Genomic DNA, 57671 nt, shown 5'->3' with positions numbered 1-57671 from the left:
CCACCCGACCAGCCACAGCGCAGCACCATCCCGCGAATCCGCTGCAATTTCGCCTATTATCCGACCATGCCAGACGGTATACTCCCTCGGTTCACATTCAGCAAATCTTGCTCTGATTTTCACTTCGCGCGAAAAAAATTATGCAAAAATTCGATGTCAAAACCTTTCAGGGCCTGATCCTGCAGCTGCAGGACTATTGGTCCCGCCAGGGCTGTACCATCATTCAGCCGCTGGATATGGAAGTGGGTGCCGGTACTTCCCACCCCATGACCTGTCTGCGTGCCCTGGGCCCGGAGCCCATCGCCTGCGCTTACGTGCAACCGTCCCGCCGTCCGACCGACGGCCGCTACGGTGAAAACCCGAACCGCCTGCAGCACTACTACCAGTTCCAGGTGATCATCAAGCCTTCTCCCGACAACATTCAGGAACTCTATCTGGGCTCCCTGAAAGAGCTGGGCATGGATCCTGAAATCCACGACATCCGCTTCGTGGAAGACAACTGGGAAAACCCGACGCTGGGTGCCTGGGGTCTGGGTTGGGAAGTGTGGCTGAACGGCATGGAAGTGACCCAGTTCACCTACTTCCAGCAAGTGGGCGGCCTCGAGTGCAAGCCGGTCACTGGCGAGATCACCTACGGTCTCGAGCGTCTGGCCATGTACATTCAGGGCGTAGACAGCGTCTACGATCTGGTCTGGTCTGATGGCCCGCTGGGCAAGACCACCTACGGCGACGTGTTCCACCAGAACGAAGTGGAGCAATCCACCTACAACTTCGAACACGCCGATGTGGAGTTCCTGTTCCACTGCTTCGAGCAGTACGAGAAGGAAGCCCAGAACCTGCTGGCACTGGAAAAACCGCTGCCGCTACCTGCCTACGAGCGCATCCTCAAAGCCGCTCACTCCTTCAACCTGCTGGATGCCCGCAAGGCCATCTCGGTCACCGAGCGTCAGCGCTACATCCTGCGCATTCGCACCCTGACCAAGGCCGTGGCAGAGGCATACTACGCCTCCCGCGAAGCGCTGGGCTTCCCGATGTGTCAGCGCAGTGAGAACAAGCAAGGTTAAGGAACGGACATGGCACAACATACATTTCTGGTAGAGATCGGTACTGCTGAGCTGCCGCCCAAAGCCCTGCGCTCCCTGGCCGAAGCCTTTGCCGACAACTTCAAAGCCGAACTGACCAAGGCCGATCTGGCCTTCGGCGACGTCGAGTGGTTTGCCTCACCGCGCCGTCTGGCGCTGAAGGTAAGCGAGCTGGCCGGCGAACAGCCGAGCAAGAGCGTCGAGAAGCGCGGCCCGGCCGTAGCGCAGGCGTTCGATGCCGAAGGCAAGCCGACCAAGGCTGCTGAAGGCTGGGCCCGTGGCAACGGCATCACCGTTGAGCAGGCCGAGCGTCTGGTCACCGACAAGGGCGAGTGGCTGGTTCACACCGCCAAGGTCGAAGGCCGTCCGGCCGTCGATCTGCTGGGTGAACTGGTTGCCTCTGCACTGGCCAAGCTGCCGATCCCCAAGATGATGCGCTGGGGCGACAAGACCATCCAGTTCGTACGTCCGGTCTTCACCGTGACCCTGCTGCTGGATGGCGAGCTGGTTCCCGCCCACATTCTGGGTATCGACTCTGCCCGCACCATTCGCGGCCACCGCTTTATGGGCGAGAGCGAATTCACCATCGACAACGCCAGCCAGTACCCGCAAATCCTGCAGGAGCGCGGCATGGTGATTGCCGACTTCATGGCGCGCAAGGCCAAGATCAAGGCTGACGTCGAAGCGGCTGCTGCCGCCTTCGGTGGCGTGGCCGATCTGGACGACGCCCTGCTGGAAGAAGTGACCGCCCTGGTCGAGTGGCCTGTGGTGCTGACCGCCAACTTCGAAGAGAAGTTCCTGGCCGTGCCGGCCGAGGCGCTGGTGCACACCATGAAGGGTGACCAGAAGTACTTCCCGGTCTACGACAAGAGCGGCAAGCTGCTGCCGAAGTTCATCTTCGTCACCAACATCGAGTCCAAAGACCCGAGCCAGATCATCAGCGGCAACGAGAAGGTGGTTCGTCCCCGTCTCTCTGACGCCGAGTTCTTCTTCAAGACCGACCTCAAACAAACCCTGGCCTCCCGCCTGCCGCGCCTTGAAACCGTGCTGTTCCAGCAACAGCTGGGCACCGTCAAGGCCAAGGTCGAGCGCATCGAGACCGTCGCCGGCTTTATCGCCGAGCGCATCGGTGCCGACGTAGCTCAGGCCAAGCGTGCCGGTCTGCTCTCCAAGTGTGACCTGATGACCAACATGGTTGGCGAGTTCACCGACACCCAGGGTGTCATGGGGATGCACTACGCCCGTCACGATGGCGAAGACGAAGCAGTGGCCGTGGCCCTCAACGAGCAGTACATGCCGCGCTTTGCCGGTGATGCCCTACCGTCCGGTCTGGTTGCCTGCGCCGTCGCGCTGGCCGACAAGTTCGACACCCTGGCCGGTATCTTCGGCATCGGCATGCTGCCGAAGGGTGATAAAGACCCGTTCGCTCTGCGTCGCGCCGCCATCGGTGCCCTGCGCATCATGACCGAGAAGCAGCTGGATCTGGATCTGGTTGAACTGGTTGAAGAAGCGGTACGCGTCTACGGCGACAAGCTGACCAACAAAACCGTCGTTACCGACGTGGTCGACTTTATGCTGGGTCGCTTCCGCGCCGCCTATCAGGACGAAGGCATCGGTGCCGACGTGGTGCTGGCCGTACTGGCCCGCCGCCCGACCCGTCCGCTCGACTTCGATCGTCGCGTCAAGGCCGTCAGCCACTTCCGCACGCTGGATGCCGCACTGGCACTGGCTGCCGCCAACAAGCGCGTAAGCAACATCCTGGCCAAGGTCGAAGGCGAACTGCCGACTGCCGTCAAACCGGAACTGCTGGTCGATGCCGCCGAGAAGGCGCTGGCCACCCAGGTTGCCGAACTGCAAGCCGAACTGGCCCCGCTGTTCGCTGCCGGTGACTATCAGGCTGCCCTCACCCGTCTGGCCGCCCTGCGCGAGCCGGTCGACACCTTCTTCAACGAAGTCATGGTGATGGCCGATGACGAGGCCCTCAAGGCCAATCGTCTGGCACTGCTGAACAACCTGCGCAACCTGTTCCTGCAAGTCGCGGATATCTCCCTGCTGCAGTGATCTTGGTTGGGTTGAGTGATATTAAAAACGGCGCCACGAGGCGCCGTTTTTTATTTATATAGCACCATCACATCTATATAGTTAATTAAAAATTCATGGGGGCACATATGGTCAAGTTATCTTCAGAATTAATGAGCCTTTTCAAAATCACAAATTATGATGTTTCTATATATTTAGAAAACAACGCTGGATTTTATGGTTTACATGAATCGAGAATAAGCAGCTTACTTTTATCACAATTAACAGATGCGATAAAAAACAGAAAATTCAGCTCTTTTGTGGTTACTGATTTAATGCAGGCGATTGACGGTGTAAACCATCGACATGCCGCAGAAAACAGATTCAAACATCCTCCATTGCAAGGGTTTTATAAATCCCATTTTATAACCCCCGCATTTATCATGAAAAATCTAATAAATGAATGGGGGCTGAATTTTGAAAACAGCAAAAAATTTGATACCCTGTGCAAAAAGATAATTGCGGAAGAGGAAACAAATCCATCAAAGCATGGATGGCAAGCTCGATTCGCACATGAGTTTTTCATTGAAGGCTATAAAAACAGAGCCAATAAGAACAACCTTACGGGTGAATGGTTGATTTATGCAAAGTATAAAGGGATGAATATTTTTCTATGCTTGGCATCTCACTCTTCTAACACTCAAGACGACTTTTTAATATATAAAACCATGAAGCACTTCTGTGCCAAAGAATTTCCGTTTCTATTTAATCTCAAACACCTAACCTAGCTTAATCAACCCTTCTGTAAAGTTGCATTTCAAGCTATAATTATGCATATCAATACAATTAAGTGAAGGCTGTGAAATGGGTAAGCTGGATTTTATTTCCTGGCAACTGGAGAGAACTAGAGGGAAACGATTTGAGAATTATGTTATAACTCGAATTTGGCATCTGCTAGATGATTTAGAAATAAAAATCATCACTCAACAATATGTAGCAAGACCATATGGTAGAGCGTTGACAGACCTATACTTTCCTCAATTATCACTACATATTGAAGTCGATGAGCCTCACCATTTGACGCAGGTTGAGCATGATCGGCTAAGAGAAAATGATATTATTAATGCCACTGGACATCAGATTATCAGAATTGACACTTCAAAAGGAATTGACAAGCTACACGAGGACATTGAGCAGGCTGTGCTTCTAATCAGAAAAATGAAACAGCAGAAATCCAACTTTATTAAATGGGACCTAGACATGGAACAATCATCCAAGACATATATAGAACGCGGTTATATTGACTTAAGTGATGATGTGGCCTTCGATAAAATAGTGAGCGCAGTAAACTGCTTCGGTCATAACTATGCAGGATGGCAACGAGGAGGAGCCTCTCACGGGATAGAAGAAAATACTATCATTTGGTTTCCCAAGTTATTTCCAAACGGAGATTGGGAAAATAATATATCTGATGATGAAACCACTATTTACGAGAAGAATGTTGATAATGAAAAAGCTAAAGCTCACATATTAAAAACAATTGACGATGGGATCCACACCAGAATTGTATTTGCGAAAGTAAAAGATAGTTTTGGCAAGACAAAATATAGATTTAAAGGAAAATACGTTCTTAATATAGAACAAACCAACTTCACAACGGGCTTAGTTTGGGAACGTATCGCAAGCAGGGTCAAGACATATAAACCCAAAGACTGAAAGGTTGAACGAAGTCATCCTTTCCCTCCGGTCTCCCCACGTTGGGTCAGATACTGTCCGTATCCAACGAAAAATGCAGCCCGCCGAATTTTCCCCTCCAGCTGGCCGACGCTGTTGCACGGTAACAACCGCAATCAAAGCTTCTCGACCGTCCGATTACACTTCGCTAATCGAACCTACAGGGGGGTAATGAGCTGTTATCATTTGAGACAGTGTCCAGCGCCGCCACGCCCCGAGAGGAGAGTCATGGATATACCTGCCGCCCCGTCCCCCGCCATCTGCCAGCTGTGTCAGGAGAAAGCAGATCTCGACTTCACCATGGCCTTCCAGCCCATCGTCGATTGCAGCCAGCGCACCGTCTTCGGCTACGAGGCGCTGGTGCGGGGGATCCACAACGAACCGGCGCAGAGCGTGATTGCCCGGGTCAACGACGACAACCGCTACCGCTTCGATCAGCTGTGCCGCATCAAGGCCATCGCACTGGCCGCCCGGCTCGATATGCGGGGCATGCTGAGCATCAACTTTCTGCCCAATGCGGTCTACCGCCCGGAGCGCTGCATCCGCACCACCCTGCAGGCGGCCCGCGAGCATCACTTCCCCATCGAGCAGATCATGTTCGAGCTGACCGAGGTGGAGCAGGTGCAGGATAGCCAGCATCTTCGCGGTATCGTCGATCACTATCAGGCCCTCGGCTTCAAGACGGCGATCGATGACTTTGGCGCCGGTTACTCGGGCCTCAACCTGCTGGCCGATTTTCACCCCAATATCGTCAAGCTCGATATGCACCTGCTGCGCGGCATCGACCATGACCCGACCCGGCAAGCCATAGTGCGCCACTGTCTGGCCCTGTTTGCCGAGCTGCAGATCACCCCGCTGGCGGAGGGGATCGAGACCCGCAAAGAGATGGCCTGCCTGCGGGAGATGGGTGTCAGCCTGATGCAGGGCTATCTGTTTGCCCGCCCCGGCTTTGAAAACCTGCCCGAAGTAGATTTCGCCAGCCTGTAAGCAAATCGGCATGCCCTGCTCCCCTCAGCCTACTCCCGCCAAAATAAGAAAACGGACACCCGAGGGTGTCCGTTTTTATGTCATATCACCTTGCCCCGAGGGGCTGTGTGCTGACGATTTACAGATAGCTCTCATCGACGCCGATATGGGCCAGCGCAGCCAGTTCGAGCGGTGTCAGCTGGCTGGCGGAGTCGATCATGGTCGGCTCGCCACGGGCGGACCCGGGCAGTTGCAGCCGCTCCTTGAGCGCATCGGTCAGGCTGCCCACCAGATTGCCTATGCGGGTCAGGCGGGAGACCAGCACGGCCTCAGGACTGCTTTCGCTATCGGCAAAGCCGGAGACCTGAGCCACCGCGAAGTCGCAGATAGCCCTGGCCCGATCACCAAAAGCCCCTTCCAGCTGTTGCAGCACCTGCCGTGCCTCGCTGTCGCCGAGACGCCCCAGCTCCGCCTGCATATGGCCGGTGTCAAAGCGCAGTCGCGCCCCGGCATCGAGCCGATCCTCCGGCTTGCCAGCCGTATGGTTCACCCACGCCTGATCGGTCTGACCGGCAAACTGCATCAGGCCGCCCAGCACCAACCGCTGGTTGGGACGCGCCGAGGCGAGACTGTCGAGGGCATGACCAAGGGAAGAGCCCTTGGCGTCGCTGCCGCTGGCCAGAGAGAGCGCCAGAGTACGCAGGGTTTGCAGATCGCCGCGGGTCTGCAACTTGGCCATGTGGGAACTGTTGATGGAGCCATCGGCAATGTGTTGATGCAGGGCGTTGAGATCGCTGCTGCTCAGGGTCACCTCGGTCGAGGTTTGATCCCGCAGCAGGTAGCTGGCCTGATAGCTGATAAGATCCAGCGCCAGCTTGTAGCCGGTGGCCGGGGTCTGCCGCGCCATGGCGACCTGTTCGCGGGCAGCCCCTTTGCTCTCACCGCTTTGGACGGGTACCGCATCCGCAGTGGTGGTCGCACTTTGCGCCGGTTCCCCAGCGATTTCAGCCTTGACGGCCCGCTGCAGGTCGGTCACTTCACCCATCGCGGTGTGCAGCTGGCTCATCGCCTCCTGCAACAGTTCGGGGGTGGCACTGGCGAGCAGCTCGGTCACCTTGCCCCCCACAGTGCCCCACTGCTGGAGCGGGATACCGGCGATGGGGCGAGCCAGCAGCCCGGCAGCCAACTCACGAAGCTGCGGCTGCTCGGAGCCGATGACAACGGCCTGCAACGCGGTGCAGAGCGAGCGCAGTGGGCCGTTGCCGGTCGCCAGAGTGGCGTGCTCCTTGCCCAGTTGTTCGGCGGCGATGTTGTTCAACACGTCCGCCTTGGCAAAGCCACCCAGCGAGCTACCAAATGCAGCTTGTTTCATCAGACGCTGAAGATCCTCGGGGGAAGCTGCGGTTTGCGCCTTCGGCGCAGCGGCACTCTTGCCGCTCCCCAGCAGGTTGCCGACCCACTCCTTGATAGCCACGAACGGACGGGCCAGTTGGGCCCCCAATCGCGAGAGCAGCCCCTGCCCTTTCTGCGGCTCGCTGCGGTTGCCCAGCAAGATCGCATCTTGTCCGGTAGCGACCTGACGCGCCTCCAGCTGGCCCATCCGGCCAACCCCTGTGGTTGCATCACTGTGGTGAGCGACGGCCTGTGTGCCGACGGTGTTTGCTTGAATCTGCATGATGATTGTCTTCTTGTGATGTTTCGCCGCCAGTCTAGGAGAGGCCATCAACAGGGACTATCGGGATTGGTCGCGATTTTTGTACTGAGCGCGGTGCGCTATTTCGCTGACCGAAAAGCTAAAAAAAGAGAGCCACCAACTTGCACTGAGCCCCTATAGTCCACTCCCGCCAGAATAAAAAACGGACACCTGAGGGTGTCCATTGGTATCAGTTCTCGTGCTATCTGGTCACGCCAGATCGAGGCCGCGCATCTTCAGACGGATATCAACCTCTTGCGGCTTGTCGGCACCGCCCGACTCTCTTGCCAGATCCAGCGCATCCAGCAGCCCCTTGCTATGGCCGCTTTGTTCCCCCAGCTTGGCCTCTTCCAGTACCCGCCTGGTGACTCCCCGCTCATCTTTGGCACTCAGCAACACCCGCATATCCGTCGCCTTGTTATAGAGGATCTCCTGCTCATCCCCTTCAACGGATATGTCGCTGACATCGATCCCCGAGCGGCCAAATACCGTGGAAATAGTGCCTGAACCACCAAAGCTGGTGGCCACCTTGGGATCCCGGGAGGTAGAGAAATAAGCGGCATCATGACCAACTTGCCCCTCTGTCACCCCGCTGAACGCATCGCCACCGTGGGTACCGCGGAAGGTCTTGACCAACTGCTCGGCGGGAGTGCTTTTTTCAAAAGCAGCAGACATGCCCTGATCGATCAACGCTTGCCCTGCATCCAGCTGCTTTTCCTGACGCAGCGAGCGATTCAGGTGCTGGTACTCGCCATTGGTGTAGAGCCCAAGCGCCATGACTTCAGCATCGCTGTAAAGACCGTGGGGCTGTTCACCCAGATATTGTTCAGCCTCCAGGCCAAATTGATTCTGCAAGCCCTCAGCCAGCGCCTTGTCGGCGGGCTCACCTTTAACTTCACTCTCGACGGCATAGCGTAATTGGGCAACCTCATGCATCAGGTCGTTCAATCCGGCTGCAACCTCACCAAGTTGCTCCTGCGTGGCGGAGCTCACCCATTCGCTGGCCTGCCTGCCCGTGGTTCCCCATTGCTGTAGAGCAATCCCACCCAAATTCAGTTCAAGCAGGCGGGCGGCCTGATGAGTGGTTGCCTCGATTTTTGATCCATCACGAATACCGCTCAGGGCAGTGACCAAGGAACGCAGAGCACCGTTGCCAGTCGCCAGCGTGGTGTGGTCCTTGCGCAGTTGTTCAGCATTGATACTTTTCAGCTCGCTTGTCTTGTCGAGCGCGCTCAGGGTATAGGGCAGTGCCTTTTGCAAAAAAAGACGTTTCTGATCCGCCATGGAGAGGTTTTCTGCTACCTGAGTCTTCGGCGCAGCGGCACTCTTTCCGCTCCCCAGCAGGTTGCCGATCCACTCTTTGATGGCCACAAACGGGCGGGCCAGTTGGGCCCCCAATCGCGAGAGCAGCCCCTGCCCTTTCTGCGGCTCGCTGCGGTTGCCCAGCAAGATCGCATCTTGTCCGGTGGCAACCTGACGCACCTCCAGCTGGCCCATCCGGCCAACCCCTGTGGTTGCATCACTGTGGTGAGCGACGGCCTGTGTGCCGACGGTGTTTGCTTGAATCTGCATGATGATTATCTTCTTGTGATGTTTCGCCGCCAGTCTAGGAGGGGCCATCAACAGGGACTATCGGGATTGGTCGCGATTTTTGTACTGAGCGCAGTGCGCTATCTCGCTGACCAAAAAGCTAAAAAAAGAGAGCCACCATTAACAGTGCCGCTGGCGGTGACCTGCTCTAATGGCGCCATCATCAATCTGGAGCCATCAATGAACTCTCTTTATCACGCCGCCATCCACCAGCTGTTTCTCTCCCTCTCCCTGCCTGCGCCGCAACAGGAGGAGAGCGTCACCAGCCTGCAGATCGGCGAACTGACCTGTCACCTGACCGAACACCCGGCCGACTATCTGCTGATGTTTACCCGCCTCGACGCGGCCACCAGCGCTCAGGCCGCCGCCCAGAACCTCTTCAGTCAGGACCCGTGCAAGCCGGTACTGGGTTTCGATACCGAGAGCCTGACACCGGTACTGTGGAGTCGTCAGCCCTTGCAGCAGCTGGATCGCACCCAGATCCACCACCAGCTGGAACAGCTGGTGCACGCCGCCAGCGAGATTAACAAAGGGCAGGACGGCACCATCCGGCCTTGAGCCATTGGCGTGATCACACCCCACGTCACCATAGATGGATAACTATACCTATGGCCTGAGCAAACTGGGCAGCGGGCCCCCGGACTGGTATGGTTTTGCCATCAATTCATCAACGACCGAGATATCATGAAACGCAAAACCATGGCCCTGCTGCTGGGTACCCATCTGCTGGTCGCGGCGGCAGGCTTTGCCGCCGGTGTCTACACCCTGCCGATCCTGATCGCGCCACCCGCCCCTGATACCGAGCAGGTCGCGGCCAGCCAGCAGCAAGCGAGATTCCACGGCACCTTTCGCCGGGATCTGAAAGACAGCGATCGGCTGCACTGGGGGGAGGGCAAGGTGAGCATAGGGCCGGATGCCGTCAGCCTGATGGGCAAGCTGGCCCCCGGGCCGGACTACCAGCTCTACCTCTCCCCCGAGTTTGTCGAGACCGAAGCCGATTTTGCCCGCCTCAAGGATCAGATGGTGCGAGTCGGGCCGGTGAAGACCTTCGACAACTTTATCGTGCAGCTGCCCGCCACGATCGATCCGGCCCGCTACAGCAGCGTGATCGTCTGGTGTGAAACCTTCGGCCAGTTCATCACCGCCGCCCGTTATCAGGATCTGCGTCCGGAGCAGTAACCTCGCCCCTGACCCGCACCATGAAAAAGGGCTGACATCACTGTCAGCCCTTTGGCTATCCGGCCCGCTCGTCATTAACGCTCCGGTTTGGTCATCTCCCGCAGCAGCTGATCGATGCAGCCCACTACCTGCTCTGAGTTCTGCTCGATCTCGCGGTAGAGCGCCTCGGCCTCTTCATGCTTGTGCTGATTTTTCAGCTCGATAATCTGCTGGATCACCTGATGCAATCTGGCGTGGGGGGCGGCCATCGCCCTGAAGGCGGGTTGATCGCCGCAGCATGCCTGCCCTTCGCTGAAGTACCAGTGACCAAGGCGGCACTCCTTGTCACTGACCGCCTCGCTGCGCGACAGCCCCTCCTGCCCATCCAGATAGGCACGCACCCGGGTCTTCCAGCCCATATGAGCGGCGCGGGCGCGACTCAGCACCATCCGCACGTTGGAACCATCCTGGAACTGTCCGGCCAGATCCCCCAGCTTGTCCACCAGGGTCGCCACATGGCTGGCGATATGGGCGGTATCCCGCGCCACCAGCGTAGTGGCCTGGGAGATCTCGTGGACGCTGACGATATTGCGGGTGATCTCGTCGCTCACCGAGGATTGCTCCTCCGAAGCGGCGGCGATCTGGGTGTTCATGTCGCGAATGCTGTTGACCGCCCCCTTGATCCGGCCGAGGGCTTCCCCCGCCTGATTGGCCCGCTCCACCGACTCCCCCGCCCGCGAGACGCTGTGTTCGATCATGGTCACCGTGGTGCCCACCGCCCGCTGCAACTGCTCTATGGTGCCGCGGATCTCGGCGGTGGAGTGCTGGGTGCGCCCGGCCAGCGAGCGCACCTCGTCGGCCACCACCGCAAAACCGCGCCCCTGTTCACCGGCCCGGGCCGCCTCAATGGCGGCGTTGAGGGCCAGCAGATTGGTCTGCTCGGCGATGGACTGGATCACCGCAAGCACCGAGCCAATCTGCTCGCTGGCCTTGGCAACCTCTTTCACCGTGTTGCCCGCACTGGCGATCTCCTCCGCCAGCTGTTCGATCATGTTGACGCTCTGCTGCACCACCTCATCGCCGGTGACCGCCTGATTGTCCGCTTCGTTGGCCGCTTCGGCCGCCTGTGCCGTGTTGTTGGCCACCTCGTGTACCGTGCTGGTCATCTCGGTCATGGCGGTGGCGAGCTGGGTGGTCTGCTCCTGCTGGCGCGTCATGCTGCCAAGGTTGCCCGCCGCACTGCGCGACAGCCGCTCGCTCTCGCCAGCCAGTTCGCCCAGAGTGGCGGTGAGCTGGCTGATGGTGTCGCGGATCTTGGCAACAAAGCCATTGAACGCCGACCCGAGCCGGCGGATCTCCTCCGGCCCCGCCACCGGCAGCTTGCTGCCGAGATCGCCGGAGCCATTGGCCAGCGCCTCCAGCGCCTTGACGCTGTCGAGCAGTGGTCGATTGATGCGATTGAGTGCAAACGCCATCACCATGGCAATCACCAGAACCCCTACCAGAGAGATGATCGCCATCTGCCAGCCCTGACGCGCCAGATCGGCCGCGACCAGACTGTGATCCCGGGTCAATTCAATGATACCGACCGCCTTGCCGGAGTAATCGCGCAGGGGAGCCGCCATCACCAGCAAATCACTCCCCTGCTGCGTCATATTGACGAAGCGTTCCTCACCGGCCAGTACCGGCTGATACCACTCTATCGCCTCACCAAGCCGGGATGTGCCAACCAGCGTCACCAGTTTGCCCTGCTCAAACAGATAGATGGCGAGCTGCACCTGCTTGTCCAGCAGTTGGCCAAACAGCTTTTCATCCAGGGCACGACCGAACTCCACCGAACCGACCGGCTGCCCGTTGAAGGTGACCGGCACGACCCCGCGCAAACCGGTACCAGCTACGCCAATCTCCAGCCCGCCAACGGCATGATGCTCACGATTCACCTCAACCACAGTGGGGCGAATGGCAGAGAGGTCATCACCGTGTTTTTCAGGCTTGTGTACCCGATAGAGGGAAGTGGCTGGCGGCAGGTGGAACTGGAACTGCTCGATCCCCTGCGCCTTGATAGCTGGCCAGAGCGGATCAAACAGATTAGCGAGGGTCTGCCAATCCTTGTCGGCCACCGCCTTTGCTGCATCCGGCCGCTGGGCGATCAGGGTCGCCGCCAGCACGGTTTCATGGCTGGTGTTTTTGATCACCGCTTCCACGTTCTGGAGCTGGCTACGCAGTGCAGCCTGCTCGGCCGCGAGCGCCCGCTGGCGATTTTCAAACAGATTAAAGGTAAGCAGCACCGCGGCGAGCAATACGATGCCGCCAATTACCAGCAGCGTGATCTGGTGACCCAGCTTGCGAGGGGGGAACATAAGACACCATCCTTGACAGTCATACCCAACCTACAGGATGGAACGGTTAAGTCGGGAGTCCATCAGAACTTAACCCTTTGTTGATATTGATCAAACGATTAACAAGCAAAATGCGAGGCAGCTCAAACGGGGGGAATATTCACTCACAAGGCCGAGATCGGCACTGCGAGCCACAGGTTAAAAGTAAACCGCCCATAAACAAAAACCCCCTCGTGATAGAGGGGGTTTTTCGTGTTGGCAACGGGTGCGGATTAACGCAGCGGTTTGACCGAGCGGCGGACGATCAGCTCGGGCTGTACCGTCATCGACTCCACTTCCAGCTCCTTGTTGCGGATCCGGCTGACCAGATGCTTCACCGCCAGCTGGCCCAGTTCGGCCTTCGGGTGGCGGATGGTGGTCAGCGGCGGGCTGGAGAAGCGCGCCATCTCCACATCGTCGTAGCCGATGATGGAGATATCGTCCGGCACCTTGACTCCCGCTTCCCAGGCAGCGCAAATAGCGCCGATCGCCATGGGATCGTCGAAGGCAAAGACCGCGGTCGGACGAGGCTGCAGGGCCAGGATGCGCTGCATGGCATCGAAGCCGCTCTGGCTCTCGTAATCCCCTTCAAAGACCTGTTCATCTCTAAGGGTCAGACCGTGCTCGCCCAGCGCATCACGTACCCCGTCCAGTCGCTGCTGGGTGGTCGGCTTGGAGAGCTGGCCAGTGATGCAGACGATGTCGCGGTGCCCCAGCTCCAGCAGATGGCGAACGGCCATGCGGGCGCCGGTGCGGGCGTTGTCGTTGATGACGTTGGCGAAATCGCACTCCGTGCCCCAATCCAGTACCACCTGCGGCACGTTCTTGTGGATGCGCAGCATGTCACGCAACGGGGTATCGATATCGGTACCCAATACCAGCAGGCCATCCACCCGTTTTTCCATCAGCATTCTCAGGTAATGCTGTTGGCGAGGCGGCTGGTTTTCGGTGTTGCAGAGGATCAGGCTGTAGCCCTGTTCGAAGCAGTACGCTTCAACCCCTTGCACCACTTCTGCGAAGAAGGGGTTTACGCTGGTGGTCACCAGCATACCAATGGTCTTGGTCGAATTTATTTTAAGACTGCGCGCTACCGAGTTGGGCGCGTAGTTGAGTTCTGCCACCGCCTCAATCACTTTCTGGGTCGCGTCTTCGCTGACCCGCCGAGTGTGGTTGAGCACATGTGAGACGGTGGAGATGGATACGCCTGCGCGCGAGGCGACATCCTTGATAGTGGCCATCTCTGTCTCCTGACTGTCAAAGGCGGAACATTAGCAGATTTCCCGAATAAAGGCTTGGTTTTAACGAGCTCTGCCACGGAATTGTCAATGCCGGCTAATTTAGGCGCTCATTTCTGTTTGCGCAAATGGATTCTGGTCAAAATGGGAGCGCTGTCAGAGTAAAATATCGCCAGATTAATCCTCTGGCGTTTGTCAGAATCGCCTCTCGTTACCAAGATGTTAAGTCAACAAATCAAAATTAAGCTCTGATTAGCCGAAAATAACAGGTCATTTATTTCAAAATCCACCCATCCAACCCCCTCTGGTTAGTATCTTTAACAGCTTGTTATTGCCCCGTGAGGAATGATAGAACCATACCTATAGCCGGATGCACGGGATGTAGATCCGGAATGGCACACGGAAATGAAACAATCCACTGATTAAGGGACGAATCAATGCATAAGTTGAGCAAAATCACAGTTGGCGCAGCGGTTTCTTTGGCTCTGTTTGGATCGATCTCCATCGCTCACGCGGCAGACACCATCAAGATCGGTATCGCAGGCCCGGTCACCGGTCCGGTAGCCCAGTACGGGGACATGCAGTTCACCGGCGGCAAGATGGCGGTAGAGCAGATCAACAAGGCTGGCGGCATCAATGGCAAGCAGATCGAAGCGGTCGTCTATGACGATGCCTGCGATCCCAAACAGGCGGTGGCCGTTGCCAACAAGGTGGTGAATGACGGCGTCAAGTTCGTGGTCGGCCACCTCTGCTCCGACAACACCCTGCCCGCCTCCGACATCTATGAAGACGAGGGGATCCTGATGGTCACCCCCGCCTCCACCAACCCCAAGATCACCGAGCGCGGTTACCAGCTGACCCTGCGCACCATCGGCCTGGATAGCGATCAGGGCCCGACTGCCGCCAAGTACATCATCGAGCAGGTCAAACCCCAGCGCGTAGCCGTTATCCACGACAAGAAGCAGTACGGTGAAGGGATCGCTTCCAGCGTCAAAGCTGCGCTCGACAAGGCTGGCGTGAAGGTGGTGGCCTTTGAAGGGATCACCGCCGGTGACAAGGACTTCTCTGCTCTGATCGCCAAGCTGCAGAAAGAGAACGTCGATTTCGTCTACTACGGCGGCTACCACCCGGAGCTGGGCCTGATCCTGCGTCAGGCTGGCGAGAAGGGGCTGAAAGCCAAGTTCATGGGCCCGGAAGGGGTGGGTAACAAGGATATCTCCGCCATCGGCGGCCCGGCTTCCGAAGGCCTGCTGGTGACCCTGCCGAACAAATACGATCTGGTGCCGGCCAACGCCCCGCTGGTGGCGGCGTTCAAGGCCAAGGGTCAGGACTCCTCCGGCCCGTTCGTCTGGACTACCTATGCCGCGGTGCAAACCCTGGCAGCCGGTATCGCCAAGGCGGGTGAAGATGACCCGGCTGCCGTTGCCGCCGCCATCAAGGCCGCACCGATCGATACCGTGATGGGCCCCCTGACCTGGGCACCGAACGGTGACCTGAAAGGCTTCGAATTCGGTGTGTTCCAGTGGCACGCTGACGGTACTTCCAGCCAAGTCAAATAATCTGCCGATCGGGGGTGAGTACGCTCACCCCCTCCTCTCTTTGCGGGCAAGTACAGGGAACGCAGTATGTCCGAACACCTCCTCTATCTGGTTCAGCAACTGCTGAACGGATTAACCATAGGCAGCACCTATGCGTTGATCGCCATTGGCTACACCATGGTCTATGGCATCATCGGCATGATCAACTTCGCCCACGGCGAGGTGTACATGATCGGCTCCTATGTCGCTTTTATGGTGATGGCGGGGCTCATGATGATGGGCATCGACAGCACCTTTCTACTGCTGGGGGGCGCCTTCCTGGTCAGTATCATCATCACCGGCACCTATGGCTGGAGCATCGAGCGGGTCGCCTACCGGCCACTGCGCGGTGGCAACCGGCTGATCCCCCTCATCTCCGCCATCGGCATGTCGATCTTCCTGCAGAACATGATGCGCATGGCTCAGGGCTCACGGGATATCGCCATGCCCAGCCTGATCTCAGGTGGCTGGACCCTGGGGGGGGAGGATAGTTTTCAGGCCAGCCTCTCCTATATGCAGCTGATTATCTTCGTGGTGACTTTCATCACCATGCTGGCGCTGACCCAGTTCATCGGCCGCTCCCGCATGGGCCGCGCCTGTCGCGCCTGTTCGGAAGATATCAAGATGGCCAACCTGCTGGGCATCGACACCCACGTGGTCATCTCCATCACCTTCGTGCTGGGGGCCGCGCTGGCCGCCGTCGCCGGGGTACTGCTCGGCATGTATTACGGCGTCATCAACCCCTACCTCGGCTTTATGGCCGGTCTGAAGGCCTTCACTGCCGCAGTGCTGGGCGGTATCGGCAGCATTCCGGGCGCCGTACTGGGCGGCCTGCTGTTGGGGGTGGTTGAAGCGCTCACCGCCGGTTATCTCAGCACCGAGTACAAGGATGTGATGGCGTTTGCCCTGCTCATTTTTGTGCTGCTCTTTATGCCGACCGGCATTCTGGGTCGTCCGGAAGTGGAGAAAGTGTGATGAAACATCAATTTATCCACGCCTGTATCGCCAGCCTGGTGCTGCTGGTGCTCTCTTTCTGGCTGCTCGGCTTCAAGCTGGAGACCGATGGCTCCAGCCTGCAGGTAGTGAGCCGCCTCGATGTGTCGCTGGCCTGGCTACTGGGGGGCGCCACCCTCGTTTTCTGGTTCCAGATGCTGCGCGGCCAGATCGCCAAGCTGTTTCAGGCCTCCATCAGCGGCTTCTCGGTCGGCTTCACCAAGCTGGTGCTGCCGAGCCCGGAAGAGGCGCCCAAGCTCTATAACCTCACCGCCGTGCTGGTGCTGCTATTCGCGGTGAGCTGGCCCTTTATGGCCTCTCGCGGCGCCATCGATCTCGCCACCCTCACCCTGATTTACATCATGCTGGGGCTGGGGCTGAACGTGGTAGTCGGCCTCGCCGGTCTGCTCGATCTCGGCTATGTCGGCTTCTACGCGGTCGGTGCCTACAGCTATGCCCTGCTCAACACCTACTTCGGGCTGAGCTTCTGGGAGTGCCTGCCCATCGCCGGGCTGATGGCCGCTACCTTCGGCTTCCTGCTCGGTTTCCCGGTGCTGCGGCTGCGGGGGGACTATCTGGCCATCGTCACCCTGGGTTTTGGCGAGATCATCCGCATCCTGCTCAACAACATGACCACCCTGACCGGCGGCCCGAACGGGATCTCCGGCATTCCCAAGCCGACGCTGGGGGGGCTGGAGTTCAACCGCACCGTCAAGGATGGGGGCTTTGATACCTTCCACAACTTCTTCGGCATTACCTACAACGCCAACCACAAGGTGATCTTCCTCTACCTGATGGCGCTGGTGCTGGTGGTGGTGACCCTGTTTGTCATCAACCGCCTGCTGCGCATGCCCCTTGGCCGCGCCTGGGAAGCGCTGCGGGAAGACGAGATCGCCTGCAAATCGCTGGGGCTCAACCCCACCATCATCAAGCTGACCGCCTTCACCATAGGCGCCACCTTCGCCGGTTTTGCGGGTAGTTTCTTTGCCTCACGGCAGGGCTTTATCAGCCCGGAATCCTTCGTCTTTATCGAGTCGGCCATCGTGCTGGCGATCGTGGTGCTGGGCGGCATGGGCTCCCAGATCGGGGTGGTGCTGGCCGCTATCGTGATGACGGTGCTGCCGGAGCTGGCCCGCGAGTTCAACGAGTATCGCATGCTGATGTTCGGCCTCTTGATGGTGTTCATGATGATCTGGCGGCCACAGGGATTGCTGCCAATGACCCGTCCGCATCTGGAGTTGAAGAAATGAGTACACATCAGAAGTTAATGGAAGTCTCTGATCTGTCGATGCGCTTCGGGGGCCTGCTGGCCGTCAACGGGGTCAAACTGGATATCGACAAGGGCGAGGTGATCTCCATCATCGGCCCCAACGGCGCGGGCAAAACCACCATCTTCAACTGCCTGACCGGCTTCTACAGCCCGAGCGGCGGCACCATCCGTTACAAGGGTGAAGAGATCCAGGGGCTGCCCGGCCACCTCATCGCCCGCAAGGGGATTGTGCGCACCTTCCAGCACGTGCGGCTGTTCAAGGAGATGACGGCGGTGGAGAACCTGCTGGTTGCCCAGCACCAGCACCTCAACACCAGCTTTATTGCCGGCCTGTTCAAGACCCCGGCCTTCCGCCGGGCGGAGCAGGAGGGGCTGGAGCGGGCCGCCTTCTGGCTGGATAAAGTAGGCCTCAAGGATCTTGCCAACCGCGCCGCCGGTAATCTGGCCTACGGTCAGCAGCGCCGGCTCGAGATCGCCCGCTGCATGGCGACCCGTCCCGAGCTGCTGATGCTGGACGAACCGGCCGCCGGTCTCAACCCGAAGGAGACCGACGAGCTGGACGAGCTCATCATGAGCCTGCGGGACGAATTCGGGGTCTCGGTGCTGCTGATCGAGCACGATATGAAGCTGGTGATGGGCATCTCCAACCGCATCTTCGTGGTCAGCCAGGGCACCCCGCTGGCCCATGGCAAGCCGGATGAGATCCGTAACAACCCGGCAGTGATCAAGGCCTATCTGGGCGAGTCGTAAGGACAAAAAGATGTTAGAACTTCGCAACGTATCGACCCACTACGGCAAAATTCAGGCACTGCACGATGTCAGCGTCGAGGTGAAAGAGGGTGAAATCGTCACCCTGATCGGTGCCAACGGCGCTGGCAAAACCACCCTGCTGATGACCCTCTGCGGCGAACCCAAGCCCAGCAGCGGCTCCATCTGGTTTGAGGGGGAACAGATCAGCTCCCTCACCACCGCCCGCATTATGCGCAAGGATATCGCCGTGGTGCCGGAGGGGCGCCGCATCTTCGCCCGCCTGACAGTGGAGGAGAACCTGCTGATGGGTGCCTTCTTCGTCGACAAGGCCGAGCAGCATGGCCTGCTGGATCAGGTATTCACCCTGTTCCCGCGCCTGCATGAGCGACTGGAACAGCGGGCAGGCACCATGTCCGGCGGCGAGCAGCAGATGCTGGCCATCGGCCGCGCCCTGATGAGCAAACCGCGCCTGCTGCTGCTGGATGAACCCTCGCTGGGGCTTGCCCCCATCGTCATCCAGCAGATCTTCGACACCATAGAGCAGTTGCGCCAGAAGGGGATGACCATCTTTCTGGTGGAGCAGAACGCCAACCAGGCGCTCAAGCTGGCCGACCGCGGTTATGTGCTGGAGAACGGTCACGTGGTGCTGCAAGACACGGGCGCCGCCCTGCTGGCCAACCCGGCAGTGCGGCAGGCCTATCTGGGCGGTTAACCCACTGACCCGCATGCCATATCCACAAGGGAGCCGCTGGCTCCCTTATCTTTTGTGGGGTTAGTTTGCGCCCAAGCTTGCGGTACACTGGCCCGTAATCAACCTATTCGCAGGACATCCCGATGGACCAGTTTGCCCATATCAGTGCCCATGATGCCCACCAGAAACTGAGCGCGGGTGAAGCCCGTCTGGTGGATATTCGCGACCCGCAATCCTTTGAAGCGGCCCACGCGGTCGGCGCCTTCCACCTCACCAATGGCACCCTGGTGCGCTTTATGAATGAAGTGGATTTCGATACCCCGGTCATCGTGATGTGCTATCACGGCAACAGCAGTCAGGGGGCGGCCCAATACCTGCTGCAACAGGGTTATGACGAAGTCTACAGTCTGGATGGCGGCTTCGAGGCGTGGCGCCGGGAGTTTCCCATCGAGGCAGGCGAGGCATGATCCAGCTGCTAGTGCTCGACAACGCCCGCATGGCGCAGGCGCTGGTGGACTATCTGGCGACCCTGGGCATCTCCTGCGAGCTGACCCAGTCCGAGCTGGGAGTCACCATCTGGCTGGCGGACGAGCAGCGCCTCGCTCAGGCCCAGCTGGAGGTGAAGCGCTTTCTGGCCGAGCCTGGCCACCCGCGCTATATGGAAGCCTCCTGGCAATCCGGCCGCGCCGATGCCCGCATCGACTACAGCAAGGGGATGACGGATCCCATCACCGATTTCCTTCATCAGGCGGGGCCACTGACGCTGGTGGTCATCATCGCCTGTCTCGCCATCTACGGGATCGAGGCCATCGGCCTGCCAATCTACGATGAACTGGCATTCCACCCGACGCTGGCCCAGTTCACCGACTGGCAGGCGTGGCGTTATTTCACCCCCGCCCTGATCCACTTCTCGGTGCTCCATCTAGTGTTCAACTTGCTGTGGTGGTGGTATCTCGGCGGCCAGATCGAGCAGCGCCTCGGCAGCGGCAAGCTGCTGATCCTGCTGCTGGTGGGCGCCGCCCTGCCCAATATCGCCGAGTTCTTTGCCAGCGGCCCGCTGTTTGGCGGCCTCTCCGGCGTGGTCTATGCCCTGCTCGGCTACTGCTGGCTGCGCAGCAAGCTGCAACCGGCCTGCGGCCTCACCCTGCCACCGGCACTGATGGGCTTTATGCTGTTCTGGATGGTGCTCGGCTTCTTCGACATGCTCGGCACCAGCACCGCCAACATCGCCCACCTGACCGGTCTGCTGGTCGGCCTGCTGCAAGGCTGGCTGGATCGCAACCACCAGCCGACCTGATTTTTCAGCAGCTGCAGAAACGAGAACGCCGCCCCGAGGGGCGGCGTTTTTTTACGCGATAGGCAGTTACTGCTTGATCAGGGTGTCATCGGTTACCTTGACCGCCGCACCGCCACTCATAAAGAAGCTGGCGAACTGGGTCTGGATCTCGGTGGTGACCGCGCCAGCCTGATCGAAGTTCTCGTCAGGAGCCAGCAGCGAGCTATGGCCCCCTTTCAGAAAGCGCGCAGCATGGTGACCCGCCGGGAGCACGCCGGAACCCTTCAGCTCTTGCAAACCCAGCACCCGGAACAGCGGCTCGGTGCCACCCAGCGGCGCAGAGGCGATGCTGTTGGGGATCACCTGATCCGGCAGGTTGAGGGCGCCATCACCCACAATTTCGGTGGCGAACAGCGGGAAGCTCTTGGCGACGCCACTGCCCAGATTGATCGGGTCCGCAGAGTCCAGCACTGACTGGGCGGCAAAGGTATAGCTCTGCAAGGTGCTCGCCGCACCCGCCTGCGTGGCCGCATCCAGACTGGGCAGGAACTCGTTGACGAAGCAAGTGGCGGCAGCCGTTTTGCAATTCGGTGCATAGGCGGTAAAGCCCGCTTTCAGCGCCGGACTGCCCGAGGTAAGCACGCTCATCTTGATGGTCGGCCCGAAGCTAGGCGAGTTGAGCAACAACGGCGCGATGCCGCCACCCGGCATCGCCAGACCACCGGTATCGAACTTGAACAGGGCATCAGCCTGAGCACTGCCGGTGGTCTGGTTGGCGACAGCCAGCAGATTGGCCCCGGTAATGGCACCGAGTGAGTGACCGAGGAAGTGAACTTTAAGACCGGCACCACCCAATTGGCCACCCAATCCCTGGGTGTTGGCCAGACCGACAGCCAGGCGAAGGCCAAGCAGATCAGCCACGCTCTGTTTCAGATTGTCCCGCGCCACCGTCAGATAGTTGAGGTTCAGATAGGGGAGCGGGTTCTCCGATGTGGTCACCGTCGCCATGCTGTTGCTCAGGGCATAACCACGCTCGCCGTGCAGCGGATGATCGATCACTACCACAGCGACATTTTTGGCTGTTGGTGTGACTTGCAGACCAGCACCAATCTGGCCCAGCGCCAGCGCATAGGCGTTCTCCTTGATGGAGGTGACTCCGTGCTGATAGATGATCACATCGGTAATGGTATTGAGCGGTGCAGCGGCGAAGATCCGCAGCGGTACCGATTGTACTTCGCTCAGGGTCGGCAACGGGTTGAAACGGCCGATATTGCGCTCGGCATCCAGCGGCTTGCCACCAGAGGTGAGGGTCACCCCGATCAGCTTGCTCGCCTCGGTCAGCAGTTCACTCTGGCGGCTCGGGTCGGTGATCAGCTCACCCAGCAATGCCGGGTCCACGCCCGCCCCGACCAGTCCACCGATCACCTCGGTATCGCCCGCTTTCAGCGCGTTGGCGATGGCATAGAGGCTGGGAATGGCGCCGTGCCAGGATTGGGTCTTGGCCTTGTCCCAGGAGCCGGCTATCGCTGGAGTAGAGAGGAAGTAAGGGAGCTTGACGGTACCGGTATACACCTTGGTTAGCTGGGCAACCCCGTTAAGCGGCGTACCAGCACCAAAGGCGGCTGTCAGTGCATCTTTCTGATCCTGCGGCAAGAATGGCTCATTCGCCAGCTGGGTCAGAAAATCCACCCCGCTATTAAGACCGCTGATGGTATAGGTTGCTGGCAGGCTGGTGTTGCCTCTGGCATCCTGTTTCCACAGCGCCGCGGCGTCCAGGCTCGGGCTCTTCAGCACCGAAGCAGCGGCACTTTTCACTGCCAGCAGCACATCGGCACCAGATTGGGTGGCAAACCAGTCGGAGAAGATCACCCGATCGCTGGTGATCCCGGTGGCCGCCTTGAACAGACCTTCCTGCAGCGAGATCAGGCCGTTGATGGTCTGCTCCTGAATGGTTGCGCCAGCTGTCGATTTGAAGCTGCTGTAATCGCCGCCCGCCTTGAGCGGTGTGCCACGACTGTCCTTGAGGGCATCGGTCGCCACTATCATGTAGTAAGAAGAGGGATTGAGCGGCTTGAGCGGCACCAGATTGAGCTTGCCGTCCCCGCCGGTGACCACAAAGTCGGTCCCATAAACCAGTGGCTTGCCGCCCTTGACTCCGTTGGGTTGCAGAGTGACAGGATCCAGCGTGAGCTCGAGCAGGTAGAGGGGCGCAACGGCAGAGGCATACTCGCTGGCCGCCGGTGCCGGCACAGAGACACCGGTCACGGTCGCCGGTACCAGCTGGACCGGTTGGGTGGTTGACCAGCCATCCAGGGTAGAGAGAGCAGATACCGGGTTCGACAGATCCTGAGTCTCGGTTGAAAACTTCAGAGTACCGTCGCTAGCACGGGGAGCCAGCACACTCGGGCGAAGACCACTGGCACCACTCAGGGCATAATCGAGGGAGCTGGTGGTGTCTCCCTTGTTGTCATCTCCACCACATCCGGCCAGCAGGGCGCTGACAACAGCTGCATAAATTAGCTTCTTCTTCATTTTTTATTCTCTTTTTATAAGGTTGTTATCCATCACAAGCCAACGGGGTCATCACGACCTCGACTGCAAGACGTTAACATAAAAACAACATCACATAAGACTCATGCCGGACAGTTCCGGCTCAGCTTTGTGGTGCATGTCATGGTTTCAGGTTAACAAAGGGGCGCAAGGGTAGCAGTTGTGGTCCCATCACCAGACCCGACCAGCCAGCGGGGACCATCACGACTAAAAAGCCGCCGCGATCTCGGCAAAGTGAGGGAATTGTCGGTAGAATGTCCGCCAACGCTTAAGGAGGACATCATGATCGACCCGAAGAAACTGGAAGAGATCGCCAAGCAGGTGCACAACTCCCTGCCGCCCGGCATTCGCAGCATGGGTGAAGAGGCCGAGAAGAAGATGCGTCAGGTACTGCAGGCCCAGCTGGGCAAGCTGGATCTGGTCAGCCGCGAAGAGTTCGACGTGCAGACCAAGGTGCTGCTGCGTACCCGTGAAAAACTGGCCGCCCTCGAAAGCAAGCTGGCTCAGCTCGAGCAGCAGCTCGGCGCCAAAGGCGAATAACGAAAACCCCAGCTCGGCTGGGGTTTTTGCTTTGTATTGAACCTGTAAAAACCATCACACCTGAAGCAGATACCAGGCTCGCTTGCCGCGAGCCTTGGCCTCATACATGGCCCTGTCGGCCACCTCCAGCGCCTGCCGGAAGCTCAATGGCTCCTCCTCCCACAGGGCGATGCCGATACTCAGCCCCACCCGTTGCGGGCAACCGGGTTTGGGCACATAGCCGTGCATCCGGCTGATCAGGGCGTCAGCCAGTTGCGCCAGGCCATGGCTCGACACATCCCGGTGCAGATGCACCACAAACTCGTCGCCGCCGTAACGGCCACATAGCGCCGAGCCAGGCATAATAAGGCGCAGCCAGTCCGCCATCTGCTGCAACACCAGATCGCCGCAGGCGTGCCCCAGCTGGTCGTTGATCCCCTTGAAATCATCCAGATCGATAAAGAGCAGCGCCCCCGCCCCTTGCGGCTGCAGCTGAGCAAACGCCTTGCCAAACCCCTGCCGGTTGAGCAAGCCGGTCAGCGCGTCGCTGTTGGCGCGCTCCGCCAGTCGCTGCTCATAAGCCTTGCGCTGGGTGATATCGATATGGGAGCCCATGATCCGCAGCGGCTTGCCATCGCCATCCCGATCGACGACCCGACCCCTATCCCACAGCCAGGTGACCTCGCCTTGCGGGTTGATGGTGCGGTATTCGGCTTCATAGAAGGGGGTTTTGCCCTCAAGGTGGGCAAAGTAGCTGCCCATGGCATGGGCGCGATCGTCGGGATGGAGCTTGGCGCTCCACTGATCGAAATGAGGGGCCATGTCACCGGCCTGAAAGTTCTGCAGGTTGAAGACCCGCAGCTCGCCAGTGGGAATGGTGCCTTGCCAGAGACAGATGCCGGTGCCATCGAGGGCGGCATTGAGCTTCTCCTGCAGCAGGCCGTTTTCATGCTTCAAAGCGGCGATTTCTGCCTGCAAACGGGCCATTTCACCGCCATGAGGGGACGGGATCAGCGTTGCGACCCGCTCGACAGAGCCGGTCTCTCCCCTGTCATCCTCCGCAGATGCCCTGCCCTCTTCACTCAACACTGCGCCTCCTTGTGCTTGCTCTATGGATGCTCTTGTCAATCCCCCACAAAGATGCCATCAGCTAGGCTCGATTAGTAGCCACTCATAGCCAAAATATTGAAAAATAATGGGATAACGCCGCGATAATCCAACCATTCCATATGATCAGGTACTGCGGCGGCCACAAAAACAAAAGCCCCCGGCAAAACCGGGGGCTGCGTCATCCAGACGGGGATCCCGTCAGATAAATTCGTAGGCATCACCGAAGATGCGCTCCGGCTCGGCGCCGAGGATCTTGAACTCCTCACGCGCGGCCCCCGCCATCTCGAAACGGCCAGCGACATAGATGTCGTAGTCGTGAAGGCTGACGAAGTCATCCATGATCGCCTTGTGCACCAGCCCGCTCTTGCCGGTCCAGTCAGCCTCCGGCTCCTGCACCACCGGGATAAAGGTGAGCGGCGCATAGTCACGCTCCCACTGCTGCATCTGCTCCAGCTCATAGAGCCAGTGAGCCTGACGCACACCCCAGTAGAAGAACACCGGGCGCTTGCTGCCCGTGTCGATCAGGTACTCCAGAATGGAGCGGGCGTAAGAGAAGCCGGTGCCGCCCGCCATCAGGATCAGTGGACGGGGGGATTCATCGCGCAGGAACGCCTTACCAGCCGGCAATTCGACCTCGATCTCCCCCTGCTCGCGCATGCGGGCCAGCACCTGACCGGCGTAGGCGTTCTCGGGAGTAGCACCGATTTGCAGCTCCAGCACGCCCGGGCGGGTCGGCGAGTTGGCGATGGAGAAGGGGCGCTTGTCCGAATCGCTCATCACCACCAGCAGATACTGGCCCGGCTTGAAGCTGATCGCTTGCTGCGGCGTCAGGGCCACATGCCAGATGGTGTCGACATATTCGCGCAGTTCCTCTACGCGGCATTTGATACGTTGCATTCTTGTCCTTGTGGCGGGCTCGCTCGGCCCGCTTCGCTCATTGTTTCACTATGGAGTGACGACCAGCAGCCCTGGCCCCGTCAGTCGAGAATACTCAAATCAGTGCGGATCGCATCACTTTTTGCAGCAAAGCTGTCATGTTTGCCTCATCCGAGGATATTGAGCTCATCCCAGATGGCATCAACCTTCTGCTTCACCGCCTCATCCTGAACTATGGGCTGACCCCACTCCCGATTGGTCTCGCCCGGCCACTTGTTGGTGGCATCCAGCCCCATCTTGGAGCCGAGGCCGGAGACCGGCGAGGCGAAGTCCAGATAGTCGATCGGGGTGTGCTCGATCAAGGTGGTGTCCCGTGCCGGGTCCATCCGGGTGGTAATGGCCCAGATCACATCCTTCCAGTCGCGGGCGTTGACGTCGTCGTCACACACCACCACGAACTTGGTGTACATGAACTGGCGCAGGAAGGACCAGACCCCCAGCATCACCCGCTTGGCGTGGCCCGGGTAACGCTTCTTGATGGTCACCACCGCCATCCGGTAGGAGCACCCCTCCGGCGGAAGATAGAAGTCCACAATCTCGGGGAACTGCTTCTGCAGCAGCGGCACGAACACCTCGTTCAGCGCCAGACCCAGCACCGCCGGTTCATCGGGCGGACGGCCGGTGTAGGTGCTGTGATAGATAGCATCGCGCCGCTTGGTGATGTGGGTGATGGTGAAGACCGGGAACTCGTCCACCTCGTTGTAGTAGCCGGTGTGGTCGCCATAGGGGCCTTCCGGCGCCATCTCACCCGGCTCAAGATAGCCTTCCAGCACGATCTCGGCGCTGGCGGGCACCTCCAGATCGCAGCTGATGGCCTTGATCACCTCGGTACGGCTGCCGCGCAGCAGACCGGCAAAAGCATATTCGGAGAGGGTATCCGGCACTGGCGTCACGGCACCAAGGATGGTCGCCGGATCGGCGCCAAGCGCTACCACCACCGGGAAGCGCTCGCCCGGATGGGCCTCCTGCCACTCGCGAAAATCGATGGCTCCGCCGCGATGATCCAGCCAGCGCATGATCAGCTTGTTTTTGGCGATCTTCTGCTGGCGATAGATGCCGAGGTTCTGGCGTTTCTTGTAGGGGCCACGGGTGATGGTGAGGCCCCAGGTGACCAGCGGCGCCACATCTCCGGGCCAGCAGTGCTGGATCGGGATCTGGTCGAGCTCGACCGCATCGCCCTCCTGTACCACCTGCTGGCAGGGGGCAGAAGAGAGACGTTTGGTCGGCATGTTGAGCACCTGCTTGAAGATCGGCAGCTTCTCCATCAGCTCCTTGAATCCCTTGGGCGGCTCGGGCTCCTTGAGATAGGAGAGCCAGACCCCGACCTGGCGCAGAGCGCCCACATCGGGCTGGCCCATGCCCATGGCAACCCGATCCGGGGTACCGAACAGGTTGGTCAGCACCGGCATGGTGTAGCCTTTGGGATTTTCGAACAGCAGAGCCGGGCCACCCGCACGCAGGGTGCGATCGCTGATCTCGGTCATCTCCAGATAGGGATCTATCTCGCGGGTGATGCGCTTGAGTTGTCCGTTTTGTTCCAGCTGCGCGATGAAATCACGCAAATCCTTGTATTTCATGCAAGTTCCCAACCGGGTTCAGGAGGTCACGCATTATAACCCTGGCTGCCCATCGGGTGTACCCGAATCGGGTAGCAGACTCGGTGCAATGGGTGGCACGTCACGCTGGCCGAGGCGTCTGGCCAGTGCGGAGAGCAGCTGGGGCTCGTCCACCTCCATCAACAGACCGGCCACCAGTGCTCCGTATTGGCGGTTGGAGAGTTCCGCCAGCAGGTATTTCTGGGCCTGCGGCGGCAAGGGGGAGAGAGCGCTCAGTTGGCGCAGGGCGGCCCCCTTCAACCCCTCGTTGCCACTGGCGGCAATCAGCAGATCACTTGCGGTACTGCCGTGATGGAAGCGGCTGATGGTGGAGAGTGCACGCAGCGCATCCTGATCTGCCGGCCGCCGCCACAGCATGCTATAGAGCGCCGGTTCCCCGGTGCGCTGCAACAGATGGAACAACAGATGATTGTCGGGCAGATAGATATTCTGGCTGGCCAGCACTTGCGCCTCCCGCATCCAGATCGGTTGCGGCAAGGTATCGAGGGCCAGCAACAGGGCTTGCTGCTGCATGGCGAGATCGGGGTTACTGCTGTAGTAGATGGACTTTAGCTGGAAGCTGCCCTGGGCAAGCTGCTGCCGATAGCGCTGCACCAGTGATTGCAGTTGCCACTCCCCCAGCAACTGACGGGCCTGCGCGGCAAAATCATAAACCGGTTGCTGCACCAGAAAACCGTCGACCTGCTGCTCCATGAGCCACTCGGGTGCCTTGTCGGCCTGAGCCTCGACCCACTGTTGCAACGCAGGGGATGCAGGGGTGGTCGCGGGAATATCCCGCAGCAGCTGCAACAGCAGGAACTCCCGCCGCTCGCGACTCAGGGTCGCCAGCAGAGAGTCGATGGCTGCAAATTGCCCCTCCTGCAGACGGCCCGCCAGATAGCGCTGGTGAGTCTGCAACGTCTCGGCTGTCACTCCGACCGGTGCACTTTGCGCGAAGGCTGGCATTGCACTCAGCAACCCCAGCAATAACCAGAAAACAGGCTTCATGACGTCTCCATCCATGTGACATCGGGCTCTCATACTACTAGGGCGACCGGAAAACAGATAAACAAAAACCGCGACCAGGGCCGCGGTTTCGTCATTTTTTGACCGGACTTACTTCTGCTGGCGCCGCATGGCGTCGAAGAACTCGTCGTTGGTCTTGGTCATCGCCAGCTTGTCGATGAGGAACTCGATACCGTCGATCTCGCCCATCGGGTGGACAATCTTGCGCAGGATCCACATCTTCTGCAGCTCGTCACCTGAGGTGAGCAGCTCTTCTTTACGGGTGCCTGAGCGGGTGATGTCGATGGCCGGGTAAACGCGCTTCTCGGCAATCTTGCGCGAGAGGTGCAGTTCCATGTTGCCGGTACCCTTGAACTCTTCGTAGATAACCTCGTCCATTTTGGAGCCGGTATCGATCAGTGCGGTGGCGATGATGGTCAGGCTGCCGCCCTCCTCAACATTACGCGCGGCGCCGAAGAAGCGCTTCGGACGGTGCAGGGCGTTGGCATCCACACCACCGGTCAGTACCTTGCCGGATGACGGGATGACGGTGTTGTAGGCACGAGCCAGACGGGTGATGGAGTCCAGCAGGATCACTACATCTTTCTTGTGCTCGACCAGACGTTTGGCCTTCTCGATCACCATTTCGGCAACCTGAACGTGACGGGAAGCAGGTTCGTCAAAGGTGGAAGCGATCACTTCACCTTTCACCATCCGCTGCATCTCGGTCACTTCTTCCGGACGCTCGTCGATCAGCAGAACGATCAGTTCACAGTCCGGGTGGTTGTAGGCGATGCTCTGGGCGATGTTCTGCAGCAGCATGGTCTTACCGGCCTTGGGCGGCGCCACGATCAGGCCGCGCTGACCTTTACCGATGGGGGAAGCCAGGTCCAGTACACGGGCGGTGATATCTTCGGTAGAGCCATTACCCCGTTCCATACGCAGACGTTCGTTGGCATGCAGGGGGGTAAGGTTTTCAAACAGGATCTTGTTGCGGGAGTTTTCCGGACGGTCGTAGTTGACCTCGTTGACCTTGAGCAGTGCGAAGTAGCGTTCGCCCTCTTTCGGTGGCCGGATCTTGCCGGAGATGGTATCGCCGGTACGCAGGTTGAAGCGGCGGATCTGGCTCGGGGAGACGTAGATATCGTCAGGGCCTGCCAGATAGGAGCCGTCTGCACTGCGCAGGAAGCCGAAACCATCGGTCAGGATTTCCAGCACACCGTCGCCAAAGATATCTTCACCACCCTTGGCGTGCGCCTTGAGGATGGCAAAAATGATGTCTTTCTTGTGCGCCCGAGCCAGATTTTCCAACCCCATGGATTCGCCAAGCTTGACCAGCTCGGACACAGGAGTGTTCTTTAATTCAGTCAGATTCATAGTGGTGAAAGTCTGTAAGCAAGGATTGAAATGAGGAGACAGTCTGCTGGATTGATGCTGATCGGATTTGATTGCCAGGCTGTGGTTAGCAAAGAGTCAGGCAAAAAGGTTAGCAAACGAGCGATAAACTAGCACCAATCGGGATGAGCGTCTAGGTGATAAAACACAAGGAGCGCATTATTGCAATGCGCTCCTCTTTAATTATTACAGGTTGCCGTCCAGGAACTCTTTCAGCTGAGTCTTGGACAGTGCACCGACCTTGGTCGCTGCCACTTCGCCATTCTTGAACAGCAAGAGGGTCGGGATACCACGAATGCCGTACTTGGGCGGAGTATCAGAGTTATGGTCGATGTTCAGTTTGGCTACGGTCACGCGACCTTCGTACTCTTGGGCAACTTCTTCCAGGATCGGGGCAATCATCTTGCACGGACCACACCACTCGGCCCAGAAGTCGACCAGAACGGCGCCATCGGCTTTGATTACATCTGCCTCGAAGCTGGCATCGCTCAGCTGAACAATCTTGTCACTCATCTCCAACTCCAGTCAGTAATTAAGGCTTTATTGACATATCAACAAAGGCAATAGTTGCCCTATTTGAAATGATCCTGTTTATTATTGCAAGCCTAACCTGATAACCTACCGCCATGAGCAAAACACACTTAACGACCGACAAATTCGCCCAAATGGGCCTCGAACCCGAAGTTCTGGCTGGTCTGGAATCAAAGGGATTTCACTATTGCACGCCCATCCAGGCACTGTCTCTGCCACTGCTGGTAGAAGGTCATGACCTCGCCGGTCAGGCCCAGACAGGAACCGGCAAGACCATTGCCTTCCTGGCCGCGACATTCAACTATTTGCTGACTCACCCGCTGACCAAGCCCCGTCTGGTTAACCAACCCAGAGCCATCATAATGGCACCCACCCGGGAACTGGCAGTACAGATCTATAACGATGCCGACAGCATCGCCGCTTCTACCGGCCTGAAACTCGGCCTCGCCTACGGTGGCGAAGGTTACGACAAGCAGCTGGCCGTGCTGGAGCAGGGCGTCGACATCCTGATCGGCACCACCGGCCGCATCATCGACTACTTCAAGTCCAAGGTGATCGATCTGAGCAACATTCAGGTCGTGGTACTGGACGAAGCGGATCGCATGTTCGATCTGGGCTTCATCAAGGACATCCGCTTCCTGTTCCGCCGCATGCCGCCCGCGACCGAGCGTCTGAGCATGCTGTTCTCCGCCACCCTCTCCCTGCGCGTGCAGGAGCTGGCCTACGAACACATGAACCACCCGGAACATGTGCAGGTAGAGCCGGAGCAGATGACCGGCGTGCGGATCAAGGAGGAGCTGTTCTACCCCTCCAACGAAGACAAGATGTTGCTGCTGCTCTCCCTGATGGAAGAGGAGTGGCCGGAAAAAGCGATCGTCTTCGCCAACACCAAGCATGTCTGTGAAGACGTCCATGCCTGGCTGGAAAACGACGGCCACCGCGTCGGCCTGCTGACCGGTGACGTACCGCAGAAGAAGCGGATGAAGATCCTCGAGGATTTCACCAAGGGTGCGCTCGATATTCTGGTCGCCACCGACGTGGCCGCCCGTGGTCTGCACATCCCTGACGTGACCCACGTCTTCAACTATGACCTGCCCGACGACGCCGAAGACTATGTACACCGCATCGGTCGTACCGGTCGTGCCGGCAAGAGCGGTCACTCCATTAGCCTGGCCTGTGAAGACTATGCCTTCAACCTGCCGGCCATCGAGGAGTACATCCACCACGCCATTCCGGTCAGCAAATATGATCGCGAAGCACTGCTGGATGACGTGACCCCGCCGAAACGGGTGTTCCGCAACCGTCAGCCGGTGAACCGCAACATGCGGGATCGCCAGGGCGGTGGCAACAGCAACAACCGTCGTCGTCCGCCGCGCAAAAGCTAAAGGATAGGCCCGTTGCACAACTCGCCTCTCTATGCCGCTATCGACCTCGGCTCCAACAGCTTTCATATGCTGGTGGTGCGCGAGGTCGCCGGTGCCCTGCGCACCGTCGCCAAGGTCAAGCGCAAGGTTCGCCTCGCAGCCGGGCTCGATCCGGAATTTCGTCTCAGCCGTGCCGCCATGGAGCGGGGCTGGGACTGTTTGCGTCTCTTCTCCGAACAGTTGCAGGACATCCCGGCCGACAACATCCGGGTGGTGGGCACCGCAACCTTGCGGCTTGCCACCAACGTCGACGAGTTCCTCAGCGAAGCGGAACGGGTACTCAACCACAGCATCGAGATCATCTCGGGCGAGGAAGAGGCCAAGACCATCTATGAAGGGGTCTCCTGGACCTCTGCTGGGGAAGGCAACCGGCTGGTGATCGACATCGGCGGTGCCAGTACCGAACTGGTGATCGGCGAACATAGCGAAGCAAAACTGCTCAACAGCCTGCACATGGGCTGCGTCACCTGGCTCAACAATCACTTCGGTGATGGCGAGCTCTCCGAAGCCCGTTTCGAGCAGGCGATTGCTGCCGCCAAGGCGGTGCTGGAGAAGGTGGCGGAAGATTACCGCGCCCTCGGCTGGCGTACCTGTGTCGGCGCCTCCGGCACGGTACAGGCGCTGCAAGAGATCATGCTGGCGCAAGGGAAGAGCGAACGGGTCACCCTGCCGAAACTGCAGGAGCTGATGGGTCAGGCCATCGCCTGCGGCAAGCTCGATCAGCTGCAACTGGAAGGGCTGGCGGCCGAACGGCTGACCGTGTTCCCCTCCGGCCTCGCCATCCTGATCGCCATCTTTGAAACCCTGGACATCGAGAGCATGACGCTGGCGGGTGGCGCCCTGCGCGAAGGCTTGATCTACGGCCTGCTCGGCAACAATCACGACTGCGATGCCCGTGACCGCACCGCCGACAGCCTGATCAACCGCTACCAGCTGGACAAGGAGCACGCCGAGCGGGTGCGTGATACCGCCATCGAGGCGTTCACCCAGCTGCAGCCGGCCTGGCGGCTCTCCAAGCGCTATGGTCGCCCAATCTTGCGTTATGCAGCCCTGCTGCACGAGATCGGCCTCTGTATCGAATACAAGAAGGCGCCGCAACACGCCGCCTACATCATCGACAACATCGACATGCCGGGCTTTACCCCTGCGCAAAAGAAGCTGTTGTCGGCCCTGCTGTTCAACCAGCGGGACGAATTCAAGCTGGAACCACTGGAGAAACAGGGTGCAGTCACCGGTCGTCAGGCGATTCGGCTGGCCCGTATCCTGCGCATCGCGCTGATCCTCTGCATGCGCCGTACCCAGGGCACAGTGCCCAGCTTCACCCTGCAGGCAGAAGAGGAGTCACTGACCCTGACCCTGCCCAAGGGCTGGATGGATGAACACTACCTGCGCGCCAGCGAGCTGCGCCTCGAGGTAGAGCGCCAGCAGAAAATGGGCTGGCCCACCCGCCTGCTGGAAGCCTGACTCAGCAGCCTGTCTGTTTTGGAGCCGATCATGCCGGATTACCAACCCATCAGCTGCGATCTCTACGACTGGCTCGAAATTGCTGCCAGCTGGCAACTGCCGGTGACCCTCACCAGCCGCGATGGTCGCCAGCGGGATGACAAGATCCGCACTATCGAAGCCAGCGAAGGGGTCGAGTATCTGTTGCTGCACAGTGGCGAGCGGCTCAGCCTCGCGGATCTGGCGACCCTGCGCCTGAACTGGCAAGGGGAAGATAAGCTGATCCGCTTCGCGCCAACCAACTGAATCCAGTAAGACAAAAGAGGGCCAACATGACGTTGGCCCTCTTTTTTGCATCCGCAACTCGCACCGGCTTTTAACCCGCAGCCAGCGCCGCCATCACATAGACATCGAAGCGGTTGCTCTTGGTTTCGATGGCCATGCTGGGTTTATGCTCGTTGAGCCAGCCGGCGTAATCCGGCCGCTTCACCACCACCCGCTTATCAGCCATCTTGAGCGCGGCAGGCAACAAGGCATCCGCATCGAGATCCGGCCCCACCAGCGACTGGAACACCCGCATCTCTTTTTTTACCAGCGCCGACTTCTGCTTGTGCGGGAACATGGGGTCGAGGTAGATCACCTCGGGCCGCTCCGGCAGCGCCAGCAGGTTGTCCACCGCCGGGCCTTGCAGCAGGTGCATCCGCTCGCTGACCCAGGGGCCAATCTCGGGATCCTGTGCCGCCCGCGCCAACCCGTCCTGCAATAGAGCAGCCACCACGGGACTGCGTTCGATCAGGGTCACCTTGCAACCGAGGGAGGCGAGCACGAAGGCATCGCGCCCCAGCCCGGCGGTAGCATCCACCACGGTCGGAGTGGCTCCGGCCTTCAGCCCCACCGCCTTGGCGATGGACTGGCCGCGACCACCGCCAAATTTGCGGCGATGTGCCACCGCCCCTTCCACGAAGTCCACATAGACGGCACCCAGCTTGGGCTCATCCAGCTTGCGCAGTTCCAGTCTCTCTTCAGTCAGTACCAGCGCAAACGGAGCCGGAAACTCCACGTCGGCAAGGCGTAAACGCAGGGCGTCGAGCTCGCCATCACGGGCGGGGACTTCACTGAAAACCTGAATATGGGGCATAGGAGGCAGACTCATGGCACGTACAGAAGCGGCCATGATAACAGAAGCGGTGGATCAGCTCACGACAGTGAGGTTCATCCCCTGACGGTTGAGAGCGAGGTAATCAATGAGATCGTCATAGGCCAGCGGGCGGCTGAGCAGATAACCCTGGGTGAAGGCACACCCCTTCTGGCAGAGGAAGTTGAGCTGCTCGCGGGTCTCAACCCCCTCGATCACCACCTGCATGCCCAGGTTGTGCACTATGTTGATGATGCCATCGAGCAGCATCCTATCCTGCTCGTTGAAGGGGATATGGCGCACGAAGGAGCGGTCGATCTTGACCAGATCTACCGGGAAGGTGCGCAGATAGTTGAGGGCCGAGTAGCCGGTACCGAAATCGTCGATGGCCAGCTTGCAACCCGCCTCGCGCAGGGCATCGATCCGCACCCTGTGCTGATCGCTGCTCTCCATCAGCAGAGATTCGGTGATTTCGATGACGATGTCGGCAGGATCGAGCCCGAAGTGCTGGATCACCTTGAGCCACTCACTCGCCTCGGGGTCGATGGTCTGGAACTCCATGGTGGAACGGTTGATCGACATCTGCAGATCAGGGAAGCCGGATTGCTGCAACCGCGCCAGATCCCGGCACGATTGCCACAATACCAGCGCACCCAGCCCCTGAATCAATCCCGCCTCTTCCGCCAGCGGAATAAACTCGGCAGGGGATACCTGCCCCCAGTGGGGGTGATACCAGCGCACCAGCGCCTCCAGCTTGGCAACCCGTCCGCTGCGATTGTCCCAGATCGGCTGGTAGGCCATGGTCAGCTGCTCCAGCTTGATCGCTTCGGCCAGATCCTGCTGCATCTGGTGGCGCTGGCGCACCTCTTCCCGCATGGATGAGCAGTAGGCACCGAGCAACCGTCCCTGCCGCTTGGCCGCAAACAGCGCCTGTTCGGCGTTGCGCAGCAGCTCGTCGCTCTCGCTGCCATCGACCGGACAGAGAGTCATGCCGATGGTCGCGGTCACATAGAGATGCTGGTTGGCCAGCATAAAGGGACGGGCAAAGCTGCCGATCACCTGCTTGGCAAACACCTCGGCCTGACGGCGGGTGACGATGCCGGGCACCAGGAACGCGAACTCATCGCCACCGATGCGGGCCACCAGATCTTCGGTGCGCACCCGGCTCACCAGTCGATCCGAGACCTCCCGCAGCAGGGCATCGCCAGCATGGTGATCCATGCTGTTATTGACCGCCTTGAAGTTGTTGAGGTCGAGCACCATGAGCGCGAAGCGCTCGCCCCGCTCGCAGAAGCGGGTGAGGCAGCGGCCAAACAGCCAGCGGTTGGGCAGGCTGGTGAGGTTGTCGTAGTTGGCCTGGGTCGCAATCTTCTGCTCGGCCACCTTGGTCTGGGAAAGATCGCTGAAAATGGCGATATATTGCTGAATTTTGCCGGCTTCACGCAGGGTGCTGATCATCAGCTGCTGCGGATAGAGCTTGCCGTTCTTGCGCTTGTTCCACACTTCGCCACGCCACACCCCCACCCGCTCCAGCGCGTGGTACATGTCGGCATAGAAGGTCTGATCGTGCAGCCCGGACTTGAGCATGCTGGGACGCTGGCCCCGCACCTCGTCACTGCTGTAGCCGGTGATCTGCTCGAAGGCCGGGTTGACCGAGATGATGCGGCTGTCGGCATCGCACACCAGAATCGCTTCGGAGAGGTTGTCGTAGACCCGGTGAGAGAGCTTGAGCTGCTCCGCATGACGCTTGAGAGGATCGATATTCTCCAGCAGCACCATCAGGTAGTCCGGCTGCTGCTGCTCGTCGCGGATCAGGGTGACAGTTACCCGCCCCCACAGGATCTCGCCCCCCTTGCAGAAGTAGCGCTTCTCCTGGGTGAAACTGCTGCGCTCGCCGCGCCGGATCTCTTCGTAGCACTCAAGGCTGCGCTGCCAATCCTCCGGGTGATTGATGTCGGAGATGGAGCGATGAAGCAGCTCGTCGAGGGGATAACCCAGCATCTTCTCGATGGCCGGATTGGCCCAGAGAATGCGGCCGGCGAGATCGAGCTTGCCGATCCCCACCGGGGCCTGAAACAGCATGCTCTGCAGCACATGGGGGGTATCAGGCAAGAGTTGCGGCAGCTGGCGTTGCAGCATCAGCGCCAGTTCACGACCGGCCAGCGGCCCCAACAACCGGAGCAGCCCCATCACCTTGGTCATATTGACCTGCGGCTGACGATAGAGCAGGCAGCAGATACCTATGGTTTCGCCATCCGCATCCTTGAGGGCGATCCCGGCGTAAGCCTGGGCTTGCCACGCATCGGCAAGCGGCATCGCGGGGAACAGCTGCAACAGACGATCGCTGAACCAGGCTTCCCCCTCCTGCCAGGTAATGGCATCGGGAGAGTCAGTCAGTGGCAGCGTCAGGGTATCGGGGTCAAGAGAGGAGGGGTAGGCAGCCTGAACTGTCAGGTAGGTAGCATTTGATTCCCTGCTGGCGATCAGGACGACATCAGCCATCACAGCAGCGGCGATTTCACTCACAAAGGTATCGAAATATCCCTGGCCGCTCGAATGAGCCAGACTTGAGATGATTTGATAGACGGAATCGAGTGCTCGCCTCATGGCAAGTGGCTTTCTCTCCTTGAAGGTTAGAACACGACTCTACTGAAGAGCCGTGGGCAGTGCAAATATGCAATCAGCAAGATATTAAAAAGCCTTGAAAAAAGGGACCAAAAGGTCCCTTTTTGTCGCAGAAATCACGACTCGATCCCACTATGCCGCAAAACAGTGTACCTGCTTGAAGCTCACACAGGCTGCGGGTCAGGAATCTCAGGCAGCGATCCCGCTGTGTCGCAGCAGTGCATCCACCTTGGGCTCACGACCACGGAAGGCTCGGAACAGCTCCATCGGCTCCTTCGAGCCCCCCTTCTCCAGAATATTCTTCAGGAAGGATTGGCCGGTCGCCGGGTTGAAGATCCCCTCCTCCTCGAAGCGGGAGAAGGCATCGGCAGAGAGCACCTCGGCCCACTTGTAGCTGTAGTAGCCCGCCGCATAGCCGCCCGCAAAGATGTGGGAGAAGCTGTGCTGGAAGCGGTTGAACGCTGGCGGCGTCATCACTGCTACCTGACTGCGCACCTCATCCAGCAGCGCCGGAAGCTGCGTCGGATTGGCCGGATCAAACTCCTGATGCAGGCGGAAGTCGAACAGGGCGAACTCCAGCTGGCGCAGCATCTGCATGGCCGCCTGGAAGTTGCGGGCGGTCAGCATCTTCTCCAGCAGATCGGCAGGCAGCGGCTCGCCGGTCTCGTAGTGGCCGGAGATAAAGGCCAGCGCCTCGGACTCCCAGCACCAGTTCTCGAGGAACTGGCTCGGCAGCTCCACCGCATCCCACGCCACGCCGTTGATACCGGCGACACCGGCCACGTCGATGCGGGTCAGCATGTGGTGAATGCCGTGGCCAAACTCATGGAACAGGGTGACCACTTCGTTGTGGGTGAACAGCGCCGGTTTGCCATCCACCGGACCGTTGAAGTTGCAAGTCAGGTAGGCCACCGGTTTTTGCAGTGAACCATCCTGACGGTAGCGACGACCCAGGCAGACATCCATCCAGGCGCCGCCCTGCTTGTGCTCGCGGGCATAGAGGTCTAGATAGAAGCTGCCGCGCAGCTCGTCGTCGGCATCAAAGATATCGTAGAAGCGCACGTCCGGGTGCCAGGTGTCGATGCCGAGGCGCTCGCGCACCTTCATGCCGAACACCCGCTTCACCACTTCGAACAACCCCTTCACCACCTTGCTGGCGGGGAAGTAGGGGCGCAGCTGCTCATCGGAGATGGAGAACTTGTGCTGCTTGAGCTTCTCGGCGTAGTAGGCGAGATCCCAGGCGGCCAGCTCGCTCTGACCATGCTGCTCGGCGGCGAAGGCGCGGATCTCCTCCAGCTCGGCCTTGCCTTGTGGCAGGGATTTGGCCGCCAGATCGGTGAGGAAGCTCACCACCTGTTCGGTCTTGTCCGCCATCTTGGTGGCCAGGGAGAGCTCGGCATAGTTGGCAAAGCCCAGCAGCTGGGCCAGTTCGCGGCGCAGGGTGAGCAGCTCGCTCATGATGACTGAGTTGTCCCACTTGCCCGCATTGGGGCCCTGATCGGAGGCGCGGGTGGTGAAGGCTTCGTACATCTCGGCGCGCAGTTCGCGGTTGTCCGCGTACATCATCACCGGCAGATAAGAGGGGATATCCAGCGTGAACAGCCACCCCTCTTTGCCTTTAAGTTCAGCCATCTGACGGGCAGCGGCACGCACGCTGTCGGGCAAGCCGGCCAGTTCGGCTTCATCGGCCACCAGCTTGTGCCAGCCCTGGGTCGCATCCAGCACGTTGTTGCTGAAGCGGGAGGCCAGCTCGGAGAGGCGGGCCTGAATTTCGCCGTAACGCTGCTGCGCCTCGGCAGGCAGACCGATACCGGAGAGGCGGAAGTCACGCAGGGTATTCTGGATCTCCTTGCGCTGGGCGCCGCTGAGCAGCGGGAAATCATCGCTCTCGGAGAGGGCCAGATAGGCCTGATAGAGCCCTTCATGCTGACCGACATAGGTCTGGAATTCGGAGAGCAGCGGCAGGCAGGCATCATGGGCCTCGCGCAGCGCTTCGCTGTTGAGTACGGAGTTGAGGTGGCTGACCGGTGACCAGATCCGTGACAGACGGTCATTTACCTCTTCCAGCGGGGCAATCAGGCTATCCCAGGTATGGGGATCACGCTGGGCCAGCACATCGCTGATCTTCTGCTTGCAGTCAGCAATCGCCTGAATCACGGCAGGTTGAACCTGCTCCGGCTTGATCTGGCTGAAAGGGGGCAGCGAATCCATTGTCAGCAAAGGGTTATTCATCCCGGTTACCTCTTGTTTGGTCTTGAACAGACCGCTTTAGCAGCTCTGTATGGCTTTCTAACATGTGGCCAAGCCACGCAATAATCAAGCGGGAATCCGCCGCAACCCTGTACTTTTCCTACCATTGCGACCCGGATCTCTGCCGTTGCTGCAGTTTTGCCATCAACAGCCAGTAACAAGATGAATATGTGGGCCTTTTTTGGCTCTTATCGCTACTTTCAAGGGGCAAAAAGCCGCCATTTACCGGCGCCACAGCTGCCAGCCAAGTACCGTCATGCTCAATCATTGAAACGGACAAAATGTGGCAACTGTAACAAATTATCAATATTTTTCAGTTAATTAGAATCAAAACCAACTATTGATTAATTTATTTTCAAGCATCTATCATAGGCAACCTGCCATGCAGGTCACTTGATTCTCTGTGCTGCACAGAAATCGGGTGAAAAAGGCAAAGTGACCCGAAAGGGCGCGACGCAAAGCCACCGGTCTAAGGGAAAACACCTATGACAGCGGGGCTGCCCCCGAGGACGTCCGGTCACAACCGACGCCCCATTTGCACCGTACGGAGAGACGATGAACAAACTCAAATTATCCCTGCTTGGCTGCCTGCTCGGCATGGGCGCCCCCATGGCATATGCCACCAGTGCCGGTCAGGCGATGGTCAACCCCCAGTCCGGCGTAGTGGTCGGCTATTGGCACAACTGGTGTGACGGCTCGGGCTACAAGGGCGGTATCGCCCCCTGCGTCAAGCTCGATCAGGTCAACCCGCAATACAACGTGGTCGATGTCTCCTTCATGAAGGTGTATGGCAGCGATCCCATCCCCACCTTCAAGCTCGACCCGGCCATCGGCATGAGCGAAAGCCAGTTTATCGAGCAGATCGCAGAGCTGAACCGTCAGGGCCGTGCCGTGCTGCTGGCGCTGGGCGGTGCCGATGCACACATCGAGCTGCGCAAAGGTCAGGAGCAGGCCTTTGCCGACGAGATCATCCGTCTGGTGGAGACCTATGGCTTCGACGGGCTGGATATCGACCTGGAACAGGCCGCCATCACCGCCGCCGACAACCAGACCGTGATCCCGGCGGCCCTGCGTCTGGTCAAGGATCACTACCGCTCCCAGGGGAAAAACTTCCTAATCACCATGGCGCCGGAGTTCCCCTATCTGACCCAGACTGGCGCCTACATCCCCTATATCCGCAATCTGGAAGGCTACTACGACTGGATCAACCCCCAGTTCTACAACCAGGGTGGTGACGGTATCTACATCGATGGCATCGGCTGGATTGCCCAGAACAACGATGCCCTGAAAGAAGAGTTCATCTACTACATGGCGGATTCGCTGAGCAACGGAACCCGCGGCTTCTACAAGATCCCCCATGACAAGCTGGTGTTTGGCATTCCGACCAACATCGACGCCGCCGCCACCGGCTATGTGCAGGATCCGCAGAAGCTCTACAACGCCTTCAACCGCCTGAAGAGCGAGGGGCAACCGCTGCGCGGCGTGATGACCTGGTCCATCAACTGGGACATGGGCCGCAACGCCGCCGGTCAGTCCTACAACGAATCCTTCATCAAGAGCTACGGCCCCTTCATCCACGATCAGGAGATCACGCCCCCGGTCGACAACGGCAAGCCGGTGTTCAGCGGCCTGAGCGATACCCGCATCAAGCAGGGTACCGCCTTTGATCCGCTGGCCGGTGTCAGCGCCAACGACAAGGAAGATGGCGACCTGACTGGCCAAATCCAGGTGGAAGGCTCGGTAGACAGCCAGCGCATCGGCCTCTACCCCCTCACCTACAAGGTGAGCGATCGCGACAACAACGTCACCGAGCAGGTACGTACCATCGAGGTCTACAGCATGAAGCCGGTGTTCAGCGGTGTCACCGATACCACGCTGGAACTGGGTACCGCTTTCGATCCGATCGCTGGCGTCAGCGCCCATGATGAAGAAGATGGCGACCTGACCGCCCAAATCAAGGTCAGCGGCAACGTCGACAGCAGCAAGGTCGGCCGCTACACCCTCACCTATCAGGTGAGCGACAGCGCCGGTCAGCAGGTAACCCAGCAGCGCAACGTGACCGTCAGGGAGCAGGGCGCCGTCTGTGAAAACAGCTGGGATGCCAAGAAGGTCTACGTGGGCGGCGACATCGTCAGCCACAACGGCAAGAACTGGCTGGCAGGCTGGTGGACCCAGAACGAAGAGCCGGGCACCACGGGTGACTGGGGCGTCTGGCGCGTACAGGGCGACAGCGATTGCGGCGGCACAACGCCACCCGCCGAAGGCAGCAGCGACTTCACCGTCAGCGCCATGGCGAGCGAGTACACCATAGTCAACGGTCAGGTCAGCATCCGCTTCAACCTGACCACCGCCAACCCGGTACAGATCACCGCGACTCTGGAGCAGAGCGGCCACAGCCACGGTACCACCAGCAGCCAGGTGAACGGCACCAGCACCCTGATGCTGCAGGGCAGCAATGTCACCGACGGTAGCTACGACGTGGTCATCACCGGCCTGGCAGATGGCCAGCAGCCGGTGGTACAGCGCTTCACGGTTGCGCTGACCGAAGAGAACAGCGGCGGTGGCGAAGGTGACTACCCGGCCTACGCTCCCAACACCGGCTATCAGGCTGGTGATCGGGTTAGCAATGCCGGTGGCAACTACGAGTGCAAACCCTGGCCCTACAGCGGCTGGTGTGGAGGCTCGACCAGCCACTATGCGCCGGGTACCGGCTCTGCCTGGAGCAATGCCTGGATCAAGCTCTGACCTTGCCCCAACCACTAACGGGGGCCGACAGGCCCCCGCCCATATCCTGCCCGTCGGCCACACCGCCGATGGGCAGGATGCTCTGACCCGGACGGGTTAGCCCCTCTCTTTTACATGCTTGCCAAGCACCAAAAAACATCCAACAACAACCAAGATAAGGAAATCACCATGCCAAGAACCACCAAGCTTGCCACCCTGCTCGGTTTGCTGCTGTCGGCCCATGTCGTGGCCGATGAGCGCGAACAAGCCTATTTCAAACAAACCTATCAGGAGCACTACGAGCAAATGACGGCGCGCCTCGCCGCGCTGCATCAGAGTGCGGCTGACGAGCAGAACGTGATCATCAAGGATGGCAAGCGCCACCTTGCCATCAATGGCCTGCTCTACCCGCTGACGGCGGATAACCACATTCTGTTCGATCTGCCCAAACCCCACTTTTTCGACGAAACAGCCATTCGTAACGTCTTTGATTTCTTCGATGAGGAGTGGGAGCTGACCTGGTACGACGGTGGGGTCGTAGCGGTCAACAAACGCTTTGGCAACTATGACTACGGCAACGGCTGTCTGCTGGAGTACTTCCCCCACGGCCAGATCCAGAATGGCGAACGCACCCGGGTGGTGATGGAGACCAGCTCCTGCAGCGTCAACTCGTTTGCCACCTCGCTGCAATATCTGGACAAAGGCGAGGAGCTGGCGGCCGACCAGCTGGGGCTGGACGCCAGCCTGATCACGGCGGTCGAGCGCTATCAGGATCGGCTCTATGTCAGCCAGAACGGCAATCCGGGCCATGTGGCCATTATCGATATCCCGAGCCGCCAGCAGATTGGCGAGATCCGCGGCACCGAAACCGGCAGTGCCACGGCCTACAACCAGATCAGTGAACTGTTTGTCCGCAACAACCTGCTCTACGTGGTCTCGCGCTACTCGCACCGGGTCGATATCTTCGATCTGGCCGATGAACATCGCCATGTCACCACCCTGGGAACCGGTCGGGATTCCGGCAGCAACAGCCTGCACCGCGCCCAGGCCGTCTTTGCCAATCAGGATTACGTGCTGGTGGCCGATGCGCTGAGCGAGATCAAGGTCTACCGCCAGCAGGATGTGACGCCGGAGAACAGCCTCAAGACCCCCATCGCCGGTCGGCTCGCCTTTGAAGGAAAATACAGCCACCGTCTGGTGCAACTCCATCAGGTGGGTGACTATCTCCTGGCCCACACCGCCGGCAAAAACTACTACATCTATGACCTGCGCAAACTGGCTGATGCCATCGCCAGCAACACCCCGCTGGCGCCTGAGCAGGTGATCGCCGACAGCAATCTGCAAAAAATCGACATGGATGGCGATCGGCTGGTGGTGAACTTCAAGGACCGCATCGAGTGGCATGATGCCGATACCCTGATCGCCAACGACTTTCAGTTCAAGAACCCGACCTTTACTGTCCAGGAGATCAACCAGCAGCCCGTGGCGGCGCTGAAAGATCTCCAGCTGGCGGGCTCGGCGCTTGTCACCGCCAACGAGCACGGCCTGGGTTTCAACCAGCTGCTGAGCAAGGAGATCAGCTTCACGGCCGACGAGCAGTTGCCGGCTCGCCCGCTGATCTTCGATCAGCTGATGCCGGCCGCAGTCAGCTACATACTGCGCAATGACGAACCCTACGAGGTGCTGATCGATCGCGCCCAGCGTTCGGTCAACATCAATTCTCTGGTCAAGACCGAGCTGCTTGATAACGACACGGTGCGCATCACCAACTATGCCGCCAGAGAGCTGTATGACATCAATATCGAGTCACGCCTGAACGGTATCAACAAGTGGCTGATCCTGGGCCAGCTCGATCGCCTGCCCGCCTATGCCCAAATCACCCTGCCACTGAGCGCCTTTGGTGAGCAGGGACGCTTCAACAGCGCCAGCCGCGATGGTGTGTTTGATCTCAACAACCTGCTCGACAACAGCATCAATCTGCCCGCCCAGTTCGAGCACAGGTTCAGTTCCAACTCGGATCCGTTTGCCCAGAAGCTGGCACGCCTCAAGCCAAGCTGGAACGTGCGTTTCGCCACCAACACCAGCGGCTCCTGGCGCCCCATCAATGCCCTCTACGCCCGCGAGTGGCTGATCATCGCCACCAACCTGGCCTACATGGTCTCGACCGAGGAGTTCAAACACGTCTGGTACAACTTCAAGGCGGTGAACGGCTACGAGATGTTCGGCAATGGCGGTAACAGCTATGTGCCAAACGGGATCTTTACGGCGGCCGATTATGACTACTACTACCACAGCCTGATGAAGCGCCCCTACCTCAACCTGGGGATCACCGCCATGGGGGGCGGGCTGGGGAGTGGTGGCATCACCGGGGTCGATACCTTTAACTTTGTCAGCCACTACTACGGCGGCTGGGGCATCATTGCCCACGAATTTGGCCACGGCTTCGATGGGAAGTCCTACAGCCATGAGAGCGCGTTTGCCCGTGGCAGCCACGGCTGGCATCCGCTGATGACGGGTATGGCCAACTACCATATCCGCAAGGGCGACCTGCCCTATCTGGACGATGATCTCAACGGTTTCCACAAGCCGGAAAACGACATCTATCGCTACAACTCGGTCAGCCAGGGGGCTCGCAAGCATCGCGCTGACAGCCACATGTACTATACCGACCACTACTTCATGCAATTCTCTACCATGCCGCAAGGCTGGGTAGCCAACGGCAGCGACTTCAGTGCCGGGCAGCTGGCGGCCCTGAACAATCAGGAGCGACTGCTGATGGGCTGGATCCCCAAGGAGTCGGAGAAAGGCAATCTCTGCCGGTTCACCTTCCAGGATGGCGAGCAGTACTACGGCTACGTCGAACAGCAGGCTGATGGTCTGCTCTGTGATGCCGGATCCCTGATCCGTTATCGACAGCCCGATGGCCAGTTTGTGCCGCTGGTCTCGGCCATCAACCAGTTTGACTGGCTGTCACTCCACCACAAGGGCAAGCTGGATCAGCCAGTGCTGCACCAGAATGGTCGCCAGCTCTGCTACAAGAATGTGGCGGGCTTTTACGGTATCGGCTTCGTCAATGACAACAAACAGTGCACCCAGTTGCCCAGCGTCTATCAGACCAATGGCAAGCACTGGCTGACCAGCTCCGGCTGGACCGGTCTGACCTACCTGAGCGGAGACTTCATCCTGCCCACGACCGGTAGCAGCAGTGACTTCACCGTCACCGATCTGGCGGCCGAATATCTCATCGTCAACGGCGCGATCGACTTCAGCCTCACGCTGACCACCGCCAACCCGGTGACCGTCACCGCGACCCTGTTGCAGGATGGCAATCCGGCCGCCACCGGCAGCGCCCTGATCGATGGTCAGGGTTCCCTGCAGCTGGCACAGTCGGGCCTAGCGGCCGGTAGTTACGAGCTGTTGCTGGCGGGCATGGCTGAGGGGAGCAAGCAGGGCTTCGAGCGCCGCTTCACCCTGGCGTTGGTGGAACAGGCACCGGGTGGTGACAGTGACGGTGGTAACGGCAGCTACCCGACCTATGTTGCGGGCACCGCTTATCAGAGTGGCGAACGGGTCAGCAATGCCGGTGGCGACTACGAGTGCAAACCCTGGCCCTACAGCGGCTGGTGTGGCGGCTCGACCGGCCACTATGCACCGGGTACCGGCAGCCACTGGAGCGATGCCTGGATCAAGCTGTAATCATCCGCTCGTGACCAAAAGAGAGCCATAACGACAGAGGGGGAGCCATCGGCTCCCCCTCTCGTTTCTCTCTTCAACCCGGCTTAACGGGCATCTTCCTTCAGCCACTGCGCCACGCGCTTGGCGAAGTAAGTGAGGATGCCATCGGCCCCGGCCCGCTTGAAGCAGAGCAGGGACTCCATGATGCACTCCTTCTCTTTCAGCCAACCGTTCTGGATCGCCGCCATGTGCATGGCGTACTCGCCACTCACCTGATAGGCAAAGGTCGGCACGCCGAACTGATCCTTCACCTGACGGATCACGTCCAGATAGGGCATGCCCGGCTTGACCATCACGCTGTCGGCCCCTTCCTGAATATCCAGCGCCACTTCGTGCAGGGCTTCGTTGCTGTTGGCCGGATCCATCTGGTAGGTGGCCTTGTTGCTCTTGCCGAGGTTGCCGGCAGAACCGACCGCATCGCGGAACGGGCCGTAGTAGCAGGAGGCGTACTTGGCGGAGTAGGCCATGATCTGGGTGTTGATGAAGCCGTTCTCTTCCAGCGCGGCGCGGATGGCACCGATGCGGCCATCCATCATGTCGGACGGCGCGACTATATCGACCCCGGCCTCGGCGTGAGAGAGCGCCTGCTTGATCAGGATCTCGGTGGTGATGTCGTTCAGCACATAGCCTTCGTCATCGATGATGCCATCCTGCCCGTGGGTGGTGAACGGATCGAGCGCCACATCGGTGATGACCCCGAGCTCCGGGAAGCGGGCCTTGAGGGCACGCACGGTGCGCTGGGCCAGTCCGTTCGGGTTGTAGGCCTCTTCCGCCATCAGGCTCTTGCTCTCCAGCGGGGTCACCGGGAACAGGGCGATAGCGGGCACACCCAGCTCCACCAGTTCGGCAGCCTCGATCAGCAGCAGATCGATGGAGAGACGCTCCACCCCCGGCATGGAGGGAACGGCTTCCCGACGGTTCTCCCCCTCCAGCACGAACACCGGATAGATGAGATCGTTGACGGTCAGTACGTTCTCGCGCACCAGACGACGGCTGAAATCATGTTTGCGCAGACGGCGCAGGCGGCGGCCCGGAAAGGTGCCCGGAAGAGTTGTAGCCATGAATCACTCCTGGAGAGGAAGTTGGAAGAACGCGGCGGAGGTGGCCCGGGTGTGGGCCAGCAAGGCCTCGGGCGCTTCACCACGACAGGCCGCCACCACCTGGGCGATGTGCGGCAAAAAAGCGGGTTCGTTGCGTTTCGGGCGCGGTTTCAGATCCCGCGGCACCAGATAGGGTGCGTCGGTCTCGATCATCAGGCGGCCGGCTGGAATGCGGGCCACCTGCTCGCGCAGCAGTTGGCCGCGGCGCTCGTCGCAGAGCCAACCAGTCACCCCGATATGCAGCCCCAGCGCCAGACACTCGTCCAGCTCCTCGTCGGAGCCGGTGAAGCAGTGCAGCACGGCTCCCGGTAGTCTGGGCAGCCAGGGACGCAAGATCTCGATGAAACGGGCGTGAGCATCGCGGCAGTGGAGAAACACCGGCATCCCGAGCTCGGCGGCCAGTGCCAGCTGGGCGTCGAACACAGCATCCTGCAGCGGACGGGGAGAGAAATCGCGGTTGTAGTCGAGGCCACACTCGCCGATGGCCACCACCTGCGGCAGCGCCGCCAGCTCGCGCAGGGCGGGCAGGGTCGACTCATCGACACTCTTGGCATCGTGGGGATGGACCCCGGCGGTGGAGAAGCAGTAGCCCGGCCAGCGGGCGGCCAACCCGGCGCTCTCGCGGCTGCCAGCCAGATCGGTACCGGTCAGGATCAGCGCTTCCACTCCGGCGGCACGGGCGCGGGCCACCAGCTCAGCCTGCTCGCCGGCAAACTGGCTGCTGGTCAGGTTTAAACCGATATCGATCATGGGATGAGGAGTTCCAGACAAAAGGAATACATATCAGGTATTTGAAAACCATCTACCGAATGGGGCCTTACCATACGCCTCGAACGGGAGCATGAAAAGAGGAAGGGAGCCTAAGCTCCCCTCGTTCTGCTATTCCTGCGGACTTCGTCATCCTCTCGCCGTCCGGCAAACAGGTGACGAACAGAGCCTCAACTCTCCACATCCGGTTGTTCCTGTTGCTCTTCATCCTCTTTCTTCACGTAGAAGCGGGCGAAGAACAGACCTATCTCCCACAGCGCCCACATCGGGATGGCGAGCAGGGTCTGGGAGAAGACATCAGGCGGCGTCAGCAGCATGCCGACCACAAACACCCCGACGATGACATAGGGACGTTTCTCCTTCAGGTTTTGCGGTGTGGTCACGCCGGTCCAGCAGAGCAGTATGGTGGCCACCGGAATTTCGAACGCCACCCCGAACGCGAAGAACAGGGTCAGTACGAAGTCCAGATAGCTGGCGATATCGGTAGCCACCGTCACCCCGGCGGGTGCTGTGCTGGTGAAGAAACCGAACACCAGCGGGAACACCACGTAGTAGGCGAACGCCATCCCCGCATAGAACAGCAGGGCACTGGAGACCACCAGCGGCATGATCAGGCGCCGTTCGTGCTGGTACAGACCGGGGGCGATAAAAGCCCAGGCCTGATAGAGCAGATAGGGGATCGCCACGAAGAAGGAGACCACCAGCGTCAGCTTGATCGGCGTCAGGAAGGGGGTCGCCACATCCGTCGCGATCATGCTGGTCCCTTCCGGCAGCTGGCTGAGCAGCGGCTGAGCCACGAAGTCGTAGATGTTGTTGGAGAAGTAGATCAGCGCCAGAAACACCACGAGGATGGCGGTAATGGAGCGCAGCAAGCGGGTTCTCAGCTCAACCAGATGGCTGATAAGGGGTTGTTCGGCCTGACTCATGGCTTCACCTCCCCTTTTACTGCGGAGTCGCTGACCGGCACCGGCTCACTCTCCCGCTGGCTGTTGACCGGCGGCACGTCGTGGCTCAGCTGCACCGCAGGCTCCACCGGCGTGGCAGGCTCAGCCTGGGCGACCGGCTCGGGGCGCGGCGGACGGATCTCGTTCTCCACCTGATAGGGGCGATTGACCGACTGGGCCGCCGCTTTGAGCTGTTCGATGGACTCCTGCAGCTCGGGGCTCAGGTTGCTCATCTGCAACTGTTCGGCCTTCTTGAGGTCGTTATGCAGCTCTTGCAACTTGAGCTCCTGCTCCAGCTCGGACTTGACCGAGTTCGCGGTCGAACGAATGAGGCGGATCCAGTGGGTAGCCGTGCGGATGGCAACCGGCAGCCGCTCGGGCCCCAGTACCACCAGTGCTACCACACCGATAACGACCAGCTCCCAAAAACCGATATCGAACATGGCTTAGGCCTGGTCTTTGTCTTTCTGTTTGGCGGTCTCACTGCTCTGAGTGGCCGCTTCGTTCAGCTGTTTCGGGGGAAACTCGGCATCTTTCTGCTCGGCCTTGGCATCAGCCGGCTCGTCGGAGAGGGCTTTCTTGAACCCTTTGACCGCCGCGCCCAGATCACCGCCAATGCCGCGCAGTTTCTTGGTACCGAACAGCAGCACGACGATGACTGCAATGATCAACAATTGCCAAATACTGATACCACCCATGATTTTCTCTCCAGAACAGGCGCCTGACGGCGCGGTTGTTGATTAATGGGAACGGGTTCGCAACCAGCCGACCAGCCAGCAGAGGGCTGCACCGGCGAGACTGGCTTGTCCCCACTCAATGTGTTGTTTTTGGGTCAGCAAGAATACACCCGCCAATAGCAGGCTGGCTCCAACCCCTAAGAGGTAGCGGGCCTGCCCCTGCCGACGGCTGTGACGGCGGAACTCGGCAAACATCTGGTCGAAATGACGCTGCTGATGACGGGTCTGGCGCAGAGTCTCATAGACCAGCTCCGGCAGCTCCGGCAGCTTCTCCGCCCAGAATGGCGCCTTCTCCTTGATGGCGTTCAATACCGACTTGGGCCCCACCTGTTCGTGCATCCAGTTCTCGAGGAACGGCTTGGCGGTCTGCCACAAATCGAGCTGCGGGTAGAGCTGACGCCCCAACCCTTCCACATAGAGCAGGGTCTTTTGCAGCAGCACCAGCTGCGGCTGCACCGTCATATGGAAGCGACGAGCGGTGTTGAACAGGTTGAGCAGCACGTGACCGAACGAAATTTCGGAGAGCGGCTTCTCGAAGATGGGCTCCAGCACGGTGCGGATGGCGAACTCGAACTCGTCCACCTTGGTGTCTGCCGGTACCCAGCCCGACTCCACGTGCAGCTCCGCCACCCGGCGATAGTCGCGGTTGAAGAAGGCGAGGAAGTTCTCCGCCAGATAGCGTTTGTCTTCCCGATTGAGGGTGCCGACGATGCCGCAGTCGATGCCGATCCAGAGCGGGTTTTCCGGGTGCTCATAGGAGACGAAGATGTTGCCCGGGTGCATGTCGGCGTGGAAGAAGCTGTCGCGGAACACCTGAGTGAAGAACACCTCTACCCCGCGCTCGGCCAGCAACTTCATGTTGGTGCCATTGGCTTCCAGCGCCGGTATATCGGAGACCGGAATACCGTAGATGCGCTCCATCACCAGCACCTGCTCGCGGCAGAGGTCGGTAATGATTTCAGGCACATAGAGCGCCTCGGAGCCGGTGAAATTGCGCCGTAGCTGGATGGCGTTGGCCGCTTCGCGCATCAAATTCAGCTCGTCGAGGATGGTCTTGCGATACTCCTCCACCACCTCGATGGGGCGCAGCCGCGCGCTCTGGGGCACGAAGCGGGCCACCAGACGGGCCAGCGCCTGCATCAGTCTCAGGTCGGCCTCGATGACAGGCTCGATGTCGGGACGGATCACCTTGATGACGATCTCGCGGCCACTCTCCTTCAAGCGGGCGGTATGCACCTGCGCGATGGAAGCCGACGCCAGCGGCGTCTCGTCGAAGTCGTCAAACAGGGTTTCGATGGGACAACCCAGGCTCAGCTCGATCTGCTGGCGCGCCGCCTGACCACAGAAGGGGGGCACCCTGTCCTGCAGCAGGGCCAGCTCTTCGGCGATATCTGGCGGCAACAGGTCGCGGCGGGTCGAGAGCATCTGGCCAAACTTGATGAAGATGGGACCAAGTGCCTCGAAGGCGAGGCGGATACGGGCACCGCGGCTGAGATCCGGTTGCTTGTTCTTGAGCCAGAACAGGGAGCGACGGGCCAGACGACCCGGCCAAGGTTGATAGCGGGCGGGCACCAGTTCGTCGATGCCCTGCTCCAGCAGGATGGTGATGATGCGATAGAGGCGTTTGAACTCCTTCGGGGTCATCAGGTCACCTGCTGTTCGAAGCGGGCCAGCCGCAGTTCGACGGCCTTGAGCTGCTGGGCCAGCACCTCGACGTCATCGTTGAAACTCGCCACTTCCAGCGGGCCGGGGGCGAGGCGGGCCTCTTCGGTCAGATATTCCGCCAGCTGGCTGCGGGTGCGGCACAGCTCGCGACCGGCCAGGCGACGCGCCTGACGGGCACCGCTGAACAGGGTGTGGGCCAGCACGTCGCCGGTATAGCGCGACAGCTCCTCTTCCCAGTCGATATCCAGCTCACCCAGCAGCACGCTGAATGCCTGTACCAGCTGGGGATCACCGCTCAGATCCAGCTTCTCCTCGCGGATATAGCGGGTCAGGGCGGACGGGTCTTTCAGCAGACCGAGGGCGGTCAGGGAGAGGCTAAGCACCGCATCGGCCTCCCCTTCATGCTGGGCCAGCACATCCAGCCGACGCTCGGAGAAAACAAACCAGAGCGGCTTGAGTTCACGCAGCTCCAGCTTGAGCACCTTGCCCACCAGTTTGCGCAGCCGCTCCGGGCTCTGTTTGTCCAGCGCCAGCAACTGGTTGAGGCTGGTTTCGATCACCGCGGTGACCATGGCATCCATCGGCATAGGCAACCTTAAAACTTGTAACCGCGGTGCAGGGCGACCACACCCTGAGTCAGATTGAAGTACTCCACCTGCTCGAAACCGACATTTTCCATCATGCCGGCCAGGGTCTGCTGATCCGGGTGCATGCGGATGGACTCTGCCAGATATTTGTAGCTTTCACTGTCGTTCGCGACGATTTCGCCCATTTTCGGCAGCAGTTTAAAGGAGTAGAGGTCATAGAGCTTGGCGATCACTTCGCTGACCGGCTTGGAGAACTCCAGCACCAGCAGACGGCCACCCGGCTTGAGCACCCGGAACATGGAGGCGAGCGCCTTGTCCTTGTCGGTGACGTTGCGCAGACCGAAGCCGATGGTAATCACGTCGAAGTGGTTATCGGGGAAAGGGAGCGCCTCGGCATTGGCCTGCACGTAGGAGACGTTGTTGGCGACCCCCAGATTGCGCAGCTTGTCGCGGCCCACTTTCAGCATGGAGTCGTTGATATCCGCCAGCACCACCTGACCGGTCTCGCCGACGATGCGGGAGAACTTGGCGGTCAAGTCACCGGTACCACCGGCCAGATCCAGCACCTTCTGGCCCTTGCGCACACCGGAACAGTCGATGGTGAAGCGCTTCCACAGGCGGTGGATGCCGAACGACATCAGATCGTTCATCAGATCATACTTGGCTGCCACCGAATGGAAGACACCTGCTACCAGAGTTTCCTTCTCGGTCGCGGCCACGGTTTTAAAGCCAAAATGCGTTGTCGTTGCTTGTTCTGACATCCCTCAAACACCCATAGAGCAAAGAATGGCCGCCAGTTTACCAGAGCCACTGGCGTCCGGACACCTTAAACCCGGCTCGCAACCAACTGCATGCCCAGCACCACCATGGCCAGACAGAGGAAGAGATTGAGACCGATATTGAGCAGCGCTTTCAGATAGGCCCCATGTTGAGCCAGCACCACCGTATCGAGGGCAAAGGAAGAAAACGTGGTCAGGGCACCGAGGATCCCCACCATCAGCAGCGGCTTCATCGGGTGTTCTACCACATGACCATGACTGATGAGGGCGAACGCCACCCCCATGATGAAAGAGCCCACCACGTTGACCACCAGAGTCCCGTAAGGAAAGTGGCGCCCCAGCAGCAAGGCCATCAGTTCGGCAATCCCAAAACGAAGGCAGGCGCCGATGGCGCCCCCTGCAGCAACATAGAACCAGGTTTGCATGGTGTCACTCCCTCAGGGTCAGACCGCCATTATGTCGCAATGGCGGCCCTTGTGCCCAGAGGCGGAACTAATCGACATCCAGCCTGATTGAAATCTCAGCGGCGAAAATCGATGGGCTCGGGCTGACCCAGCACGATTTCGGTCTGGGCCGGGCGGGTCTGGGCAATCACCTTGCCGTGGCGGACCGAGTAACGCACCGGCACCTGACGGCGCACCGCATCGAAGCCGTTGTCGGCGGGCAGGACCAACAGGTTGGCCGGTTTGCCCACTTCGATACCATAGCGATCCTGCACATTCAGGGTGCGGGCGCTGTGGCTGCTGATCAGCTTCAGACCGTCGTTGATCTGCTCGTAACCCATGATCTGGCAGACATGCAGCCCCATGTGTAGCACCTGCAACATGTTGGCGGTGCCCATGGGATACCAGGGGTCGAACACGTCGTCGTGACCGAAACAGACGTTGATGTTCGCCTCCAGCATCTCCTTCACCCGGGTAATACCGCGACGTTTGGGATAGGTATCGAACCGCCCCTGCAGGTGAATGTTCACCAGCGGATTGGCCACGAAGTTGATATCCGCCATCTTGAGCAGACGGAACAGGCGGGAAGCATAAGCGCCGTTGTAGGAGTGCATGGCGGTAGTGTGGCTGGCGGTGACTCTATGGCCGATACCGCGCTCGTAGGCCAGGGTCGCCAGCGTCTCGATAAAGCGGGACTGCTCGTCATCGATCTCGTCGCAGTGCACATCGACCAGAACCTGATACTTCTCGGCAAGATCGAAGATGTAGTGCAGACTTTCGACCCCATATTCCCGAGTGAACTCGAAATGGGGAATAGCACCGATCACATCGGCCCCCAGCTTGAGCGCCTCCTCCAGCAGTGCCTTACCGTTGGGATAGGAGAGGATCCCCTCCTGCGGGAAGGCGACGATCTGCAGCTCGACCCACTCCTTCATCTCCTCCCGCACCTCCAGCATCGCCTTGAGCGCCACCAGATTGGGATCGGAGACATCGACGTGAGTACGGACGAACTGGATGCCGTTGGCGATCTGCCACTTCAGCGTCTGGATGGCACGCTGTTTCACATCCTCATGGGTCAGCAGCGCCTTGCGCTCGGCCCAGCGCTCGATCCCCTCGAACAGGGTGCCGGAGAGGTTCCAGCTCGGCTCGCCCGCTGTCTGGGTGGTATCGAGGTGAATGTGGGGTTCGATCAAGGGAGCGATCGCCAGACCGCCCTCCCCGTCCAGCACCCGACCGGCGACGGCATGTTCGTCATGGGGTTCGATGGCTGTGATGACCCCATCCTGACAGCGGATCTGCCACAACCCTGCCCGATCGGCCAAACGAATATGTTGAATCAGCATTTGTTAACTTCCTGTACCAGAACCGGCCGCTGGGTGAGGCGAACCAGAATGAAATAGGTGAAGGCGGCGCCCAATACCGCGTTGAGTGGCACTATGCCCGGCAGCCACTTGCCGACAGCTACCCCGACTGCCGTGGCGACCAGAGCCTGCCAGCGCACCGTCTCGAACTGCTGCTCGGCAAACTGACGGTAACGCTCACGATTGAGCAGGAAATCCATGATGATAATGCCACCGATCGGCGGAATTGCCGTACTCAAAAAGGCCAGCCAGCCGACAAAGTTGTTGTAAAGCCAGAGGGCACAAGCCGTACCGATGAGGCCGTTGATCACGCTGAGCGGCTTGCTCTTGAGACCGGTAATGTTGGCAAAACCGAGGCCGGAGGCGTAGAGAGCGTTGTCGTTGGTGGTCCAGATATTGAGGCCGAGCACCAGAATGGCGGGGATTAGCAGCCCCTGCATCAGCATCACTTCCGAGATATCGGCCTGCCCGGTCACGGCCGCGCCGGCTGCACCGAAGACGAACATCAGAGTGTTGCCCAAAAAAAACGCCACCATGGTAATCATGACGGCGCCCCAGGGTTTGCGACCAAAGCGAACAAAGTCGGCAGTCAGGGTTCCTGCACTAATGAAGGAACCGACCACCATGGTCAGCGCCGTGGTGAACTCGATGGGATTGCTTGGTTGCACCTGCTGCAACGCAGCCATGCCACCGGTCGAGGTCACCGCCAGCCAGACCGAGTAGCCGCCAAGCAGTGCAATGGCCGGTACTGCCACAAAGCTCAGCACCATCAGAGCTGAAATACCGAAGTAGACGGTCACCGTCATCAACATGCCCGAAATGGCGATCAGCCAGTTCACATCGATGCCGGTCGCCTTCTGCACCGGCAGGGCAAACATCGCCACGCCAACGCCAAACCAGCCGACCTGAGTGCCACCCAGCAGCAGGGATGGCAGCCAGGAACCTTTCACCCCAAACGAGTAGCGCGCCAACAGATGGGTAGAGAGGCCGGTTGAGGCACCGATATAACCGAGACAAGCGGTGTAGATACCCAGCAACAAGTTGCCGATAAGTACCGCCTTGATGAAGTCATCGAACACCAGCCCGGTGCCCAGCGCACCACCGGTCCACATGCTGGCAGAGAAGAAGGTCAGGCCTAGCATCACCAGCATCAGCGACAGCACACCTTTGCGCCCTTTGGCGGGAACCGCCCCCAAACAGTATTCATTATCCTGCGCCATGCTTTTTCTCCACGTAATAGGCAAAACGCGCCGGATTTTACATGTAAAACGTTTTACGTCAATCAATCATGGTTAAATATCTGGATAAAACCATCAATAGCAGTCAAATGAGTAACACCTTGGGACTCAGATCAGCAGAAAACAGTACAGACTACAAACAGAGGAAAGTATTGAAGGTAAGGAATATGAGGAGATTTTTTAGAAAGCGACAGATGCAAAAAAGCCTCCCTTTTCAGGGAGGCTTTCTCTTTAATGGTGCTGATACCCAGAATCGAACTGGGGACCTCATCCTTACCAAGGATGCGCTCTACCGACTGAGCCATATCAGCACACTAACCGGTAAAGACCACGCTATCCGCGTAATCTAAAATTGGGTGCCTGGCAGTGTCCTACTCTCGCATGGCGAATGCCACACTACCATCGGCGCTACCGCATTTCACTTCTGAGTTCGGCATGGGATCAGGTGGTTCCACGGCGCTATGGCCGCCAGGCAAATTCTTCAATCTGAGAAAGCTGATGTAAGTAGTTTCGTATTCGTTACAAGGCTCGAAACACTTCTTGGGTGTTGTATGGTTAAGCCTCACGGGTAATTAGTATGGGTTAGCTCAACACATCACTGCGCTTACACACCCCACCTATCAACGTTGTGGTCTCCAACGGCCCTTTAGGACCCTCAAGGGGTCAGGGATGACTCATCTCAGGGCTCGCTTCCCGCTTAGATGCTTTCAGCGGTTATCGATTCCGAACTTAGCTACCGGGCAGTGCCACTGGCGTGACAACCCGAACACCAGAGGTTCGTTCACTCCGGTCCTCTCGTACTAGGAGCAACTCCCTTCAATCATCCAACGCCCACGGCAGATAGGGACCGAACTGTCTCACGACGTTCTGAACCCAGCTCGCGTACCACTTTAAATGGCGAACAGCCATACCCTTGGGACCGACTTCAGCCCCAGGATGTGATGAGCCGACATCGAGGTGCCAAACACCGCCGTCGATATGAACTCTTGGGCGGTATCAGCCTGTTATCCCCGGAGTACCTTTTATCCGTTGAGCGATGGCCCTTCCATTCAGAACCACCGGATCACTATGACCTACTTTCGTACCTGCTCGACCTGTCCGTCTCGCAGTTAAGCTGGCTTATGCCATTGCACTAACCTCCTGATGTCCGACCAGGATTAGCCAACCTTCGTGCTCCTCCGTTACTCTTTGGGAGGAGACCGCCCCAGTCAAACTACCCACCAGGCACTGTCCGCGAGCCCGATTCAGGGCCCTGCGTTAGAACATCAAACATACAAGGGTGGTATTTCAAGGACGGCTCCAGCGCAACTGGCGTCACGCCTTCAAAGCCTCCCACCTATCCTACACATGTAGGTTCAATGTTCAGTGCCAAGCTGTAGTAAAGGTTCACGGGGTCTTTCCGTCTAGCCGCGGGTACACCGCATCTTCACGGCGAATTCGATTTCACTGAGTCTCGGGTGGAGACAGCATGGCCATGGTTACACCATTCGTGCAGGTCGGAACTTACCCGACAAGGAATTTCGCTACCTTAGGACCGTTATAGTTACGGCCGCCGTTTACCGGGGCTTCGATCAAGAGCTTCGCTTGCGCTAACCCCATCAATTAACCTTCCGGCACCGGGCAGGTGTCACACCCTATACGTCCACTTTCGTGTTTGCAGAGTGCTGTGTTTTTGATAAACAGTCCCAGCCATCTGGTCACTGCGACTCCCGACAGCTCCATCCGCAAGGGACTTCACCATCAAGAGCGAACCTTCTCCCGAAGTTACGGTTCTATTTTGCCTAGTTCCTTCACCCGAGTTCTCTCAAGCGCCTTGGTATTCTCTACCCGACCACCTGTGTCGGTTTGGGGTACGATGACTTGTAATCTGAAGCTTAGAGGCTTTTCCTGGAAGCAGGGCATCAATGGCTTCCACACCGTAGTGTGTTCGTCTCGTGTCTCAGTGTTGTGTCTCCGGATTTGCCTAGAAACACCACCTACGCACTTTCACCAGGACAACCGTCGCCTGGCCCACCTAGCCTTCTCCGTCCCCCCATCGCAATTACAAGTCGTGCAGGAATATTAACCTGCTTCCCATCGACTACGCCTTTCGGCCTCGCCTTAGGGGTCGACTCACCCTGCCCCGATTAACGTTGGACAGGAACCCTTGGTCTTCCGGCGAGGAGGCTTTTCACCCCCTTTATCGTTACTTACGTCAGCATTCGCACTTCTGATATCTCCAGCATACCTCTCGATACACCTTCGCAGACTTACAGAACGCTCCCCTACCACTTGCACTAAGTGCAAATCCGCGGCTTCGGTGCCTGGTTTGAGCCCCGTTACATCTTCCGCGCAGGCCGACTCGACTAGTGAGCTATTACGCTTTCTTTAAATGATGGCTGCTTCTAAGCCAACATCCTAGCTGTCTGAGCCTTCCCACATCGTTTCCCACTTAACCAGAACTTTGGGACCTTAGCCGGCGGTCTGGGTTGTTTCCCTCTTCACGACGGACGTTAGCACCCGCCGTGTGTCTCCCGGATAGTACTTACTGGTATTCGGAGTTTGCATGGGGTTGGTAAGTCGGGATGACCCCCTAGCCCAAACAGTGCTCTACCCCCAGTAGTATTCGTCCGAGGCGCTACCTAAATAGCTTTCGGGGAGAACCAGCTATCTCCGAGTTT

At 59.3% G+C, this 57671-nt stretch carries 45 protein-coding genes, 1 tRNA gene, 2 rRNA genes and 1 riboswitch (1 of these 49 cut by a window edge); of the genes, 20 read left to right on the top strand and 28 right to left on the bottom strand.

Features of this window, described 5'->3' with window-relative positions; genetic code table 11:
- Nucleotides 1–140: 140 nt before the first annotated feature.
- The 5 genes from glyQ to I6L46_RS17335 all read left to right on the top strand — a co-directional run bounded on the left by glyQ (nucleotide 141) and on the right by I6L46_RS17335 (nucleotide 5822).
- Nucleotides 141–1064: a glycine--tRNA ligase subunit alpha gene (gene glyQ, locus I6L46_RS17355; protein ID WP_005339464.1), complete on the top strand. Its 924-nt coding sequence runs from the start codon at nucleotides 141–143 to the stop codon at nucleotides 1062–1064.
- Nucleotides 1065–1073: 9 nt separating this feature from the next.
- Nucleotides 1074–3143, top strand: a complete 2070-nt coding sequence (gene glyS / locus I6L46_RS17350; protein WP_216976512.1) for a glycine--tRNA ligase subunit beta — start codon at nucleotides 1074–1076, stop codon at nucleotides 3141–3143.
- A gap of 107 nt (nucleotides 3144–3250) precedes the next feature.
- Nucleotides 3251–3889, top strand: a complete 639-nt coding sequence (locus I6L46_RS17345; protein ID WP_216976510.1) for a hypothetical protein — start codon at nucleotides 3251–3253, stop codon at nucleotides 3887–3889.
- A 76-nt stretch (nucleotides 3890–3965) separates the two neighbouring features.
- Nucleotides 3966–4817, top strand: coding sequence for an AbaSI family restriction endonuclease (locus I6L46_RS17340; protein WP_216976508.1), 852 nt, complete (start codon nucleotides 3966–3968; stop codon nucleotides 4815–4817).
- A gap of 246 nt (nucleotides 4818–5063) precedes the next feature.
- Nucleotides 5064–5822, top strand: coding sequence for an EAL domain-containing protein (locus I6L46_RS17335; RefSeq protein WP_216976506.1), 759 nt, complete (start codon nucleotides 5064–5066; stop codon nucleotides 5820–5822).
- A gap of 118 nt (nucleotides 5823–5940) precedes the next feature.
- Here I6L46_RS17335 and I6L46_RS17330 read toward each other — a convergent pair whose 3' ends face one another.
- Both I6L46_RS17330 and I6L46_RS17325 read right to left on the bottom strand, forming a co-directional pair.
- A complete protein-coding gene (locus tag I6L46_RS17330) occupies nucleotides 5941–7476 on the bottom strand; it encodes an ADP-ribosyltransferase (protein ID WP_216976504.1) in 1536 nt (511 codons plus the stop codon).
- A gap of 228 nt (nucleotides 7477–7704) precedes the next feature.
- A complete protein-coding gene (locus tag I6L46_RS17325; protein WP_139433819.1) occupies nucleotides 7705–9066 on the bottom strand; it encodes an ADP-ribosyltransferase in 1362 nt (453 codons plus the stop codon).
- Between the two features lie 198 nt (nucleotides 9067–9264).
- On the opposite strand from I6L46_RS17325, the gene I6L46_RS17320 reads away from it, so the two are divergent.
- Both I6L46_RS17320 and I6L46_RS17315 read left to right on the top strand, forming a co-directional pair.
- On the top strand, nucleotides 9265–9642 hold the full coding sequence (locus tag I6L46_RS17320) for a CesT family type III secretion system chaperone (RefSeq protein WP_019446305.1): 378 nt from the start codon (nucleotides 9265–9267) through the stop codon (nucleotides 9640–9642).
- Between the two features lie 126 nt (nucleotides 9643–9768).
- A complete protein-coding gene (locus I6L46_RS17315) occupies nucleotides 9769–10263 on the top strand; it encodes a DM13 domain-containing protein (RefSeq protein ID WP_042054674.1) in 495 nt (164 codons plus the stop codon).
- A 74-nt stretch (nucleotides 10264–10337) separates the two neighbouring features.
- On the opposite strand, the gene I6L46_RS17310 is transcribed toward I6L46_RS17315, so the two are convergent.
- Nucleotides 10338–12602, bottom strand: coding sequence for a methyl-accepting chemotaxis protein (locus tag I6L46_RS17310; protein WP_216976502.1), 2265 nt, complete (start codon nucleotides 12600–12602; stop codon nucleotides 10338–10340).
- A 251-nt stretch (nucleotides 12603–12853) separates the two neighbouring features.
- Nucleotides 12854–13858 carry a substrate-binding domain-containing protein gene (locus I6L46_RS17305; RefSeq protein WP_216976500.1) on the bottom strand — a complete coding sequence of 335 codons (1005 nt, stop codon included), beginning with the start codon at nucleotides 13856–13858 and terminating at the stop codon, nucleotides 12854–12856.
- A 434-nt stretch (nucleotides 13859–14292) separates the two neighbouring features.
- On the opposite strand from I6L46_RS17305, the gene I6L46_RS17300 reads away from it, so the two are divergent.
- The 7 genes from I6L46_RS17300 to glpG all read left to right on the top strand — a co-directional run bounded on the left by I6L46_RS17300 (nucleotide 14293) and on the right by glpG (nucleotide 20433).
- Nucleotides 14293–15414 (top strand): branched-chain amino acid ABC transporter substrate-binding protein, encoded by a 1122-nt coding sequence (locus I6L46_RS17300; RefSeq protein ID WP_005339442.1) that lies wholly within the window; start codon nucleotides 14293–14295, stop codon nucleotides 15412–15414.
- Between the two features lie 66 nt (nucleotides 15415–15480).
- Complete coding sequence (gene livH / locus I6L46_RS17295; RefSeq protein ID WP_150997995.1) at nucleotides 15481–16407, top strand: high-affinity branched-chain amino acid ABC transporter permease LivH; 927 nt, start codon at nucleotides 15481–15483, stop codon at nucleotides 16405–16407.
- Entirely contained in the window at nucleotides 16407–17675 is a 1269-nt protein-coding gene (locus tag I6L46_RS17290) for a high-affinity branched-chain amino acid ABC transporter permease LivM (RefSeq protein WP_005355922.1), read from the top strand. Before livH ends, I6L46_RS17290 begins: the two co-directional genes overlap by 1 nt.
- Nucleotides 17672–18445: a high-affinity branched-chain amino acid ABC transporter ATP-binding protein LivG gene (livG, locus tag I6L46_RS17285; RefSeq protein ID WP_005357323.1), complete on the top strand. Its 774-nt coding sequence runs from the start codon at nucleotides 17672–17674 to the stop codon at nucleotides 18443–18445. The genes I6L46_RS17290 and livG overlap by 4 nt, the downstream gene beginning before the upstream one ends.
- Nucleotides 18446–18455: 10 nt before the next feature.
- Nucleotides 18456–19157 carry an ABC transporter ATP-binding protein gene (locus I6L46_RS17280; RefSeq protein ID WP_005339433.1) on the top strand — a complete coding sequence of 234 codons (702 nt, stop codon included), beginning with the start codon at nucleotides 18456–18458 and terminating at the stop codon, nucleotides 19155–19157.
- Between the two features lie 122 nt (nucleotides 19158–19279).
- A complete protein-coding gene (glpE, locus tag I6L46_RS17275; RefSeq protein ID WP_021229253.1) occupies nucleotides 19280–19603 on the top strand; it encodes a thiosulfate sulfurtransferase GlpE in 324 nt (107 codons plus the stop codon).
- Entirely contained in the window at nucleotides 19600–20433 is an 834-nt protein-coding gene (glpG, locus tag I6L46_RS17270; protein ID WP_005339431.1) for a rhomboid family intramembrane serine protease GlpG, read from the top strand. The genes glpE and glpG overlap by 4 nt, the downstream gene beginning before the upstream one ends.
- A gap of 66 nt (nucleotides 20434–20499) precedes the next feature.
- Here the strand turns inward: glpG and I6L46_RS17265 are convergent, their stop codons facing one another.
- Complete coding sequence (locus I6L46_RS17265) at nucleotides 20500–22944, bottom strand: VolA/Pla-1 family phospholipase (protein ID WP_216976498.1); 2445 nt, start codon at nucleotides 22942–22944, stop codon at nucleotides 20500–20502.
- A gap of 300 nt (nucleotides 22945–23244) precedes the next feature.
- On the opposite strand from I6L46_RS17265, the gene I6L46_RS17260 reads away from it, so the two are divergent.
- Nucleotides 23245–23502: an accessory factor UbiK family protein gene (locus I6L46_RS17260; protein ID WP_005339429.1), complete on the top strand. Its 258-nt coding sequence runs from the start codon at nucleotides 23245–23247 to the stop codon at nucleotides 23500–23502.
- Between the two features lie 54 nt (nucleotides 23503–23556).
- On the opposite strand, the gene I6L46_RS17255 is transcribed toward I6L46_RS17260, so the two are convergent.
- From I6L46_RS17255 to trxA, 6 genes are all read right to left on the bottom strand, one after another.
- A complete protein-coding gene (locus tag I6L46_RS17255; RefSeq protein ID WP_167566723.1) occupies nucleotides 23557–24570 on the bottom strand; it encodes a sensor domain-containing diguanylate cyclase in 1014 nt (337 codons plus the stop codon).
- A gap of 219 nt (nucleotides 24571–24789) precedes the next feature.
- Nucleotides 24790–25488, bottom strand: a complete 699-nt coding sequence (gene fre, locus I6L46_RS17250) for an NAD(P)H-flavin reductase (protein ID WP_005339423.1) — start codon at nucleotides 25486–25488, stop codon at nucleotides 24790–24792.
- A gap of 146 nt (nucleotides 25489–25634) precedes the next feature.
- Entirely contained in the window at nucleotides 25635–27104 is a 1470-nt protein-coding gene (ubiD, locus tag I6L46_RS17245; RefSeq protein ID WP_216976496.1) for a 4-hydroxy-3-polyprenylbenzoate decarboxylase, read from the bottom strand.
- A gap of 33 nt (nucleotides 27105–27137) precedes the next feature.
- Nucleotides 27138–28130: a hypothetical protein gene (locus tag I6L46_RS17240; RefSeq protein ID WP_216976494.1), complete on the bottom strand. Its 993-nt coding sequence runs from the start codon at nucleotides 28128–28130 to the stop codon at nucleotides 27138–27140.
- Nucleotides 28131–28238: 108 nt separating this feature from the next.
- The gene (rho, locus tag I6L46_RS17235; protein WP_005339417.1) at nucleotides 28239–29504 is read right to left on the bottom strand and encodes a transcription termination factor Rho; all 1266 of its coding nucleotides are present in this window, start codon (nucleotides 29502–29504) and stop codon (nucleotides 28239–28241) included.
- A 204-nt stretch (nucleotides 29505–29708) separates the two neighbouring features.
- On the bottom strand, nucleotides 29709–30035 hold the full coding sequence (trxA, locus tag I6L46_RS17230) for a thioredoxin TrxA (RefSeq protein WP_005339416.1): 327 nt from the start codon (nucleotides 30033–30035) through the stop codon (nucleotides 29709–29711).
- A gap of 113 nt (nucleotides 30036–30148) precedes the next feature.
- On the opposite strand from trxA, the gene rhlB reads away from it, so the two are divergent.
- The 3 genes from rhlB to I6L46_RS17215 are packed head-to-tail and all read left to right on the top strand — an operon-like array spanning nucleotide 30149 to nucleotide 33226.
- Complete coding sequence (rhlB, locus tag I6L46_RS17225) at nucleotides 30149–31438, top strand: ATP-dependent RNA helicase RhlB (protein WP_005339414.1); 1290 nt, start codon at nucleotides 30149–30151, stop codon at nucleotides 31436–31438.
- A 12-nt stretch (nucleotides 31439–31450) separates the two neighbouring features.
- Nucleotides 31451–32941 carry a guanosine-5'-triphosphate,3'-diphosphate diphosphatase gene (gene gppA / locus I6L46_RS17220; protein WP_216976492.1) on the top strand — a complete coding sequence of 497 codons (1491 nt, stop codon included), beginning with the start codon at nucleotides 31451–31453 and terminating at the stop codon, nucleotides 32939–32941.
- A 30-nt stretch (nucleotides 32942–32971) separates the two neighbouring features.
- Nucleotides 32972–33226: a Rho-binding antiterminator gene (locus I6L46_RS17215; RefSeq protein ID WP_216976490.1), complete on the top strand. Its 255-nt coding sequence runs from the start codon at nucleotides 32972–32974 to the stop codon at nucleotides 33224–33226.
- Nucleotides 33227–33296: 70 nt separating this feature from the next.
- Here I6L46_RS17215 and I6L46_RS17210 read toward each other — a convergent pair whose 3' ends face one another.
- The 3 genes from I6L46_RS17210 to prlC all read right to left on the bottom strand — a co-directional run bounded on the left by I6L46_RS17210 (nucleotide 33297) and on the right by prlC (nucleotide 38912).
- Nucleotides 33297–34049, bottom strand: a complete 753-nt coding sequence (locus I6L46_RS17210; protein ID WP_127008353.1) for a class I SAM-dependent methyltransferase — start codon at nucleotides 34047–34049, stop codon at nucleotides 33297–33299.
- 63 nt (nucleotides 34050–34112) lie between these two features.
- Nucleotides 34113–36662 (bottom strand): bifunctional diguanylate cyclase/phosphodiesterase, encoded by a 2550-nt coding sequence (locus tag I6L46_RS17205; RefSeq protein WP_216976488.1) that lies wholly within the window; start codon nucleotides 36660–36662, stop codon nucleotides 34113–34115.
- Nucleotides 36663–36869: 207 nt separating this feature from the next.
- Complete coding sequence (gene prlC / locus I6L46_RS17200; RefSeq protein ID WP_216976486.1) at nucleotides 36870–38912, bottom strand: oligopeptidase A; 2043 nt, start codon at nucleotides 38910–38912, stop codon at nucleotides 36870–36872.
- A 437-nt stretch (nucleotides 38913–39349) separates the two neighbouring features.
- A riboswitch (cyclic di-GMP riboswitch) is annotated at nucleotides 39350–39435 on the top strand.
- A 50-nt stretch (nucleotides 39436–39485) separates the two neighbouring features.
- On the opposite strand from prlC, the gene I6L46_RS17195 reads away from it, so the two are divergent.
- Together I6L46_RS17195 and I6L46_RS17190 are read left to right on the top strand one after the other, a co-directional pair.
- On the top strand, nucleotides 39486–41675 hold the full coding sequence (locus I6L46_RS17195) for an immunoglobulin-like domain-containing protein (protein ID WP_216976484.1): 2190 nt from the start codon (nucleotides 39486–39488) through the stop codon (nucleotides 41673–41675).
- A 168-nt stretch (nucleotides 41676–41843) separates the two neighbouring features.
- Nucleotides 41844–45350 (top strand): hypothetical protein, encoded by a 3507-nt coding sequence (locus I6L46_RS17190; RefSeq protein WP_216949875.1) that lies wholly within the window; start codon nucleotides 41844–41846, stop codon nucleotides 45348–45350.
- Nucleotides 45351–45433: 83 nt separating this feature from the next.
- Here the strand turns inward: I6L46_RS17190 and hemB are convergent, their stop codons facing one another.
- From hemB to I6L46_RS17120, 14 genes are all read right to left on the bottom strand, one after another.
- The gene (gene hemB, locus I6L46_RS17185; RefSeq protein WP_216949876.1) at nucleotides 45434–46450 is read right to left on the bottom strand and encodes a porphobilinogen synthase; all 1017 of its coding nucleotides are present in this window, start codon (nucleotides 46448–46450) and stop codon (nucleotides 45434–45436) included.
- 3 nt (nucleotides 46451–46453) lie between these two features.
- The gene (locus I6L46_RS17180) at nucleotides 46454–47239 is read right to left on the bottom strand and encodes a TatD family hydrolase (protein ID WP_216949877.1); all 786 of its coding nucleotides are present in this window, start codon (nucleotides 47237–47239) and stop codon (nucleotides 46454–46456) included.
- A 188-nt stretch (nucleotides 47240–47427) separates the two neighbouring features.
- A complete protein-coding gene (gene tatC, locus I6L46_RS17175) occupies nucleotides 47428–48183 on the bottom strand; it encodes a twin-arginine translocase subunit TatC (RefSeq protein ID WP_040098487.1) in 756 nt (251 codons plus the stop codon).
- The gene (gene tatB, locus I6L46_RS17170; RefSeq protein ID WP_005342398.1) at nucleotides 48180–48644 is read right to left on the bottom strand and encodes a Sec-independent protein translocase protein TatB; all 465 of its coding nucleotides are present in this window, start codon (nucleotides 48642–48644) and stop codon (nucleotides 48180–48182) included. Before tatB ends, tatC begins: the two co-directional genes overlap by 4 nt.
- Nucleotides 48645–48647: 3 nt before the next feature.
- Nucleotides 48648–48899: a Sec-independent protein translocase subunit TatA gene (tatA, locus tag I6L46_RS17165; protein ID WP_005339385.1), complete on the bottom strand. Its 252-nt coding sequence runs from the start codon at nucleotides 48897–48899 to the stop codon at nucleotides 48648–48650.
- A gap of 42 nt (nucleotides 48900–48941) precedes the next feature.
- Nucleotides 48942–50582, bottom strand: coding sequence for a ubiquinone biosynthesis regulatory protein kinase UbiB (gene ubiB, locus I6L46_RS17160; protein WP_005339383.1), 1641 nt, complete (start codon nucleotides 50580–50582; stop codon nucleotides 48942–48944).
- Nucleotides 50582–51190, bottom strand: coding sequence for an SCP2 domain-containing protein (locus I6L46_RS17155; protein ID WP_216976482.1), 609 nt, complete (start codon nucleotides 51188–51190; stop codon nucleotides 50582–50584). The genes ubiB and I6L46_RS17155 overlap by 1 nt, the downstream gene beginning before the upstream one ends.
- Before the next feature lie 8 nt (nucleotides 51191–51198).
- A complete protein-coding gene (gene ubiE / locus I6L46_RS17150; RefSeq protein ID WP_005342396.1) occupies nucleotides 51199–51951 on the bottom strand; it encodes a bifunctional demethylmenaquinone methyltransferase/2-methoxy-6-polyprenyl-1,4-benzoquinol methylase UbiE in 753 nt (250 codons plus the stop codon).
- Nucleotides 51952–52016: 65 nt separating this feature from the next.
- Nucleotides 52017–52394 (bottom strand): fluoride efflux transporter CrcB, encoded by a 378-nt coding sequence (crcB, locus tag I6L46_RS17145; protein WP_005339378.1) that lies wholly within the window; start codon nucleotides 52392–52394, stop codon nucleotides 52017–52019.
- A gap of 95 nt (nucleotides 52395–52489) precedes the next feature.
- On the bottom strand, nucleotides 52490–53755 hold the full coding sequence (locus tag I6L46_RS17140; protein WP_216976480.1) for a cytosine deaminase: 1266 nt from the start codon (nucleotides 53753–53755) through the stop codon (nucleotides 52490–52492).
- Entirely contained in the window at nucleotides 53749–54993 is a 1245-nt protein-coding gene (gene codB / locus I6L46_RS17135) for a cytosine permease (RefSeq protein WP_216976478.1), read from the bottom strand. The genes I6L46_RS17140 and codB overlap by 7 nt, the downstream gene beginning before the upstream one ends.
- 253 nt (nucleotides 54994–55246) lie before the next feature.
- Nucleotides 55247–55322, bottom strand: a tRNA-Thr gene (locus I6L46_RS17130).
- 47 nt (nucleotides 55323–55369) lie between these two features.
- Nucleotides 55370–55484: ribosomal RNA gene (gene rrf / locus I6L46_RS17125) — 5S ribosomal RNA — on the bottom strand.
- A 78-nt stretch (nucleotides 55485–55562) separates the two neighbouring features.
- Nucleotides 55563–57671, bottom strand: a 23S ribosomal RNA gene (locus I6L46_RS17120); it runs 780 nt beyond the window's last position.

The sequence above is a fragment of the Aeromonas sp. FDAARGOS 1416 genome (genome assembly GCF_019048085.1).
Taxonomy (GTDB): domain Bacteria; phylum Pseudomonadota; class Gammaproteobacteria; order Enterobacterales; family Aeromonadaceae; genus Aeromonas; species Aeromonas veronii.
This window is presented reverse-complemented; position numbering and strand designations above follow the sequence as displayed.

Bases quoted from the DNA above. Each gene is read 5' to 3' on its own strand.
- glyQ (WP_005339464.1), top strand. From the start codon at position 141: ATGCAAAAATTCGATGTCAAAACCTTTCAGGGCCTGATCCTGCAGCTG.
- glyS (WP_216976512.1), top strand. From the start codon at position 1,074: ATGGCACAACATACATTTCTGGTAGAGATCGGTACTGCTGAGCTGCCG.
- I6L46_RS17345 (WP_216976510.1), top strand. From the start codon at position 3,251: ATGGTCAAGTTATCTTCAGAATTAATGAGCCTTTTCAAAATCACAAAT.
- I6L46_RS17340 (WP_216976508.1), top strand. From the start codon at position 3,966: ATGGGTAAGCTGGATTTTATTTCCTGGCAACTGGAGAGAACTAGAGGG.
- I6L46_RS17335 (WP_216976506.1), top strand. From the start codon at position 5,064: ATGGATATACCTGCCGCCCCGTCCCCCGCCATCTGCCAGCTGTGTCAG.
- I6L46_RS17330 (WP_216976504.1), bottom strand. From the start codon at position 7,476: ATGCAGATTCAAGCAAACACCGTCGGCACACAGGCCGTCGCTCACCAC.
- I6L46_RS17325 (WP_139433819.1), bottom strand. From the start codon at position 9,066: ATGCAGATTCAAGCAAACACCGTCGGCACACAGGCCGTCGCTCACCAC.
- I6L46_RS17320 (WP_019446305.1), top strand. From the start codon at position 9,265: ATGAACTCTCTTTATCACGCCGCCATCCACCAGCTGTTTCTCTCCCTC.
- I6L46_RS17315 (WP_042054674.1), top strand. From the start codon at position 9,769: ATGAAACGCAAAACCATGGCCCTGCTGCTGGGTACCCATCTGCTGGTC.
- I6L46_RS17310 (WP_216976502.1), bottom strand. From the start codon at position 12,602: ATGTTCCCCCCTCGCAAGCTGGGTCACCAGATCACGCTGCTGGTAATT.
- I6L46_RS17305 (WP_216976500.1), bottom strand. From the start codon at position 13,858: ATGGCCACTATCAAGGATGTCGCCTCGCGCGCAGGCGTATCCATCTCC.
- I6L46_RS17300 (WP_005339442.1), top strand. From the start codon at position 14,293: ATGCATAAGTTGAGCAAAATCACAGTTGGCGCAGCGGTTTCTTTGGCT.
- livH (WP_150997995.1), top strand. From the start codon at position 15,481: ATGTCCGAACACCTCCTCTATCTGGTTCAGCAACTGCTGAACGGATTA.
- I6L46_RS17290 (WP_005355922.1), top strand. From the start codon at position 16,407: ATGAAACATCAATTTATCCACGCCTGTATCGCCAGCCTGGTGCTGCTG.
- livG (WP_005357323.1), top strand. From the start codon at position 17,672: ATGAGTACACATCAGAAGTTAATGGAAGTCTCTGATCTGTCGATGCGC.
- I6L46_RS17280 (WP_005339433.1), top strand. From the start codon at position 18,456: ATGTTAGAACTTCGCAACGTATCGACCCACTACGGCAAAATTCAGGCA.
- glpE (WP_021229253.1), top strand. From the start codon at position 19,280: ATGGACCAGTTTGCCCATATCAGTGCCCATGATGCCCACCAGAAACTG.
- glpG (WP_005339431.1), top strand. From the start codon at position 19,600: ATGATCCAGCTGCTAGTGCTCGACAACGCCCGCATGGCGCAGGCGCTG.
- I6L46_RS17265 (WP_216976498.1), bottom strand. From the start codon at position 22,944: ATGAAGAAGAAGCTAATTTATGCAGCTGTTGTCAGCGCCCTGCTGGCC.
- I6L46_RS17260 (WP_005339429.1), top strand. From the start codon at position 23,245: ATGATCGACCCGAAGAAACTGGAAGAGATCGCCAAGCAGGTGCACAAC.
- fre (WP_005339423.1), bottom strand. From the start codon at position 25,488: ATGCAACGTATCAAATGCCGCGTAGAGGAACTGCGCGAATATGTCGAC.
- ubiD (WP_216976496.1), bottom strand. From the start codon at position 27,104: ATGAAATACAAGGATTTGCGTGATTTCATCGCGCAGCTGGAACAAAAC.
- I6L46_RS17240 (WP_216976494.1), bottom strand. From the start codon at position 28,130: ATGAAGCCTGTTTTCTGGTTATTGCTGGGGTTGCTGAGTGCAATGCCA.
- rho (WP_005339417.1), bottom strand. From the start codon at position 29,504: ATGAATCTGACTGAATTAAAGAACACTCCTGTGTCCGAGCTGGTCAAG.
- trxA (WP_005339416.1), bottom strand. From the start codon at position 30,035: ATGAGTGACAAGATTGTTCAGCTGAGCGATGCCAGCTTCGAGGCAGAT.
- rhlB (WP_005339414.1), top strand. From the start codon at position 30,149: ATGAGCAAAACACACTTAACGACCGACAAATTCGCCCAAATGGGCCTC.
- I6L46_RS17215 (WP_216976490.1), top strand. From the start codon at position 32,972: ATGCCGGATTACCAACCCATCAGCTGCGATCTCTACGACTGGCTCGAA.
- I6L46_RS17205 (WP_216976488.1), bottom strand. From the start codon at position 36,662: ATGAGGCGAGCACTCGATTCCGTCTATCAAATCATCTCAAGTCTGGCT.
- prlC (WP_216976486.1), bottom strand. From the start codon at position 38,912: ATGAATAACCCTTTGCTGACAATGGATTCGCTGCCCCCTTTCAGCCAG.
- I6L46_RS17195 (WP_216976484.1), top strand. From the start codon at position 39,486: ATGAACAAACTCAAATTATCCCTGCTTGGCTGCCTGCTCGGCATGGGC.
- I6L46_RS17190 (WP_216949875.1), top strand. From the start codon at position 41,844: ATGCCAAGAACCACCAAGCTTGCCACCCTGCTCGGTTTGCTGCTGTCG.
- hemB (WP_216949876.1), bottom strand. From the start codon at position 46,450: ATGGCTACAACTCTTCCGGGCACCTTTCCGGGCCGCCGCCTGCGCCGT.
- I6L46_RS17180 (WP_216949877.1), bottom strand. From the start codon at position 47,239: ATGATCGATATCGGTTTAAACCTGACCAGCAGCCAGTTTGCCGGCGAG.
- tatC (WP_040098487.1), bottom strand. From the start codon at position 48,183: ATGAGTCAGGCCGAACAACCCCTTATCAGCCATCTGGTTGAGCTGAGA.
- tatB (WP_005342398.1), bottom strand. From the start codon at position 48,644: ATGTTCGATATCGGTTTTTGGGAGCTGGTCGTTATCGGTGTGGTAGCA.
- tatA (WP_005339385.1), bottom strand. From the start codon at position 48,899: ATGGGTGGTATCAGTATTTGGCAATTGTTGATCATTGCAGTCATCGTC.
- ubiB (WP_005339383.1), bottom strand. From the start codon at position 50,582: ATGACCCCGAAGGAGTTCAAACGCCTCTATCGCATCATCACCATCCTG.
- I6L46_RS17155 (WP_216976482.1), bottom strand. From the start codon at position 51,190: ATGCCGATGGATGCCATGGTCACCGCGGTGATCGAAACCAGCCTCAAC.
- ubiE (WP_005342396.1), bottom strand. From the start codon at position 51,951: ATGTCAGAACAAGCAACGACAACGCATTTTGGCTTTAAAACCGTGGCC.
- crcB (WP_005339378.1), bottom strand. From the start codon at position 52,394: ATGCAAACCTGGTTCTATGTTGCTGCAGGGGGCGCCATCGGCGCCTGC.
- I6L46_RS17140 (WP_216976480.1), bottom strand. From the start codon at position 53,755: ATGCTGATTCAACATATTCGTTTGGCCGATCGGGCAGGGTTGTGGCAG.
- codB (WP_216976478.1), bottom strand. From the start codon at position 54,993: ATGGCGCAGGATAATGAATACTGTTTGGGGGCGGTTCCCGCCAAAGGG.